This window comes from Burkholderia stagnalis (assembly GCF_902830275.1).
Lineage (GTDB): Bacteria > Pseudomonadota > Gammaproteobacteria > Burkholderiales > Burkholderiaceae > Burkholderia > Burkholderia stagnalis.
The window spans coordinates 1-57,671 of record NZ_CADESW010000031.1 but is presented as its reverse complement, the minus strand read 5'-3'; the positions used below and the strand labels follow the sequence as shown (position 1 = coordinate 57,671).

General features: G+C 64.4%; 40 protein-coding genes, 1 rRNA gene and 3 pseudogenes (1 of these 44 running past the window's edge). 15 read left to right on the top strand and 29 right to left on the bottom strand.

All coding sequences use genetic code 11. The features are described 5' to 3' along the window. Positions 1-1,544, top strand: partial view of a penicillin-binding protein 1A gene (locus HWY45_RS33760; protein ID WP_230946973.1) — the 3' portion only. The gene continues 601 nt to the left of window position 1, outside the view; only the last 1,544 of its 2,145 coding nucleotides appear in the window; its start codon lies beyond the left edge, outside the window; it ends in the stop codon at positions 1,542-1,544. Here HWY45_RS33760 and add read toward each other — a convergent pair whose 3' ends face one another. Together add and HWY45_RS33750 are read right to left on the bottom strand one after the other, a co-directional pair. Continuing rightward, positions 1,545-2,648, bottom strand: coding sequence for an adenosine deaminase (gene add, locus HWY45_RS33755; protein WP_059885250.1), 1,104 nt, complete (start codon positions 2,646-2,648; stop codon positions 1,545-1,547). It abuts the gene before it with no gap. A 47-nt stretch (positions 2,649-2,695) separates the two neighbouring features. Beyond that, entirely contained in the window at positions 2,696-4,045 is a 1,350-nt protein-coding gene (locus HWY45_RS33750; protein ID WP_059803716.1) for an NCS2 family permease, read from the bottom strand. A gap of 116 nt (positions 4,046-4,161) precedes the next feature. Here HWY45_RS33750 and HWY45_RS33745 point away from each other — a divergent pair, with 116 nt between their 5' ends. Further along, positions 4,162-5,073: a LysR family transcriptional regulator gene (locus HWY45_RS33745; RefSeq protein WP_059563150.1), complete on the top strand. Its 912-nt coding sequence runs from the start codon at positions 4,162-4,164 to the stop codon at positions 5,071-5,073. Positions 5,074-5,085: 12 nt separating this feature from the next. On the opposite strand, the gene HWY45_RS33740 is transcribed toward HWY45_RS33745, so the two are convergent. The 4 genes from HWY45_RS33740 to HWY45_RS33725 all read right to left on the bottom strand — a co-directional run bounded on the left by HWY45_RS33740 (position 5,086) and on the right by HWY45_RS33725 (position 10,122). Further along, a complete protein-coding gene (locus HWY45_RS33740; RefSeq protein WP_059885248.1) occupies positions 5,086-6,138 on the bottom strand; it encodes a nucleoside hydrolase in 1,053 nt (350 codons plus the stop codon). Between the two features lie 8 nt (positions 6,139-6,146). After that, positions 6,147-7,259, bottom strand: coding sequence for a porin (locus tag HWY45_RS33735; RefSeq protein WP_059563148.1), 1,113 nt, complete (start codon positions 7,257-7,259; stop codon positions 6,147-6,149). Positions 7,260-7,425: 166 nt separating this feature from the next. Continuing rightward, complete coding sequence (locus HWY45_RS33730; protein ID WP_175038341.1) at positions 7,426-8,475, bottom strand: hypothetical protein; 1,050 nt, start codon at positions 8,473-8,475, stop codon at positions 7,426-7,428. Between the two features lie 225 nt (positions 8,476-8,700). After that, the gene (locus HWY45_RS33725) at positions 8,701-10,122 is read right to left on the bottom strand and encodes an MFS transporter (protein WP_059885244.1); all 1,422 of its coding nucleotides are present in this window, start codon (positions 10,120-10,122) and stop codon (positions 8,701-8,703) included. 415 nt (positions 10,123-10,537) lie between these two features. On the opposite strand from HWY45_RS33725, the gene HWY45_RS33720 reads away from it, so the two are divergent. Beyond that, a complete protein-coding gene (locus tag HWY45_RS33720; protein WP_059885242.1) occupies positions 10,538-12,985 on the top strand; it encodes a mechanosensitive ion channel family protein in 2,448 nt (815 codons plus the stop codon). 798 nt (positions 12,986-13,783) lie between these two features. On the opposite strand, the gene HWY45_RS33715 is transcribed toward HWY45_RS33720, so the two are convergent. The 7 genes from HWY45_RS33715 to HWY45_RS33685 all read right to left on the bottom strand — a co-directional run bounded on the left by HWY45_RS33715 (position 13,784) and on the right by HWY45_RS33685 (position 29,882). Further along, complete coding sequence (locus HWY45_RS33715) at positions 13,784-14,542, bottom strand: hypothetical protein (protein ID WP_059885240.1); 759 nt, start codon at positions 14,540-14,542, stop codon at positions 13,784-13,786. A 9-nt stretch (positions 14,543-14,551) separates the two neighbouring features. Beyond that, on the bottom strand, positions 14,552-19,234 hold the full coding sequence (locus tag HWY45_RS33710) for an RHS repeat-associated core domain-containing protein (protein WP_150999240.1): 4,683 nt from the start codon (positions 19,232-19,234) through the stop codon (positions 14,552-14,554). 429 nt (positions 19,235-19,663) lie between these two features. Further along, positions 19,664-21,064 carry a TolC family protein gene (locus tag HWY45_RS33705; RefSeq protein WP_059885238.1) on the bottom strand — a complete coding sequence of 467 codons (1,401 nt, stop codon included), beginning with the start codon at positions 21,062-21,064 and terminating at the stop codon, positions 19,664-19,666. Between the two features lie 31 nt (positions 21,065-21,095). Then, on the bottom strand, positions 21,096-22,439 hold the full coding sequence (locus HWY45_RS33700; protein ID WP_059885235.1) for an HlyD family type I secretion periplasmic adaptor subunit: 1,344 nt from the start codon (positions 22,437-22,439) through the stop codon (positions 21,096-21,098). Continuing rightward, on the bottom strand, positions 22,436-24,622 hold the full coding sequence (locus HWY45_RS33695) for a type I secretion system permease/ATPase (RefSeq protein ID WP_059885233.1): 2,187 nt from the start codon (positions 24,620-24,622) through the stop codon (positions 22,436-22,438). The genes HWY45_RS33700 and HWY45_RS33695 overlap by 4 nt, the downstream gene beginning before the upstream one ends. A 101-nt stretch (positions 24,623-24,723) precedes the next feature. Further along, positions 24,724-29,325, bottom strand: coding sequence for a calcium-binding protein (locus HWY45_RS33690; protein ID WP_059885258.1), 4,602 nt, complete (start codon positions 29,323-29,325; stop codon positions 24,724-24,726). 5 nt (positions 29,326-29,330) lie between these two features. Then, positions 29,331-29,882, bottom strand: a complete 552-nt coding sequence (locus HWY45_RS33685) for a hypothetical protein (RefSeq protein WP_150999242.1) — start codon at positions 29,880-29,882, stop codon at positions 29,331-29,333. Positions 29,883-30,033: 151 nt separating this feature from the next. Here HWY45_RS33685 and HWY45_RS33680 point away from each other — a divergent pair, with 151 nt between their 5' ends. Then, entirely contained in the window at positions 30,034-30,309 is a 276-nt protein-coding gene (locus HWY45_RS33680; protein ID WP_150999244.1) for a hypothetical protein, read from the top strand. A 537-nt stretch (positions 30,310-30,846) separates the two neighbouring features. On the opposite strand, the pseudogene HWY45_RS33675 reads toward HWY45_RS33680, so the two are convergent. From HWY45_RS33675 to amaB, 9 genes and pseudogenes are all read right to left on the bottom strand, one after another. Further along, positions 30,847-31,323 (bottom strand): annotated as a pseudogene (locus HWY45_RS33675) (aldehyde dehydrogenase family protein); the annotation flags it as partial. 37 nt (positions 31,324-31,360) lie between these two features. Next, a pseudogene (locus HWY45_RS33670) lies at positions 31,361-32,185 on the bottom strand (IS3 family transposase); the annotation flags it as partial. Then, positions 32,133-32,435, bottom strand: a complete 303-nt coding sequence (locus HWY45_RS33665; RefSeq protein WP_150999245.1) for a hypothetical protein — start codon at positions 32,433-32,435, stop codon at positions 32,133-32,135. The gene HWY45_RS33665 and the pseudogene HWY45_RS33670, both read right to left, overlap by 53 nt. Positions 32,436-32,438: 3 nt before the next feature. After that, positions 32,439-33,185 carry a hypothetical protein gene (locus HWY45_RS33660; RefSeq protein ID WP_230946971.1) on the bottom strand — a complete coding sequence of 249 codons (747 nt, stop codon included), beginning with the start codon at positions 33,183-33,185 and terminating at the stop codon, positions 32,439-32,441. A 233-nt stretch (positions 33,186-33,418) separates the two neighbouring features. Next, on the bottom strand, positions 33,419-33,676 hold the full coding sequence (locus tag HWY45_RS33655) for a hypothetical protein (RefSeq protein ID WP_150999247.1): 258 nt from the start codon (positions 33,674-33,676) through the stop codon (positions 33,419-33,421). Positions 33,677-33,679: 3 nt separating this feature from the next. Beyond that, positions 33,680-34,186: a hypothetical protein gene (locus HWY45_RS33650; protein WP_150999248.1), complete on the bottom strand. Its 507-nt coding sequence runs from the start codon at positions 34,184-34,186 to the stop codon at positions 33,680-33,682. Positions 34,187-34,394: 208 nt separating this feature from the next. Beyond that, positions 34,395-34,658: a hypothetical protein gene (locus HWY45_RS33645; protein WP_150999250.1), complete on the bottom strand. Its 264-nt coding sequence runs from the start codon at positions 34,656-34,658 to the stop codon at positions 34,395-34,397. 3 nt (positions 34,659-34,661) lie between these two features. Then, complete coding sequence (locus HWY45_RS33640) at positions 34,662-35,207, bottom strand: hypothetical protein (RefSeq protein WP_150999252.1); 546 nt, start codon at positions 35,205-35,207, stop codon at positions 34,662-34,664. A gap of 824 nt (positions 35,208-36,031) precedes the next feature. Beyond that, the gene (gene amaB, locus HWY45_RS33635) at positions 36,032-37,543 is read right to left on the bottom strand and encodes an L-piperidine-6-carboxylate dehydrogenase (RefSeq protein WP_059885229.1); all 1,512 of its coding nucleotides are present in this window, start codon (positions 37,541-37,543) and stop codon (positions 36,032-36,034) included. Positions 37,544-38,153: 610 nt separating this feature from the next. On the opposite strand from amaB, the gene HWY45_RS33630 reads away from it, so the two are divergent. From HWY45_RS33630 to HWY45_RS33620, 3 genes are all read left to right on the top strand, one after another. Then, a complete protein-coding gene (locus HWY45_RS33630) occupies positions 38,154-39,734 on the top strand; it encodes an amino acid permease (RefSeq protein ID WP_059885227.1) in 1,581 nt (526 codons plus the stop codon). 139 nt (positions 39,735-39,873) lie between these two features. Beyond that, positions 39,874-41,142 (top strand): NAD(P)/FAD-dependent oxidoreductase, encoded by a 1,269-nt coding sequence (locus tag HWY45_RS33625; protein ID WP_059885226.1) that lies wholly within the window; start codon positions 39,874-39,876, stop codon positions 41,140-41,142. Between the two features lie 127 nt (positions 41,143-41,269). Further along, on the top strand, positions 41,270-41,944 hold the full coding sequence (locus HWY45_RS33620) for a TetR/AcrR family transcriptional regulator (protein WP_059563133.1): 675 nt from the start codon (positions 41,270-41,272) through the stop codon (positions 41,942-41,944). A gap of 68 nt (positions 41,945-42,012) precedes the next feature. Here the strand turns inward: HWY45_RS33620 and HWY45_RS33615 are convergent, their stop codons facing one another. After that, entirely contained in the window at positions 42,013-42,771 is a 759-nt protein-coding gene (locus tag HWY45_RS33615) for a DeoR/GlpR family DNA-binding transcription regulator (RefSeq protein ID WP_017331234.1), read from the bottom strand. Between the two features lie 194 nt (positions 42,772-42,965). On the opposite strand from HWY45_RS33615, the gene HWY45_RS33610 reads away from it, so the two are divergent. From HWY45_RS33610 to nadE, 3 genes are all read left to right on the top strand, one after another. Next, positions 42,966-43,151: a hypothetical protein gene (locus HWY45_RS33610; RefSeq protein WP_017331233.1), complete on the top strand. Its 186-nt coding sequence runs from the start codon at positions 42,966-42,968 to the stop codon at positions 43,149-43,151. A gap of 123 nt (positions 43,152-43,274) precedes the next feature. Then, positions 43,275-44,144 (top strand): DMT family transporter, encoded by an 870-nt coding sequence (locus HWY45_RS33605; RefSeq protein WP_059885224.1) that lies wholly within the window; start codon positions 43,275-43,277, stop codon positions 44,142-44,144. A gap of 86 nt (positions 44,145-44,230) precedes the next feature. Then, the gene (gene nadE, locus HWY45_RS33600) at positions 44,231-45,085 is read left to right on the top strand and encodes an ammonia-dependent NAD(+) synthetase (protein WP_059563131.1); all 855 of its coding nucleotides are present in this window, start codon (positions 44,231-44,233) and stop codon (positions 45,083-45,085) included. A gap of 54 nt (positions 45,086-45,139) precedes the next feature. Here the strand turns inward: nadE and HWY45_RS33595 are convergent, their stop codons facing one another. The 3 genes from HWY45_RS33595 to HWY45_RS33585 all read right to left on the bottom strand — a co-directional run bounded on the left by HWY45_RS33595 (position 45,140) and on the right by HWY45_RS33585 (position 49,355). Continuing rightward, entirely contained in the window at positions 45,140-46,831 is a 1,692-nt protein-coding gene (locus HWY45_RS33595) for a S10 family peptidase (protein WP_059803691.1), read from the bottom strand. Positions 46,832-46,911: 80 nt separating this feature from the next. Then, on the bottom strand, positions 46,912-48,501 hold the full coding sequence (locus HWY45_RS33590) for a S53 family peptidase (protein WP_059885222.1): 1,590 nt from the start codon (positions 48,499-48,501) through the stop codon (positions 46,912-46,914). 230 nt (positions 48,502-48,731) lie between these two features. Beyond that, a complete protein-coding gene (locus tag HWY45_RS33585) occupies positions 48,732-49,355 on the bottom strand; it encodes a LysE family translocator (RefSeq protein WP_059563128.1) in 624 nt (207 codons plus the stop codon). 134 nt (positions 49,356-49,489) lie between these two features. Between HWY45_RS33585 and HWY45_RS33580 the strand changes: the two genes are divergently transcribed. Then, on the top strand, positions 49,490-49,954 hold the full coding sequence (locus HWY45_RS33580; RefSeq protein WP_017331227.1) for an Lrp/AsnC family transcriptional regulator: 465 nt from the start codon (positions 49,490-49,492) through the stop codon (positions 49,952-49,954). Between the two features lie 20 nt (positions 49,955-49,974). Here HWY45_RS33580 and HWY45_RS33575 read toward each other — a convergent pair whose 3' ends face one another. After that, a complete protein-coding gene (locus tag HWY45_RS33575) occupies positions 49,975-50,883 on the bottom strand; it encodes a LysR family transcriptional regulator (RefSeq protein WP_017331226.1) in 909 nt (302 codons plus the stop codon). 138 nt (positions 50,884-51,021) lie between these two features. On the opposite strand from HWY45_RS33575, the gene speB reads away from it, so the two are divergent. The 4 genes and pseudogenes from speB to HWY45_RS33555 all read left to right on the top strand — a co-directional run bounded on the left by speB (position 51,022) and on the right by HWY45_RS33555 (position 55,183). Further along, on the top strand, positions 51,022-51,978 hold the full coding sequence (speB, locus tag HWY45_RS33570; protein ID WP_059563127.1) for an agmatinase: 957 nt from the start codon (positions 51,022-51,024) through the stop codon (positions 51,976-51,978). Between the two features lie 54 nt (positions 51,979-52,032). Continuing rightward, positions 52,033-53,358, top strand: coding sequence for an MFS transporter (locus tag HWY45_RS33565; protein ID WP_059803684.1), 1,326 nt, complete (start codon positions 52,033-52,035; stop codon positions 53,356-53,358). A 405-nt stretch (positions 53,359-53,763) separates the two neighbouring features. Then, positions 53,764-54,204, top strand: a pseudogene (locus HWY45_RS37530) (inorganic phosphate transporter); the annotation flags it as partial. 241 nt (positions 54,205-54,445) lie between these two features. Then, positions 54,446-55,183, top strand: coding sequence for a 2OG-Fe(II) oxygenase (locus HWY45_RS33555; RefSeq protein ID WP_059563201.1), 738 nt, complete (start codon positions 54,446-54,448; stop codon positions 55,181-55,183). Positions 55,184-55,719: 536 nt separating this feature from the next. Here HWY45_RS33555 and HWY45_RS33550 read toward each other — a convergent pair. Continuing rightward, positions 55,720-57,144: a DHA2 family efflux MFS transporter permease subunit gene (locus HWY45_RS33550; RefSeq protein ID WP_059885256.1), complete on the bottom strand. Its 1,425-nt coding sequence runs from the start codon at positions 57,142-57,144 to the stop codon at positions 55,720-55,722. Between the two features lie 407 nt (positions 57,145-57,551). Beyond that, a 5S ribosomal RNA gene (rrf, locus tag HWY45_RS33545) occupies positions 57,552-57,664 on the bottom strand. Between the last annotated feature and the right edge of the window lie 7 nt (positions 57,665-57,671).

The window sequence follows — 57,671 nt, the reverse complement described above, 5'->3', positions numbered from 1 at the left end:
AGCTCGACATCCTCGAAAGCGCGACGCTGGTCGGCATGCTGAAGGCCAACAGCTACTACAACCCGGTGCTCAATCCCGAGCGCGCGGCGCAGCGGCGCAACACGGTGCTCGGGCAGATGAGCAAGTACGGCAAGCTGCGGCCCACTGCATACGCATGGCTGATCCGGCAGCCGCTGCGCGTCGATTTCGAGCCGCAGACCGCCTCGCCGGGCCTCGCGCCGCACTTCACCGCGCAGCTGCGCAAGTGGCTGATCGCATGGGCCGATCGCAACAACTACAGCATCTATGCGGATGGCCTGGTCGTTCGGACGACGATCGATTCGCGCCTGCAGCAGATCGCGACGGAGGCCGTCGAACGACAAACCGACCAGCTCCAGGCGATCGCGGACGATGCATGGCGCGATGCCGACGGCTGCGGGCTGCGCAACGCACTGTTCCGCGGCTTCATCCGGCAGACGCCCGACTACCGCAGCGCGCGCGAGGCCGGCGTGCCGGATCCGCTCGCGCTGCGCCGGCTCGCGTCGAATCGCCCGTTCATGCGCGCGCTGTGCCGCAGCAAGACGCAGGTGCAGGCCGGCTTCATCGCGATCGATCCGCGCAACGGGCAGGTGCGCGCGTGGGTCGGCAGCCGCGACTTCGCCAGCGAGCCGTTCGACCATGTCGCGCAGGCGCGCCGCCAGCCGGGCTCGACGTTCAAGCCGTTCGTATACGGCGCCGCGTTCGCGGACGGCGCGCGGCCGAGCGACACGTTCGTCGACCGCAACGTCGCGATCCCGCTCGACGGGCATGCGGTGTGGCGGCCGACCGACGAGGAGCCGCCCACCGGCCTGCCGATGACGCTGCGCGACGCGCTCGCGCATTCGCGCAACCGCATCACCGCGCAGCTGATGCAGCGTGAAGGCCCGGCCAAGGTCGTGCAGCTCGCACGCGCGATGGGCGTGCGCGACAGCCCGCTCGACGCGGTGCCGTCGCTCGCGCTCGGCACGAGCCCGGTCACGCTGAAGGAGATGGTGTCCGCATACGGGACGATCGCGAACCGCGGCGTGTACGCGGAGCCGCAGATGGTCACGCGCATCGAGGATCACGACGGCAAGGTGCTCGCCGAATTCGCGAGCCCGCCGCCGGCGCGCGCGCTGCCGGCCCACGCCGCGCAGACGCTGATCGACGTGATGCGCGACGTCGTCGACTTCGGCACCGGCGCGGACATCCGCACGCGCTTCGGGCTGCGCGGCGACGTCGCGGGCAAGACCGGCACCACGCAAGACAACGCGGACGGCTGGTTCATCCTGATGCATCCGCAGCTCGTGGCCGGCGCGTGGGTCGGCTTCGACGACGGCCAGGTGACGCTGCGCAGCGACTACTGGGGGCAAGGCGCGCACAGCGCGCTGCCGATCGTCGGCACGTTCTACGATGCGGCGCTGCGCGCGCGCGTGATCGACCCGCGTGTGCAGCTCACAGCGGATTACCGTCCGCGGGTTGCCGCGCCGCGGCCGAAGCGGCCGGCGCGCCCGAGTTTCTTCGACTGGTTCAGGCTGTTCCGCTGATCAGCGCGGCGGCGGCAGCGTCGCCGCGAGCCAGTCGAACGCCTGCGACCATTCGGTGCGCCACGCGGCCTTCGTTGCTTCGTCCACCCACGCGCCGTCGATCCCGTTCAGCATGAACGGCTTCAGCTCCGCGACCGTGAAGCCGAAATGGCTGAACATCAGCTCCCACGCTTCGCTCGGGTTGACCTTGTGCAGCGTCGGATCGTCGGTGTTCGGATGCACCTTCAGCCCGAGCCCCGGCATCTTGCGCAGCGGATGCTGCTCGGCCCACTGCTCCGGCGGCAAAGTCCGCAGGTAGTACGAATTGGTCGGCACCACGGTGAACACGATCCCGCGCTCCGCGTAGCGCGCGCACAGCGCCGGGTTGTCGACGATCGTGTAGCCGTGATCGACGCGATCGACCTGCAGCAGGTCCACCGCCGTCTCGACGTTGCGCCACGGCATGCCGAACTCGCCCGCATGCGCCGTCGTGCGAAAACCCGCTTCACGCGCATCGCGATAGGCCTTCCAGAACAGCTCCGGCGGCCGGTCGTTCTCGCGATAGTCGATGCCGAGGCCCGCCACTTCGTCCGCGCGATGCGCCTTCATCCACTCGACGATCGCCACCGCTTCGTCGGGATCCTGCTCGCGGTCGATGCTCGGAATCAGCCGCGCGCTGATGCGGAAATCGCGCGCCGCGTCGCGGATCGCCGCGACGATCGCGGCCTGCGCGTCCGCATACGCGATGCCCGACACGCGCACGGTGCCGGTCGGGTTCCAGAAGAATTCGCTGTGCCGCACGTTGTGCGCGGCCGCATCCTCCAGGTACTCGTAGGCGATCCGGTGCAGGTCGTCCGGCTGCGTCAGCAGATGCCGGTCGAGCGCGCGCAGCACGTGCAGCACGCCCACCGGCTTCTCGCCGCGCGCGTAGAACGCGTCGATCTCCGCACGCGCGATCGGCGCACCGCTTTTTTCGGCGAGCGCGACGAACGTGTCGTGGCGCACCGCGCCGAGCAGGTGGCAATGCAGCTCGGCCTTCGGCAGCGCGTGGAAGAAGGCCCGGTGGGCCGGCGTGATCTCGATGCCCGTGCGCGCGGCCGGGACGTTGCCTGGTGTTCCGTTCAATTTCAGTCTCGCTTGGGGTGATGCCAATGCGTCGTCGAACACGCCGCTCAATGCGGCTTCACGACGGTCCAGAAGTAGTAGCCGAGCGGCAGCGCGAGCACGACGAGCCCCCACGACACGTCGCGCCAGCGGCCCGCCAGCAGCTTGACGAGCACGTAGCACAGCAGGCCGCCCGCGATGCCGGTGCCGAAGCTGTTCGACATCAGCGTGAGCAGCACCATCGACATCACGGGCAGCGCGTCGGTGAAGTCGTCGAAATGCGTATGGCGGATCGTCGCGAACATCGACAGCCCGATCAGGATCAGCGCCGGTGCGGTCGCCTCCTTCGGGATCGCGAGCGCGACCGGCACGAACAGCAGCATCGCGGCGAACAGCACGGCCGCCGCCAGCGACGACAGCCCGCTGCGGCCGCCCGCCTCGACGCCCGCGGCCGATTCGATCAGCGCCGTCAGCGCGGGGATGCCGAACACCGGCCCGAGCGTCGCGGCGATCGAATCGACGACGAACGGCCGGTTGATGTCCGGCAGGTTGCCGTGCGCGTCGAGCAGGTTCGCCTTCGCGCCCACCGCGAGCGCGGTGCCGAGCGTCGAGAAGAATTCCGCCGCGAAGAACGCGAACAGGTACGGCGCGGCGGCGAGCGACAGCGCGCTGCCGATGTCGAGCTTCAGCGCGATCGGCGCGATGCCGTGCGGCATCGACACGAACGACGCGGGCAGGTGCGTGACGCCGAGCGGCACGCCCGCGGCGGCGGCCACGAGGATCGCGATCAGGATCGCGCCCGGCACCTTGCGCGCCTGCAGCACGATCGCGACGGCCAGCCCGATCAGTGCGACGAGCGCGCCCGGCCGCGAGAAATCGCCGAGCGCGAACGCATTCGTCTTCGCGTTCGCGACGACCATCCCCGCATTGCGCAGCCCGAGCATGGTGACGAACAGCCCGATCGACGCGCCGAGCCCGAGCTTGATCTGCACCGGAATCAGCCGCACGACGACGCTGCGCGCGCCCAGCACCGTCAACAGGAAAAACAGCACGCCGGACACGAACGCGATGCCGAGCCCGGTCTGCCAGCCGATGTGTTCGGTCGTCGCGAGCGTCACGCCGATGATCACCGAGCCGCCGATGCCGGGGCCGACGAGGAACGGCAGGTTCGCGTACAGCCCCATCAGCACGGTGAACAGCACGAACACGACGATCGTCGCGGTGGTCGCCGCGCCGCGCTCCATCCCGCCGGTGGCGAGCAGCGACGGAATCACGACCAGCAGGTACGCGGCCGCGAGGAACGACGTGACGCCCGCGATCGCCTCGGTGCGCACGCTGGTGCCGCGCGCGGCGAGCGCGAAGCGGCGCTCGAGCCAGTTGGCCGGCATGCGCGCCGGTGCTGCGTCTGTCGATGACATGAAGGTTCTCCCGTCGATTCCGAATGATGTCCTGTGCTGGCCGGCGCCGCGCGGTCTTATACTGCCGCGTACCGCTCGCCGACTGTCCTTACGTTTTTTTCGTCCTTTACCGCCCGATGCCGTCCGACCGCTCATCCCTGCTGCCCGCGCTCACGCTGCGGCAGGTCCAGCATTTCGTCGTGCTCGCGCATGCGCGCAGCTTCACGCAGGCCGCGCAGGCGCTGTCGCTCACGCAGCCCGCGCTCACCGCGTCGATCCGCCAGATCGAATTCCTGCTCGGCGGCCGCCTGTTCGCGCGCTCCGCGCACCGGCTCACGCTGACGAGCGCGGGCGAAGCCGTGCTGCCGCTCGCCGAGCGGCTGCTGAACCAGGCGCGCGGCACCTTCGACGACATGACGCGGCTGATCGGCGAGCGCATCCAGACAGTGCGGATCGGCTTCATCCCGTCGGTCGCGGGCCGCCTGCTGCCGGCACTCAACGCGCTGCGCGGCACGCATCCGACGCTGCGCTTCACGCTCACCGACCTGCCGAACAGCGCGCTCGTCGAAGCGGTGCGCGACAGCGTGGCGGATCTCGGCATCGGCGTGCGCGAGCCCGACCAGGACGACGGCGCGCTGCGCTACCAGCAGCTGTTCGAGGACGAGATCGTGATCGTCGTGCGGCGCGACGATCCGCTCGCCGGCACGAAAGCCGTCACGTGGGCGAAGCTCGTCGACCGCGAGCTGGCCGTGTTCATGCGCGGCAGCGTCAGCGAATCGCTGCAGCGCACCGGCGGCGCGCAGAAGCTGCACCTGAACGTCACCTACCGGATGGAATACACGGAGCCGCTCTACGCGCTCGCGCGCAACGGCCTCGCGACGGTCGTGCTGCCGAGCCTCTACACGATGCATCTGCACGATCCCGAACTCGTCGCGCTGCGCGTCGAGAAGCCGCGCGTCACGCGCGCGATCTCGCTGATCTCGCTCGCCGGCGACGATCGCGGCCCGCACGTGCGCACCTGTCGCGAGTGGCTGGCGAAGCACATCTGAGCGCGCGCGACGTTACGGCAGCTTCGCGATGCGCTCGACGAGCGCCGCGTAGAAGCGGTCCGCGTCCACCTCGTTGATCCACGTCGCGTTCGGCGCGCGGCCGCTGCGGCCGTTCCAGTCGACCACCGTTTCGCCGAGCGTCCACTGCCCGGCCGTCTCGATCGCGACGTTCACCTTGCGCCCGCCGAACAGCGTCGGATCGACGAGATAGCCGACCGCGGTCGGGTCGTACATCGGCGCTTCGTCGATGCCGCGCCGCTTGCGGTTGTACGCGAGCTCGGCCGCCATGATGTCCGCGACGATCGCGCCGCAGCGGTTGCCGAGCGCGCGGAACGGTGCGACCCGCGCGGGCGTGATCGGCGCCTTCACCGCGACGTCGCGCGGCAGCACGACGATCGGCACGCCGCTGCCGAACACCACGTCGGCCGCCTGCGGATCGACATAGATGTTGAACTCCGCGGCCGGCGTGATGTTGCCGCGCTCGAAGAACGCGCCGCCCATCAGCACGATTTCGCGCAGGCTCGCGCGGATCTGCGGCGCCTCGATCAGCGCGCTCGCAAGATTGGTGAGCGGCCCGAGCGCGCACAGCGTCACGCTGTTCGGCGCGGCGCCGCGCAACGTGTCGACGAGGTACGACACCGCATGCCCGGGCGCGAGCGGCGCCTTCGGTTCGTGCAGTTCGACGCCTTCGAGGCCCGTCTTGCCGTGCACGTTCGCGGCCGTGATCAGCTCGCGTGCGAGCGGGCGCGGGCAGCCCGCGTACACCGGCAAGGTCTGCGTGCAGCCGGCCCAGTCGCGGATGATCCGCGCGTTGCGTTCGGTCAGCTCGAGCGGCACGTTGCCGGCGACGGCGGTCAGCGCGCGCACGTCGACGCGATCCCGCGCGCCGAGCGCGAACAGGATCGCGATCGCGTCGTCCTGCCCCGGGTCGGTATCGATGATCACGGTGCGGCGCACGGCCGCCGGGCCGGCGGCAAACGCGCCGCCTTCCGGCATCAGCGCGGCGCCCGCCAGCGCGGCGGACAGTTTCAGGAAGTGGCGGCGGGCAAAGGTATCGTTCGTCATGGTCGTGTTCAGAATACGTGGCGCACGCCGAGCGTCGCGGTCATCTGGCGCGTGCCGGTCGAGCGGGCGTACGCGAAGATCTGCGCGTGATCCGCATCGCCCGCCGCCTGCTGCGCGATCACCGTCAGCGCGACGTCGGTGCGCTTCGACAGGAAATAGTCGGCCTGCAGGTTCACCTGGTGCCACTTCGGGCGTTTGTCGATCACGTCGTACTTGCCGTTCGTGAACGCATACGCGGCGCCGAGGAACAGCTGCGGCGTCATCGTGTAGACGACGTTCACGCCGACGTTCTGCAGGTGCAGGTGCGAGTTGTCGAGGTAATCGTAGCGGACGTCGGTGAACATCGCCGCGAACTGCGCATGCCCGATCGTGTAGAAGCCGCCCGTGCCGGCGATCCGCTGCCGGCTCGCGAACACCGACGGCGACGTCGCGCTCTTGCTGAAGATCAGCAGCGGCGACGCGTAGTCGTTCGCGATCGCGCCGTCCGGGTTCGTGCGGCTGTACGGATGGTTGTACTGCGCATACACGGCGCTCCAGCGCAGCGGGCCGCGCTCGTAGCCGATGCCGAAGCTGTACGCGTTGTTGTCCGCGAAGCCCGTCGCGTTGCTGAGGCCGTACTGCGCGGTCAGCTTCAGCCCGTAGAACACCGGGCTCACGTACTTCACCGAGTTCTGCACGCGGATGTCGTTGTAGCCGTTGTCGTTGTCGCCGATGTTCACGCCGTTGCTCGCGATGATCACCGGGCCGATGTAGTCGTGGATCGCATCGTACTGGCGGCCGAACGTCAACGTGCCGTAGGTGCGGTCGGCGAGGCCGAGATACGCCTGGCGCCCGAACATCCGGCCGTTCTGCGCGGCGTTGCCGGTCATCACGTTGAAGCCGTTCTCGAGCTGGAAGATCGCCGACAGCCCCTGCCCGAGATCTTCCTTGCCCTTCAGCCCCCAGCGCGGGTTCTGGTTCGTGCCCGACAGCGCCTGCCAGGCGTTCTTGCCGCCCTGGTTGGTCGCGAAACCGACGCCGGCCGAGATGAGGCCGTACAGCGTCACGCTGCTTTGCGCGCTCGCGTGGGTCGCGAATGCGCCGAGCATTGCGAGCGGGGCGAGCTTGTGGAGAGTTTTCATGCGGGTCGTGGGTCGGTTGAGGTCCGGGCGAGCGCGGCGGGTTCCGCGAATCCGGACTCGACTATACGAATCCGCCGTCGATCATAAAAGTTTGCTTTTCTTATGTGGCAATAAAACGGATTTATTCTCACAATGACCGCGAATTCATGTCGAACGGCCGGCCCGCTCAATCCGCCGTATCCCCGCCCTTCGGCACCTTCGACCACGCGCTGCGGCCCGGCAGCGGCGCCCACGCCGGGCGCGCGTTGCGCGCGGAATCGACGACGACCAGATAGCGGCCCTCGATCGGCGTGATGTCGCGCCCCGGGTGCAGCACCCAGAACGACCGGCCGGCCTCCATGCCCGCTTCGTAGTCCGCATCGAGGATGCCGTGCCGGTCGATGAACGTGTTCAGCGACGCGGGAATCCGCACGCAGCCCTTCGAATGGCGCACGCCGAGCAGCGGTTCGAGCCGCTCGGGATCGGTCGCATGCATCTGGAAACGCATCGCCGACACGCCGCCCTTGCCCCAGCCGCGTTCGCTGTCCACCCAGCCGAAGTCGTAGATCCGCATGTCGCGGCGCCCGTAGCCGCGTATGCCGTTGTCGTTCGTCGTGCCTTCCGCGCGGAAGTCCATGTTGTCGGGCGTGTGCGTGAACACGCCGAGCGGCGTCAGGAAGTGGTCGTACTTGCCGGGCAGCCCGGTGGCGACCGGCGCCGCACCGATCATCAGCCACGCATTGGCCGGCGTCGCGCGGAAGTAGATGAACAGCGCCTGCACGGCCGGCGCGCGATCGACCATCACCACGTATTCGCCGGCGAGATCGGCCAGATCGGCAGCCGCGAGCGCCTGCTGCAGACGCCGGCCGTACGCGCGCTGCTCGCCCGCCGGCACGTTCAGCCGGCGAGCCACTTCCTGCGCGAAGCGCTTGCGCATGTCGAGCGCGCGGGTCGTCGCGCCAGCGGCTTCGGATGCGGACAACGGCGGATGCCGGCGCGGCAACACAACCTGGGCCTCGCTGGCCGGCGTGCCGGAAGCCGCGGAAGCGGCGCTTGCGGAAACGGCGGCTGCCGCAGGCGATGGAGATGCCGCAGACGCCGCGGCAGCCGGCGAGGACGCCGACGGCTCGGCAAGGACAGGTAACGCCGGCGCGGCGGCAAGCCACACGCACGCGGCAAGCGGAACGGCACGGCGACGCGGCCACGCGAACCGCCACGTCAGGTCGGAAAGCTTCATGCGATCGATGCGCGATCGACCGATCGGGCCGGTGCGCGCCGTCGGACGGCGCGCGGGCTGCGCGAAGCGGCAACGCGCCGGGCGCGGCATGCGCCCCGGACGCCGACGCCTCCGCGCGGCGCGGCCGCCACGCGGAATGCGCGTCGGGCCGATGGCGGCTGGAGAGTCGTCTGACGTTTCATTCTACGCGCCCATGCGCAAACCGGCAGCGCGGGCGCGCGGCCGCTACTTCGAGATCGCCTCGAGCGCGACGCCCTTCGTGCGCGGCCCCATCAGCCCGATCGCCGCCATCACGACCGCCATCGCGCCCGCGATGAACACGAACACGCCGGCGGTGCCGAAGCCATTGAGCACCGCGGCGATCACGAACGACGTGAAGATCGCCGAGAAGCGGCTCCATGAATAGACGAAGCCCACTGCCCGCGCGCGGATCGCGGTCGGGAACAGCTCGGCCTGATACGCGTGGTAGCTGTACGACATGATGTTGTTCGCGAGCGTGAGGCCGATGCCGAGCACGATCAGCAGCGGGGCCGCCGTCGTCCGGCTGAACAGCAGCCCGCAGACGATCGCCGTGCCCGCCATCGCGACGATCACCGACTTGCGCTCGAAGCGGTCGGCGATCACGAGGCCGATCAGCGGCCCGATCGGCGCCGCGAGCGCGATCACGCTCGAATACATCAGGCTCGTCGTGATCGTGATGCCCTGCTTGATCAGCAACGTCGGCACCCAGTTCGCGAAGCCGTAGAAGCCGACCGTCTGGAACACGTTGAAGATCGTCATCATGATCGTGCGCTTGCGGTACGGCGGCACCCACATGTCCCTGAAGCGGCCGCGCGCAGGCACCGGCTCGGCGGGCGCGGGCGGCGGCAGCGGGCGGCCGTATTCCGCCTCGACCTTCGCCTCGAGCGCGCGCATCACGCGGTCCGCCTCGTCGAGCCGGCCCTGCTGCGCGAGCCAGCGCGGGCTTTCCGGCAGGCCACGGCGGATCCACCAGACGAAGATCGCGCCATGCGCACCGATCAGCACGACCCAGCGCCAGCCGTCGAGGCCGAACGGCGCATGCGGCACGAGCAGGTACGCGAGGAACGCGACGACCGGCACCGCGACGAAGCCCACCGCCTGCTCGCATGCGAACGCACGGCCGCGAATCTGCTTCGGCACGAGTTCGGAAATGTACGTGCCGATCGTCACCATCTCGACGCCGAGCCCGAGGCCGACGACGAAGCGCCAGAAGTTCAGCCCGGCGGCCGTGTCCTGGAACGCCATCACGACGTTCGCGGCGGAGTACCACAGCAGCGACCACGTGAAGATCGCGCGGCGGCCGAAGCGGTCGGCAAGGAAGCCGCATGCGATCGTGCCGATGAAGAGGCCGGAGAACAGCGCGGCGATGAAGCTGGCGACGCCGGTGGTGCCGAACAGCCCGTGGGTCGTCGCGCTGAGGATGCCGCTTTTCACGAGGCCCGGTGCGACGTAGCCGCTGTAGAGCAGGTCGTAGAGTTCGAAGAAGAAGCCGAGGCTCAGCAGCACGACGAGTTTCCACACGCTGCGGGTGGGCGGCAGGCGGTCGAGGCGGGCCGAGATCGAGCCGGCGTCGAGCAGCGTGGCCGGTGTGGCCGGCGTTCGCGAAGAGGTATCCGTTGAGGCCATCGTGGGCGCGTCTCCTGATGTTGTCTTGTCGTGTTGTCGCGTTGCCTTGTCGTCAGGCGGCCGCCGCGCGGCCGTCATGCGAGCCGGCCCATTGTACCGGCCCCGACACCGCGCGGCCGCCGGCACGCACATTGTGTAAATTGCGTAACCGTCTGTCGACCGGCGCACCGCGGCGCCGATCGGTGGATCGACCGCCGCGTCGCGCCGTGCAGGTGCGTCCCGTCAGCGTGCGCGCGGCGGCACCGGCCCGCCGCCGCACATCGCCGCCCCATCGCGCCCCGCATCCCGCTATGCTCGGAGGATTCCACGGCAGCGGCCGATGCCGGCGCACCCCGGTAACATGCCGGCTACCCAACCGTGACAACACGTGGACGATTTGACGGCCGCGGCCATGTCGGCAAATCGTAAGGATTCCATGCGCATACAACACCTTTCCACTTTCATCCGCCGGGTCGCGCTGATCGCGCTGCTGCATCTGATCCCGGCCGCAGCGGCGCACGCGTTTCCGTCGCCGGCCTCCGAAACCGGCGCGGCTGCCGCCGACGGCGCGTCCGCCCCGACGATTTCGTTGAGCGACGCAGTCGCCGAGCTGAAGCAGATGCAGGTCCAGCAGGACCGCATCAAGCAGCAGACGTCCACCGCGACGAACAGCAAGGCGCTGGATTCGCTGGCCGACTCGACGCAGACGTTGAGCGCCGCCGTCGACAAGCTGACCGCACAGCTCGTCCCGCAGCGCGCGAAGCTTCAGGCGCAACTCGACGTGCTCGGGCCGCCGCCCGCGCCGGGCGCGGCGCCCGAAACCCCGGCCGTCGAGCAGCAGCGGGCGACGCTGAACGCGCGCAAGATGCAGATCGATGCGGCGCTGAAGCAGGCCGCCGACCAGAAGGGCAATCTCGCCAACCTCACCGACCAGTTCTCGAAGCTGAATCGCAGCCTGCTGAAGAACCAGCTCGTGCTGCGCTCGGGCAGCATCTTCGGTGCGCAATTCTGGCTGCCGCTGTTCCGGCTGCCGCCCGGCGACGCGCAGCGGCTCGGCGACTTAGACGAGCAGCTCCTCGCGATGCTGAAGTCGGCCTGGCAGCCGGGGCAGCGCATCGTGACCACGCTGCTGCTGCTCGCCACGCTGGCCGTCTGGATCGTGGGCCGGCGGCTCATCGAACACTGGCTCGCGTGGTTTTGCGTGAATCGCTTGCCCGAAACCCGCCTGCGCCGCAGCGCGCTCGCGCTGTCGACCGCGGTCACGACGCTGCTGACCACCGGCATCGCGGTGCAGCTCTTCTATGTCGCGTTGGCGCGTCGCTACGATCTCACGCCGGCGCTCATCGACCTGTGGGACGAATTCGCGAAGCTGGCGCTCACCTGCGCGCTGATCGCGGGCCTCGGCCGGGCACTGCTGTGCACGCGTCATCCGTCGTGGCGGCTGCCCGCGCTCGCCGATCCGGTCGCCCTTGCGATGCGGCCGTTCCCGGGCGTGCTGGCCGCGCTGCTGCTCGTGTCCGGCACGATCGAGGAACTCAACCGGATCGTCGACACGAGCCTGTCGGTCACGCTGTTCGGCCGCGGCATCGTGGCGCTCGTCGTCGCACTGACGGTCGGCGCGTCGCTGTTGCGCGCGAACCGTGTGCGCAGCGCGATGGCCGCGGCCGGCGAAGCGCCCGAACAGCGCTCGACGCTTGCGGGGCTGATCCATGCCGGCGTATCGCTCGCGATCATCGTGTCGCTGCTCGCGCTGATGATCGGCTACATCACCGTCGCACGCTTCATCACCTTCGAGCTGGTCTGGTTCGAGATCGTCCTGTGCAGCGTCTACGTGCTGACGCAACTGACGCGCGACGCGTGCGCCACGCTGTTCAACCCCAACCTGTCGAGCGGCAGGCAGATCAAGCACCTGTTCGGGCTCGGCGACAAGCATCTCGAACAGGCGCAGACCGTGCTGTCGGGCCTCGGCACGAGCCTGCTGATGCTGTTCGCGGTGATCGCGCTGCTGACGGGCGGCTTCGGCACGACGCCGGGCGATCTGCTCGACAGCCTGATCGCGGTGGCCGGTGGGCAGAAGCTGCAGAGTCTGAACATCATGCCGGACCGGATCATCAACGCGACGATCGCCTTCGCGGTCGGCCTGTACCTGCTGCGCTCGGTGCGGCGCTGGCTCGACGCCGAGTTCATGCCGGCGCTCGGCATGGACCCCGGCATGCGCGCGTCGCTCATCACGCTGTTCACCAACGTCGGCTATGCGCTGGTCGCGCTGATGACGCTGGCGCTGCTCGGCGTGCGATGGGACAAGCTCGCGTGGATCGTCAGCGCGCTGTCGGTCGGTATCGGCTTCGGCCTGCAGGAGATCGTGAAGAACTTCGTGTCGGGGCTGATCCTGCTGACCGAACGCCCGGTGAAGGTGGGCGACATGATCAGCATCAGCGGCGTCGAGGGCGACATCCGCCGGATCAACGTGCGCGCGACTGAGATTCAGCTCAGCGACCGCTCGACCGTGATCGTGCCGAACTCGCAGCTGATTTCGCAGAACCTGCGCAACGTGACGATGGGCAACAGCACGCAGGGCGTCGCGACGTTGGTGCTGACGTTCCCGCTGAACACCGATCCGGAGCAGGTGCGTGATTTGCTGCTCGACGCGTATCGCGAGCATCCGTCGATTCTGGACAAGCCCGCGCCGTCGGTGACGTTCAGCCAGCTGACGCCGGACGGGATCACGCTGAGCGTGACGGGTTACGTCGCGAGCCCGCGGATCGCGGGGTCGACGAAGAGCGACCTGCTGTTCGAGATCCTGAAACGGCTGCGCGCGGCGCAGATCACGTTGTCGAGCCCGCAGATGCTGGTGGTGCAGAATATGCCGGGAGGGGTGGCGTAGGGCGTCGCGTACGGGAAGAGCCGGCCGTATCGACGACTGCCTGGCTCTTCGCGGGTAAGGCGCGATGCGTGTCGTGACATTTGCTTTACGTCAGACCGCAGGTACGAATCATCAATCGATCGTAATCGTTTCGCTCCAACCGTAAACAATTCGCTTTCGACTCGACCGCCGGTCGGGCAGTGAGCCACGCGGCAACCAACCGGCGACGATGGTAGTTCATCGACATCACCGCCCAGTTCAAGCGATTCCCCGTTCACTTGCAAAAGAACCCGCATGAACCATGCGCGGCAGCCTCGCCGCCCACATAGGTTGCCCCCGCGATTGCGATCGAAATTTTCGAAAAATATAGGTGAGGTCTGACTTGTCGATGTGGATTGCTGCATTCAGATCCAGCCGCGCCACGGCCACGGTGTAGCCGATAACGCGTGCGGGTCCCAAGGCAATGCAGTCGATACGGAAGAACTACCCATTGCTTATCAGATCAGACAGAACGCCCGTCCGTTTCTCCTGTCGTCGGTTGCATCTCCAGTCACGAGGTACTTCGATCGCGGCGCCTTGTCGGAAGACTCGGGGCGAATCAGCCAATTGTTCGATAACACACCTCAAATGAAGCTGGCCAGCCACCATGTCGCAACAACCAGCACTCATCGCCCGCACAACGCCCGATATCCAGTGCATCGTCATGCATGTCGAACGTCCTTCCATCGCCAGCAGCCTTGCCACTCACTCCTGCCGCATGAGAAGCCGTTCATGCGTTTCCTTACCGCGCGCGGTGTCGCCGATGCCAACGAGGTGTGGTCACCACAAACGATGCACAAGCAATTGTCCAGCTGGATAGTTTCCGACCCATCCGCAAGGGAAGAGATGCGCCTCATAAGCCGACATCATCACGTGGTGAAGAGGCGGATGTACGCCTACCAGAAGCCCACGAGCGATCTCGACTAGATCGCCGTAGACATCATCAAAGTACAGCATGGCGGATTCCGGGAGATGTTCTCTGCACATGGTTTCAATCGCAGCAGAGAACTCGTTGTCGAAACGCGAGACGTCGATCTTCTCGCTGTAACGGTAGCTATAGACCTCCTTCGCCGCTTGTGTTCGCGCTGCGTTCCAGGAATAGTACGGTGCACCTATGTTTTGATCGTGCGCGAAGCGGTCGACGTCCTCAAGCCGCGGAACATCAGTGAAATTCGGTTCAATAGCCGAGCGGCTTCCGGTTCGGAATATCTCCGGAATCCCTTCGATGAACTGCTTGAACAAAGGGGCATCATAGTTCGCAACCTGGACAATCTTTCCCAGTTCTCGTCTGCACTGTTCCAGCTTCTCATGTAACGAATGAGCCTCGTCTGATGCCCCAATGAGCAGCGCGCGCTCTATCGCTCCCTCAGCCTCTCTGAAGCGCTGCCTTTTCATAAGAACGTCAACGTACACCGGCAAGAGCAACTGCAACTCCCCGGTAGACGCGTCATTGATCAGCGCCTCAAGTGCTTGTGTCGCTTCAACTGCGCGACCAAATTTTATTTGGGCGCGAATCTTTTTCAATTTCTCTTCGAGCACTTTCTCACCTCAGTATCGTCGAGACGATCGGATGTACCTATCCCAATCGCCAGCCTTCAGCCCTGTCTTCTTCCCGCAAGAGGTCATATATAACGGCAGCTTATTACGCCGAAGAGCGCTATCCAGATTGCGCTGTAGGTCCTGGACGGCACGCTTGCGATCCGCCTCGTTGCTGTACTTGCTTTGGATGTGATCGAGTTCACTTTCCACCGCCTTGTTGTAGTGACTGTGATAGCCATTGTGCGTCGCCATCAACCCTCCTGGCGTGGATGGAAGCATGATCGCATTGGCCCCGGTATTCATCCGGAAATCGATGTCACGCAGCAACGGATGATCCGCCAACTCCTCCGGGATGACATGGTGCGCCTGTTTTCCCGGCCAGGTATCACAGCCTGTTGCGGCCTTTCCAAGCTCTTGCGAATTCTTCTTTTTGCGCGCGAGACCGAGCGGATCAAGCCAATCAGTCGGATTCGGCGCGTATTGAAATGCATTCAAGCCGCCAGCCAGTCCGATTGGATCCTTGCTGACGAATCGCCCTAAGTCTGGATCGTAGTACCGATGGCGGTTATAGTGCAGCCCCGTCTCCGTATCCTCCTGCTGCCCCTGAAACCGGATCGGGTTCCGAGGCGCAGCCCCGGCTGTCTTCGACACCCGCGCGATCACCTCCCGTGCCTCACCCCACGCCCGATACGACGCCTCCCACACCACCTCCCCAGCCTCGTCCGTCATCAACAATGGCGTACCGATCTGGTCACAATGGTAGTAAAACAGATGCGCGTCGGACTCCCGCGCTGGCACGCGCTGCAGCGGATCGCTCTCTGGTGTATATGGCTCGGCACTGCTCCACACCGGCGTCGGAATCCCTGCGACCGGCTCCATCGTCACATACTGCGCCAACGGTACGAACGACTCCGGCTCGTACACATACTGCGTCGCGCCCCCGTCTGTGCTCTCGTAGGCAAGCCGATCCCCGTCCCAGCCGAACACGGTCCGCACGCCGTTCACATCCTTGCCGATCCGCCGTCCGAACGGATCGTAGAAGTAATGCACTTCGTGCTGCCGCGCCGATTCTGCAACCCGCGCAACGCTCAGCCGATTGAAGCCGTCCCACACATATTGCTGCCGTCCGACCGGTGAGTGCTTCTCGACCAGGTTTCCACGCGCGTCGTATTCGAAGTGCGTGCCGGCATAATCCTTCAACAGGTTTCCGAGCACCTTTGGCACATCCTGCGGCAGTGTGCTTTCCGGTCGATCAGGCATCACCGGGCTCTGCTTCACTAACGCTGGCGTACGCGCACGTTCCGGACTACCAGGATCGAGAATATTGCTTGCCGGGTCAAACGCGAAACGTTCAGCGCCCAACGGACCAATTGCTGCGATCAACCGTCCGACAGGGTCATATCGGTAGTCGATCATCCCCCGGCGACTGTCTTCGATTTGTTCGAGCAGCCCGGCCGCATCGTAGCGATAGCGCCGCTCTGCGAGCGGCGACGGCGCCTGCGAGCGCTGCACTGTCTGCCGTGCGATCCGCCCCGCCGGATCGTAGAAGATCCGCTGATCGATCCGGTTCGACAACGTGCGCTGCGTTTCCCGATGCAGATCGTCCCGCTCGAACTGGATCCGCTCCTCGCCATCGAGCATCAGGCCGTGAACATGCCCGGAACCGTATATCAACCAGTCGAGCACATGGCCGTCCGGCCGCACCGTCTTGACCCGCGTGCCGATCTCGTCGTACTCGTGATGCCACAGATAGCTGCGCGAGTTGCCGAACAACTGGTACGCATGATGCTCACGAACCAGATTCCCGACCGGATCGAAGAACGCCTGCACACGGCTATGGCCATTACGCGCTTCAACAAGCCGGCCGCTCGCGTCATAAGCGAACCGTTCCTCGCTATCGCCGGACGCCCTGCGCGTGATCCGCCCCGCCGGATCAAACTCGAGTTCGGTACGCTGCCCCGCTTCGTCGATGCTGACCGGCGGCAGCGTCCCTTCTGCGTATCCGTACTTCGTCCGCTTTCCGTCGAAGCCGATCTCTTCGAGCAACCGGCCCATCGGATCGTAGTGGAACTGGTAGGTCGCACGATTAGCGTCAGTCAACGCGGTCAGCCGCCCGAGCCGGTCATAGCGATATGCGAGTGTGTATCCAAGCGCATCGACACGGCTCGCCACGCGCCCTGCCGCGTCGTACGAAAAGCGTGTGATGCGCGCGAGCGGATCGGTATGCGACAGCAACCGACCTTCCGCGTCGAGCACGAAGCGCTCGACGCCCGCCGCTGACGAGATCTCGTTCAGTTCGCCATTCTCGCCATAGCGATAGGTCGTGGCATTGCCGGCGGCATCCGTTGACCGCGCCAACCTGCCTTCGCCGTCATACGCCCACTTCGTCATCTTGCCGGAGCAATCCGTGAATTGAAGCAGTTTCCCGGCCGTGTCATAGACGAGCGATTTCGTGCCTCCCTTCGCGTCGGTCACCTTGACCGGCATACCGCTCGGGTCGTATGCGTGCTTCGTCTCGTGACCAAGCGGATCGATCTGCGCGACGAGATTGCCCGCATCGTCGTACTTGCGCAGCCAGACGTACCCCTCCGGATCCTTCACCTTCACCAGCTGGTCGCGTTCGTCGTAAGTCATCTCGACGACCGCGCCATCCACCCGGTAGTGCTTCGTCATGTTCCCGCGCGCGTCGTACTCCATCTCCTCGACGCCGCCGTCTCGGTGGATATGCATCACCAGATTGTTGTTCTGGTCGCGCCGCATCCACTCTTCGGTCCCGTCCGGATAGGCGATCCGGTACATGTAGCCGTGGATGTTGTAGTAGTAGCGCGTGGCGTTGCCGAGCGCATCCGTCACATAGGTCAGCCGGATGTTCGGATGCCACATCAGGCGGATGTCGTGGCTGCCATCGTCGGCATATTCGCGCACGCATCGCGCGTTCGTGTTGTCGTGTTCTTCCGCACCATCCCACTCGAGATTCATCCCTCGGCCGGTGCGATCCGTGTAGCGGGTGATCAGGTGGCGACGATACGCGTATTGCCATGCGTTGCCGTAGCGATCCGCCGCGCGGACGAGGTCGCCTTCTTCGTCGTAGCGATATTGCGCGAGCGTGACGCGCGTCTTCGCGTCGACGATCTGCTCGATTGCCGTGATGCGGCCACGCGCATCATGCAGGAATGCCAACGTATGACCGGCAGAGCTGACGAGACGCGCAAGGCGATCGCCGCTGTCGTAGTCGAGCGCGACCGTATTGCCCGCGCGATCCTTGTGCAACGCGAGGCGGAACGTCTCGCCGCGCTTCTCGTAGACGTACAGCGTTTCATGTCCGTATGACAGCGTGACCCAGGTTTCATCCAGCCGGGACAACGTGACGCCTTCCACCCGGTCGTCATGCACCGCACCCGCGGCCAGCGCCGGATATTCGATGTTTCGACCGGTCGAGTCGCAATACACCCATTTGTCATCGCGGATGTCGATGCGCGTCATGTACGGCGTCAGCCAGCGCGCGCCCAGTTCACTGCGATCGTAACCGGCCAGGCGCGAACGATACGTCCGCGCCCACACGACCGGCAGTGCGCCCGGCAATTCGAAGTCCGTATGCGTGAACGTCTCATCACCAAACGCAAAGCTGATCGACGCGCCGGACGCTCCGACTCCGCACTCCCCGCAATGATCGACCCCCGCCCCCTTGGCCTTGGCTTCCTTCTTCTGCGCAGCCAACGGCACCTGCGGCCGCCGCTCCTCGACCTTCGTCGTGCCCGACGACTTGACCGCACCACCGCGCGTGCCCTTGCCCTTGAGCCGCACCGCGTCGGCGAGCTTCACGAGCAGCCACATCAGCTTGCCTTCGTCGCTGCCCTTGAGTTCGTTGATCTTGTTGAACACGACGGGCGCCAGCGTGCGCAGCGATGTCGCGATCTCGCGAATCGGCGCGACGAGCTTCGCCGGAATCGCCTCGCTCAGCTTGCCGCCGGCCGAATTGGCGCCGCGCTTGCCGAGCGCCGCCGTCGATTCCGACAGATACCCCCACGCGCCGGCCACCTTGTCCTTGCTGAACCATCCGCTCTTCTTCATCAGCTGCCGATACTCGGCCGCCTGCTTCTCGTTCTTGGCCGGATCGAACAGCTTGCCCGCCAGCAACGCCTCGATGCCGTCGGCGAGGCTCGTGAGAATCTCCTGCGCCTTCTTCGCACACGTGTCGATCAGTTCGTTGACCACGCCCTGCAGCGTCGTCAGGAAGTTCTCGATCTCGGTTGCGCACGAAGCCTGCACATGCGTGACGACGATCGACACGACGGCCGCGGCGATGTCGCGCTTGTGGATCATCAGCTCGTTGCGGATCAGCGCGAGCATCGGCCGCGCCGCGAGCCGCATCGGCGCCAATACCGGCGGGAACGGAATCACGCCGATCAGGTTGATCGCGAGCCCGAGATAGTCGAGCAGGTCGCCGCCGCGCTTGCGGACGATCGAGACGATGTCGCTGAGCACATCCGCCAGCGCCATCAGGTTGTTCAGGATCGGAATCGCACTGGCGACGGTCGCCAGGCGCTCGACGTTCACGTATCCATGCGTGACGTCGATCAGCCACGCGTTGAAGCCCTCGCCGGATGCACGAACGTCATCCGGATGAACGTCGGTCAGCCACGGCGTCGCCTGCTCGTATTCCGCGCCGGGAGGAAGTTTTTGTTCTGCCATGCTCTGCGTTGTTCTTCATTGTTCTCGGGACGCGCTTGGCAAACTCGCGCGTGCTCTCGACGACCCGCCCGCGCCACGAAACGGGACGTTCGCGTCGCGCAAACCGTCCTGCGGGGTGTGGGTGGATCGCTCTCCTGACGCCGCAGCCTGTTTCGACTTGGCCCTCGGAAGGCTCGGCGGCGTCCCGCGCGATTGTACAGAGGATTGGGCCGCCGGCGTATGACGCCCGGCCGGCAGCATTCGGGCGACGGCGATTGCCGGGAGTCGCCGCTTTGCGGACGACGCCATGCATCGTGGCGCGCCCGTGCCGTCACTCACTCGCGGCGCATGACGCGCCGTGCTCCTTCACGCGTCGAACTTCACCCGGCCGATCTCCGTGCCGCTCGTGCCGAGGTTCGCATTGACGATCCAGCAATCGCCACCGTTCACCTAGCGCACCGCCCATCGACCCATGATGCCCGCGCTGGCGAACAGGCGAAGCCGCGCCGACTCCCAGTCGGCGAGTGCGCGCACCCGCTCCTGTCGCGCATCGGACAGGGCCGCTTGCGCCGAAAGCAGCTCGAGAATATCCCCCGCTCCGTGCGCGTAACGATTGCGTGTCGACGCCAGCGCCGTTTCAGCGGCATCCAACAGCCTTGCAGACGCGTCCAGATTGCCGATCGCCGACTCGGCGTCAGCATGCGCCTTCAGCACCTCACGCAGAATCTGCTGTTGCGTGTCGAGCAGTTGCGCATGTGCCTGTTCGGCCTGGGCCTGCGCCCCGCGAATCCGGTAGGTCCGCGAAAAGCCTTCGAAAAACGGAATCGTCAGGGTCAGGCCAATGCTCGTCTGTGTTGAACGCAATGACTGCAATCCCTGGTTCGGATAACCGTTCCGGGAAAACGTACCGCTCAAATCCAGCGTCGGCATGCCCTCCGATCGCGCCGTCGTCACCTTCGCCTTCGCAGCCTCCCATTGGGCGCGCGCAGCCCTGATTTCCGGATGAGACCCTTCCGCCTCGCGAAGCCAGTCGCCCAGCTCGCGCAACGCATCCGTCGCAACCGGCGCCGCCGCCTCCGTCACGTCGATGCGTGTGTCGCCCGGCAGCCCCATCGCATAAACGAGTTCCGCGCGAGCCCCGGCCACGTCTGCGCCGGCCCGCCCCGCAGCCAGCCTCGCCTTCGCCAGCGCCGTTTCCGCCTGCAGCGTGTCGCTGCGGGCCGCGACGCCTTTGGCCAGACGCTGACGCGACGCAAGCACCGTAGATTCGGCAAGACCGACAGATTCGGTACGCGCTTCAAATGCAGCTTGCGCGTTTTGAACATCGAAATAGCTTCCGATGACATCCGCCACAGCTTTCTGCATCGCGGCGTCGTGGCTCGCCAGCGCGGCCGTCAACAGCTGCTGCGCCGCACCCCGGTTTGCGGCCCGCCCGCCGAAATCGAGCAGCCGCCAGTTCATGCTTGCATTTGACGTCGTGCCGGTGCCATGGGTATTCATCGACGGCGCCTGCGGATAACGGCTATGCGCGCCGAGCCAGTTCACCGACCCATTGAGCGTCGGCAGCCATGCCGCCCTCGCCTCGCCCAACGCCGCCGCCTGAATCTTGATCGACGCCCAGGCAACCCGGATTCGCGGGTTGTGGCACAGCGCATGGTCGACGGCATCGCCAAGCGTCAGACGCTTCGTCAGCTCGACGGACGACGGACAGGCAACAGGAGCATCGTCGCCCGGAAGCCCAACGCCCGTGTCCAGCACGGGCGGCCGCGTCAACAAGGGATCGGTCAGCACATCCGGCACGCCCGCTGCCTGGGCCTTGCACGCGATCAGAACCAGCAGTGCGCCATGCATCCGTCGGCTGCATGTGAACCAGCGCAAGATTCTAGCGCTCACGCAAACTCTCCCGGCCGTGCTGCAGCAGCGGCGAAAGCACGTATTCGATCACCCGGCGCGTACCGGTCTTGATCTCGACGCTGCCCGACATCCCGGGAGACAGCCTGACTTCGCGGCCATCCACGAGCAGCATGGCGCGATCGAGTGTCACCTTGACCGCATAGATCAACCCTTTCTTCTCGTCTTCGATCGCATCGCGCGATACATGACTGACGGTCGCCGGCACGGTCCCGTACTTCGTGTACTCGAACGCATCGATCTTCACGCTTGCCGGCTGCCCTTCCTTGATGAATCCCACGTCGCGGTTTTCGATGAACGCCTCCATTTCCACCGCGCTCGCCAGAGGCACGATCTGCATCAGCGGCTGCGCGGCCGGCACCGCTGTGCCAACGGTATGCACCGCAAGCTGCTGCACGGTACCGTCGACTGGCGCGGTCAGTTGCAACAGCTCGCCGTGCGCCTTTGCTCGGCGCACGTCCTGTGTGGACGCGTCCGCGACTCGCTGAGCGTCGTGCTGCGCGTCCTGTGCATTTCTGCGCGTTTCGGCCACCAACGCCGCGCGCTGGTGGCGCGCATCAGCCAGTTGCCCTTCGATGTCGATGCGCTGCTGCTCCGCCTCGATCCACGCGTGTTCGGCAACATCGTGCGTTTTCAGGAGTTCGGCGTAGTCCCTCGCCCGACGTGCGGCGAGCGGAAGCGCTTGACTGTAGCGACGAATTTCGCCATCGAACCGATCACGCCGCGCGACAAAATCACGCCACTGATCCATCAGGTGACGCTCGGCTTCACGCAGACGCTCAGACGGCACCCCTTCGATACCGGAAAGGCGAGGCGGTCGCCCCGTTTCGATCGCGTCGATCAAGGCCCGAGCCCGCGCAACCTGCAACGCCGCGTTCAACCGATCGCCGTCCGCCTTCTGCCGCTCCGCGTCGATGACGCGCGTATCGAGATCGATCAGCGCGTCGCCGGCCTTCACCGTCTGGCCGTCGCGCACGTGCAGCGCCCGCACGCTCGCCACCTCCACCACCGCCAGCGTCTTGGTGCGCGAGGACGGGATGATCTTGCCGCTGCCATTGACGATGATGTCGATCTTGCCCAGGCACGCCCAAGCGACAAGCGTTGCAACCAGCAGCATGAGGATGCGCGCGACCCAACGTCCCGCCGGCGATACGGGTGCCGCTCGGACGGCCAGGGCCGCCGGCAGGAATTCGGCCTCCTGTGCTTCGAACTTTGGCAGCGTCATCCGATGGCGTCGTTGCCAGCAGTGGAGCCAGACATCCCGGTAGCGTTCGTACAGTTCGCACCACGCCTTTACCCGTTGTCGCACACTCATGCACATGCTCCCGAGACTGCACGTCCGTCCTGCTGCAATGCGTGCAGGCGTGCGTAAATGCCTCCCTGCGTACGCAGCAACGCGTCGTGCGTGCCGCTCTCCACGATCTGTCCGCGTTCCATCACGAGAATCCGGTCCGCGTCGCGCACCGCCGAGAGCCGATGCGCAATGATCAGTACCGTGCGCCGCTCGCAAATGCGACGCATATTGGCTTGAATGACCGCCTCGGACTCGTAGTCGAGCGCGCTCGTCGCTTCGTCGAAGATCAGGATGCGCGGGTCCGTCATCAACGCACGTGCGATCGCGACGCGCTGACGCTGTCCGCCGGAGAGCCCCGTGCCATGCTCGCCGACCACTGTGTCGTAACCTTCCGGAAGTTCGCAGATGAATTCGTGTGCGCCGGCCAGTTTCGCTGCGTCGATTACCGCATCGATCGACGCAGTCGGCCGGGCCAGCGCGATGTTGTCCCGTACCGAGCGGTTGAACAGCGTGTTCTCCTGAAGCACGACGCCGATCTGCTGCCGCAGGCTCGCCGTATCGATTACGGCGATGTCATGACCGTCGACCAGCACCCGGCCGCGATCCGGCACGTAGAGGCGCTGCACCAGTTTCGTCAGCGTGCTCTTGCCTGACCCCGAGCGGCCTACGATGCCGATCACTTCGCCCGCCGCGATCCTGACGGAGATCTGCCGGATCACATCGCTCGCGTCCGGTCGATAGCGAAACGATACCTGGTCGAATTCGATTGCACCTTCGAGACGCGGCAGTCGCGTCTTTTTGCCGGCCGCTTCGGGCGGCGCATTCAGGATGTCTCCGAGCCGGCCCATCGAAATCCCGACCTGCTGGAAATCGTTCCATAGCTGCGCCAGGCGCAGGATCGGACTGGATACCTGTCCGGCCAGCATGTTGAACGCGACGAGCTCCCCGACGGTCAATCTGTTGTCGATGACGAGCGTCGCGCCAATCCACATGATCGCCGCCGTCACCAGTTTGCTGACCAGCATCACGCCGCCGCTCGCAATGGTCGCGACATTGGTCGCCGACAGCGCCGCACTCACGTAGGCAGCCAGTTGCCGGTCCCACCTGTCCGTCCATCTCGGCTCGAGCGCCATCGCCTTGACCGTATCGATACCGCTGATGGTTTCGACGAGGAACGACTGATTCTCGGCACCCTTGTTGAACTTCTCGTTCAGACGCCTCCGGATGATCGGCGTAAATACGACGGACAGCAGGACATAAAGCGGGATCGAGACGACGACGATCAGCGTGAGCCACGCGCTGTACCAGAGCATCACGCCCAGGAAAACAACCGAAAAGGCCAGGTCCATCACCAGGGTTACGGCATTGCCGGTGAGGAAGGCACGAATATTCTCCAGCTCGCGAATGCGCGCCACCGAATCGCCGACGCGGCGCGCCTGGAACCAGGCCAGCGGCAACGCCAGCAAATGGCGGAACAGCCGCGCACCGAGTTCGACGTCGATCTTGCTGCTGGTGTGCGCGAAGACCCAGGTCCGAATCCCGGAAAGCGCCGCTTCGAACAACGTCGCACCAATGAGGCCGACCGCGATCACGTTCAATGTCTTCATCGCGTGGTTGACCAGCACCTTGTCCATCACCACCTGGAAAAACAGCGGCGTGGCGAGACCGATCAGTTGCAGCACCAGCGAAATCACGAGCACTTCGCCGAGCAGCTTTCGGTAGGTCACGATTGCCGGAACGAACCAGCTGAAATCGAAGCGCGCGAGCGTACCGGCAATACTGCTCTTGCTCGTGAAGTAGACGAGTTCACCGGTCCAGATTTCGAGCAGCCGCTCTCGCGTCAATACCGCCGGGGCCTCGCCCGGGTATTGAACCAGTACCCGGGGTGAACGCGTACCGTCGCCAGCCTGGTACTGCCCGATCAGGAAGTAACCGCCATCGCCTTTCGCCTGCGCGACCGCCGGCAGCGGCGCCCGTTCGAGCCGTTCCGGGTCTTGTCGAACGGTCCTTGCCGTCATGCCAAGCGAACGGGCGGCTCGCAGTATCGTCTGAGTATCGAAGCGGCCGAAACCAAATTCATGCCGCAATGCGGCTTCGTCGGCGGCGATGCCGTGCAGGCTTGCCATCGCCAGCACGACGGCAAGGCCGGAATCGGCCTCCTGCGTCGCGCGCGAAGCAGCGGACGGCGGGATAGGGCTATCCATAGGGGAAGAAAGACAGGACAAGGAGTGTGATGCGGATGGGAAATACGCCGCCCGGCCGGGCCTGATGCCCGACCGGGCGGAACAACTTCCGACGACGGGCGTTATCGCCAGTTCGCAGCCAGCGTCGGCGCGAGGGCTGCCTGCTGTTCCGACGACAGCGTCACGGCACCGGTTGCAGGTGGCGCCCAGGCCGCCATGGCCTGCACCAGTTTCTCGACATCCGAATTGACGAGCGTTCGGCCATCGTCCGTCCGGATCTGCTCGACCTGATACCGAGAACCCAGGTACCAGTCCTGGACCGTGGCTCTATCGCCGGTGCCCAGAATGCTGATCTCGAGATCGTTGCCGACGTGACGGAACCATAATTGGTCCGCGGATACGCCACCGCCGACGCGGATCACGTCGCTGTTGCCGAGCGTATCGTCGTCTTCCCGAATCGTGTCGCGTCCCGACCCACGACCAAAACGGTACGTGTCGTTGCCCAACCCACCCACCAGAATGTCATTGCCTGCGCCGCCATCGAGCACGTTGTTGCCTCGGTTGCCGATGATCGTGTTGTCGAGTGCATTGCCGGTGCCATCGATGTCCTCGTTCCACAGTTTCAGTGCCTCGGCGGTGTAGATTGCATATGCATTTGGTACGTTTGCTGCCGATCTGAAATCCTGAATGCTCAAGTAGCGGGTCATGTCGCTGATGCTCTGGCGGCCGGAATCTGCGATATAGAAACCCTTCAGAGCACCGTCGGCCTCTCCATATACCGCTCCCGTCACCGTGACGACGTGATTGACGCCGCCGTTGTCGAGATATGCGCCATCCGCCCAGAGCCGGCCCGCATTCAACGCGAGAATCACGCCGCGGCCGCTGCGGACCAGATTCGCGATCGCATGCTCGTCGTAACCGGCAAGCAGATTGTTCGCAATGCCATAGCTCTTGAGCAGCGCCTGTTGCTGAATGTAATTCGACCCGCCTCGCTGGTAGTCCGTCGCGGCCGGGCTCGTGACGGCCCATTGGTTGTCGATCGCGCGCCGGACTACCTCTCCCTCGGTGGTCGGCGTTCCGATCTGCGTGAGCAGGTTGGCGATCGACGTCAGCGCACAGGTTCCCTGGAACGTCGGAACCGCGTCACCCTGCATGTAATCCAGCTCGTTCGCCTTCGGATAGCCATATACGAGTACGGGCGCGCCATCGACGAGACCTTTCTCCGGTTTGCCGAAGTCCAGCAGGTTCAGGTTTTCGACATGGTCTCCCAGTGCATAGCTGATCTTGCTCTGTACCGTGTCGACGCCTTCGCCCGCCAGTTCCACAACCCGGTCGCCGACGTTGTCCACATAGTAGGTATCGTTGCCTTTTCCGCCGATCATCGTGTCGGCGCCGGTGACCCCGTCGAGGATGTTGTCCGCACTGTTGCCGACGATCCGGTTGTCGAGCGCATTGCCCGTGCCGTTGATGTTGAACCCTTCGACGAGGCGCAATTCTTCCAGGTTGGCGTTGAGGATGTAGTTCGCGCTGCTGATCACCGTGTCGTAACCCTCGTTCGCAAACTCGAGAATCACGTCGTTGACGCTGTTGACGATATAGGTGTCGTTGCCCTGCCCACCTTCCATGTGATCCGCGCCCGCGCCGCCGTCGAGGTAGTCGTCTCCCAGACCGCCGAGCAGCGTATCCCTGCCGTCGCCGCCATAAAGATAATCGTCGTCGGACTCGCCGGGACCGAGTGTCCGCTTCGCCTCGTTGTGGGCGGTGAAACCCACCAGGAGATCGTCACCTGCACCGCCATACAGAATGTCGTTCCCGACTTGGCCGAAAAGACGGTCATTGCCATCGCCACCGTATAGCCGGTCGTTGCCGTCCCCGCCCTGAAGTTCGTCGTTGCCGGCTTCACCGTAGAGCAGATCGTTGCCGAGCCCGCCCATGATCAGATCGTTTCCGGCCCCGCCGTAGATCGTGTCGTCATCGGTTTCCCACGCGGCCAGAGACTGTTTCGCCTCATTGCTAGCGGTAAAGCCGACAAGAATGTCGTCGCCGTCTCCGCCCCAGATCGTGTCGTTGCCCACGCCGCCGAAGATCTTGTCATTGCCCGATTCGCCGGAAAGTACGTCGTGGCCGTTGCCACCATTCAACACGTCGTTGCCCGCGCCGCCAAAGAGTCTGTCGTCACCGTCTCCGCCGTCGAGGAAATCATCGTCGTTACCGCCGTCGAGATAGTCGTTGCCGAGTCCGCCGTACATCGAATCGTTTCCGTTACCGCCATACAGCGTGTCATTGTCGGATTCACCGTATGCGAGCCACTGCTTCGCGTCGTTGCTTGCCGTGAAGCCGACCAGAACGTCGTCGCCATCGCCGCCCCAGATCACGTCGTCGCCAGCCTCGCCGAAGATCCTGTCATGGCCTGCCTCGCCGAGAAGCCTGTCGTGGCCTTCATCGCCGTGCAATTCATCATTGCCCGTGCCCCCGAACACCGTGTCGTTCCCGTGGCCGCCGCAGACGAGATCCGCCCCGTCGCCGCCATCCATGTAGTCGTTGCCGAGGCCGCCCCACATCCGGTCGTTGCCGAAGCCGCCGTACATGACGTCATCGTCCGTCTCGCCCGGCGCAAGCGTCTGCTTGCTTTCGTTCGCTGCGGTAAAGCCCATCATGATGTCGTCGCCATCGCCGCCGTTCATGATGTCGTTGCCGGCCTGACCGAACAGCTTGTCGTTTCCGATGCCACCGTCAAGCACGTCGTTGCCGGCGCCACCGTTGAGTTCGTCATTGCCCTCTTCGCCGTACAACCTGTCGTCGCCCTCATAGCCGAACAGGGTGTCGTTGCCGGTTCCGCCCCACAGATTGTCGTTGCGGTTGCTGCCGCCCATCACGTCGTCGCCGCCGCCAGCGAGGAAATTCACGAGCAGGCTGCTGTTGATCCAATGCCCGTACGACGCGTAGTAGTTCGCATCGAATACGTCGTTTCCATCGGTCCCGACGAGACAGGAGCGGTTGTTGTTATGGACCTTGATCTGATTCGGGCCGAAAAAGATGAAGTCGCTGCCATTGATCCAGTACAGTTTTTCAGTGTCGCGCAGCGTTCGATAGTTCGAGAACGGGACGGCTGGTGCAAGGTACATTCGACCGGGCTGCGCCGCCTCCCAATGTTTCGCAGGCGCTGCAGCCGGCGCCGATGCATGGCGGTGGTTGCCGCGCGTGATGACGTCGTAGTCGACCGCCCGGATTTCGGCGATGCCGGCCTGCGCCAGGGTTCTGAATTCACCGGCGTCGCCGATACCATCCTCGTTCGCATCGACCCAGACTTGCAGCCCGTCCAGTTCCGCGCCGGACAGCTTGCCGTCACGGTTCGCGTCACGCGACCGCAGCGAGTTCACGCTTAATCCCCACCGGTTGGCGTCGAGCAGTACGGGGGTCTTTTCGGCAATGGATGCTGCAGTGTCCAGTGCGGCGCTTTTCGCTTCGTAGAAGGCGCCGATCGGGTTGTACCAGCCATTCGGCATCGTGAAGCCGTAGTCGTTTCTTCCGCCGTAGGTCAGCGTTTTGGAGATGATCTGGCTCAGGTCCAGGTAACTCGTGCCGCTCAACAAGCCCGCTGTGCGATACCGCGACAGCAAGCTGTCCGCGAAAATCGCGTCGCGCGCGTTCGACAGGTCGTATCGCTGGCCGTTGTTCACCACGAAATTGCGGTCGGTGATGCCGTCGCCGTTGATGTCTTCGCCGACTACGCTGGCGCCGTCGCCGATGCGGGCCTCGGTTTTGATGTGGTCGAAGATGCCGTCGCCGTTGGTGTCGGTTTTGGTGGTAACGACTCGGCCGTCATCGGCATAGCGAGTCTCCTGAAGCTTGACGCCATGCGTTGCGTACCTCACATATTCCGTCATCTGGCCATTCGGCCCGTATAACGTTGCGGTGCCTAAAGTCCCGCTGACGTACTGGTTGATCTGTTTCGCACCGGTAGAAAATGTCAACGTCGTGGATTTGATAAAACCTGTCGCCAGATCCAGCGAATAACTCACTCCCACTACCGGTGCGTGAGATAAACGCTTGTTCGACGCTCCATGGGCCGCTCCATTTTGCTCATAGTACGTGGTATCCAGATTTGCCCCGGGACGCGCTCGAGCCACATAGTTTCCTGCCACCTCGATCATGACCTGCTCCAACACGTCAGCAGGCATCTTCCCGACGTTTGCATCGTAGACCTTGGTCAACGCGCTATTGATGTCAAATCCGGGGGCTGTGTTGTGATCTGAGCGATCTCCCAATACAGGAATCAACGTTCCGCTGTTCTTTTCGATCTCCCGGGCCACTAACCAGTTGTTATAGGCCGCCGCAGCTTCTTTTGTCACTCCTACCATGGCCGACAAGTGATAGTCATCCCGCATTTCAGCTGCATGATACTGATCGCGCGCTTGATCTTTAGCATGGTTGATATAGTGACCAATCTCGTGACTCAAGATGCCGACCAAGATACGCGAATCGATAGTATCGAACGAAACTCCTCCATAAATACCAAATACAATCCCTGGCCGCCTATGATCCCAGAATATCCCCTGCTCGTCTTTATTAACCGCAATTCGATCCAATTTTCCATCAATAACGTCTTCATTGTATTTCAGCATCTGATCAACAAGCAACGGACTTTTATTGATCAGATCAATGACATCCTGCCCCAACGCCACATTCAGAAACGCTTCCTCACGACCAGTTATCTGCGCCATATGCATCACCCTCTCTCGCGATTCATTGAAATATTAATTTGATGAACACAGCCACCACGGTCAATCGAAAAATTTGCCCTAGAATTCACACCCTTACTTTCGTACATGTATGCCCACCAAGTCAAATGAGCAATCGGATATTTCTCAACATCACCAAGCACATCAATCAAATCATATGGCGTGACACATATCACACCAACGTCTATCTGGAATGATAGACCAGCTCTATAAAAATCACTATTTTCCGGCCTGAATATTCGATAATTAAAATTACCATGTCTCTCGTATTCTTTAGAGGATGCAATGCGCCTCACCTCAACACCGTACCCCTTAATCGATTTTCCGCTCTTATCGTAGACTACCTCCTTCGCATCGAGTCGGTAGTCAATCCTCAGCCGACTCGCAACGAAATCAACATTTCCCAAGTCACCAGAATCCACGACAGCCTTGACATCAATCAAAAACTGCCGTGGCGTCCGGACTGGAAATTCATCAACAGACGTAATCGCGCACGCCGAAAGCAAGCCACCAACCATAACCAGCACAATATTTTTCACATGAAACTCCCCATCTCGATTTACATGCCCCCCCCAAACGAGTCGTCGCAATCCATATGCAAATCACGTCGGCGCACGCCCCCCCCAACGAGAAACAGCTGGCAAATACAATCAAACTCAATCGAAACTTAGAGAAATACAAATCACCAGCATGAGCGCAAAATACAGTGCCGCAATACCGATAAATTTCGACTTCTCAACAGCGCCGGGCGGCAAAGGAAATACTCTTCCCGACACCGGTTACAACTTCCTCCATAACACGCCACCTCAGCAGTGCATCTTCCGGCGCGAACCAAGCAATAATTGCACCGGCGATATTCAATATCAGAATTTTTTAACTGAAGCGACAAATCCGAATTGCACCGCCCACGAGATTCGCCAATTTATTCCCATTGATTTTTTGATATTGCGAACCCCGTCGACTTGACTCGCGAATCGAGTTGACATTCATGACCTGCTTTCCAAGCAGGCGCATTGCGCGAGCCATGAATTCTTCCGACTCACTGTCCGCATCGATACCCCCATTTCGACTTGCGTCCTTCTATCATATGCATTCCTAATTTTATAACTCGAAATGCATGAAAAATTCGTTATCTGCTACACCTCGTCCAGCCGACGCACAGCACCATGAAGATATCGAAAGAATTGAAAGAAAACAAGCGCCGCCTTAATTTTCATACATTTACGATATACCCAATCGAAATCCGTACTTGTCTTATTAGCCACCTTCAGCCAATCACCACCCCAATTACCGAAGGAGATATAACCGCATGGCGCCACACAGGCAAATCAGAAGCATTTCACCGGGGTCAACATCATCAACTCAGTTATATCCGCCAGTCAGTCAAAACTCCTCAGAAACGACAAAGCCGGCTCTTGGCCGGCTTTGTCACAACGAAAGGTGATCGACTGTCAGTTGCAAAGCTCAATCAGCGCCTCGCAACCACACCACCTCCGTACTCCTTCACACGTCGAACTTCACCCCCTGCGCCAGCGGCAGCTCCCGGCTGTAGTTGATCGTATTCGTCGCACGACGCATATACGCCTTCCACGCATCCGAACCCGACTCGCGCCCGCCGCCCGTTTCCTTCTCGCCGCCGAACGCACCGCCGATTTCCGCGCCGCTCGTGCCGATGTTCACGTTGACGATCCCGCAATCGCTGCCCGCCGACGACATGAACTGCTCGGCCTCGCGGATGTCGTTCGTGAAGATCGCCGACGACAGGCCCTGCGGCACCGCGTTGTGCAGGTCGATCGCGTCCGCGAAGTCGTCGTACACCATCACGTACAGGATCGGCGCGAACGTTTCGCGCTCGACCACCGCCGTCTGCTTCGGCATCCGTACGATTGCCGGACGCACGTAGTACGCATCCGCGTGACCGACGTCGACGCGCTCGCCGCCCTTCACCTCGCCGCCCTGCTCGCGCGCATCCACGCGTGCTGGACTTGCCCCTGCATGACCGGACACTCGGTCACGCTTAGGTTGGAGAATTTGCTTGCTGGCGGAACTCGCGTGGCGAGCGGTATTTCAAGGCGCTATGTGGATGCGACTCGTTGTAGTGGTCGAACGCAATGGCCAGGTTCTGCAGCGCCGTTCGGGCGTCGGGCTTGGGCATCCACGAAACGTAATCACGCTTCATCGTTTTGACGAAGCTCTCGGCCATTCCATTGCTCTGCGGACTTCTGACGGGTGTCGTGACCGGCTTCAAGCCGATTTCCCGCGAGAACGTCAACGTCTCGTCGGCAATGTAGCAGGAGCCGTTGTCGCTCAGCCACTCGATTTCGCTGTCAGCTTTCAACGCACCGGCGAAACGGTTTTCGACCGCCTGAAGCATCACGTCGCGCACCATGTCGCCGGTGTAGCCGCCCGTGGTCGCAGCCCAGCTCATGGCTTCCCGGTCACAGCAGTCCAGTGCGAAGACGACGCGCAAAGGGGCGCCATCGTCGCAGCGGAATTCGAAACCGTCCGAGCACCAGCGCACGTTGCTTCTGTCCACCGCGACCTTGCCATCGTGCCGACGCGTCGAGCGGGCATGACGAGGTCGACGTTCGAGGAGGAGGCCGTGGCGGCGCATGACGCGATACACCCGTTTTGCATTGACGCGAGGTTGGCCCAGCGCGTCCCGGCTTCGCCTCAGCAGCGCCCATGCACGCCGGTAGCCATATGTGGGCAGGTCAGCAACCAGTGCTTGAAGTTCGGTGACGAGCGGCATGTCGTCCAGTGCGGGCGTCTTGCGCCGGTCGCCCCATTCAGCGGGGCGCTTCAATTTGACCGCGAGATTCGAGCGCGACACACCCAGGACGTGCGATCAACTGAGCATCGAGCCGACTACGGTCGACGCTATCCAATCCCCGGATCATTGCGTTGCTTAGATCATCAAGGTTCTGCCACATTAGCCTTGCATACTCGGCGCGAGCGGCAGCATCGGCGGATAGCCTGGTCATATTTGCCGAAAACTGCTCCATATGAGCGGCAGATTTTTCCAATACCTGCTTTACCCCCTCTCCGACGCCTCCCAGTGCATCCCACTCATCAAGTTCGTACCAGGCCACGACTCACTCTCCTTTCGACAAAAAAACATTGGACAAATGGAATCGAATCCAACCAAAACTTAGAGAAATACAAATAATCTGCGCCCCGCCAGCAAACAAAGGCCCCACCAAACCGAGCCACAAACGCGAACCGCTGATCGCAATAAAATTCAGCTCGTAGCAATACCCCTCAATCAAAAGAAAAACACTACAAAAAAACAAAATTGGAACCATGAAAATCACCTTGAGCCTTTCCCTCAACGACAATTTTCTATATACCTCTTTCGCCTTGGCCTGCCCCGCATAGAAAAGACGGCACCCCACTATCAACCTAAACGGAAATGCCGCAAGCATGAGTGCAAAATAGAGTGCCGTGACATCAGGGAATTTCGATTTCTCAACAGCGTTGGGAAGTAGCGGAAATATTTTTCCGACATTGATTACGACCACACTCAGAAATGGCCAGCGCATCAGCGCGTCCTCCGGTGCAAACCAGGCAATCAATGCTCCGGCGGCATACAGTACCAGAATGGCTGGACTAAATCTGTAAAGCGCGATCATCCAACCAATGAGACTTCGACATTCAACCTCATCGGCTTTCCCTACTGACGACAGCGGCTTATCTAGCAACCTCGCTCGGGAATCGATATTATTTTCACTCCCTCTCCCATGATCCGGCAAACAATGCAAGTCATCGCTTTGCTCCTGCCTACCGCCCCCCCGCCTCCATTTCGGCTCGCGCCTTTCATCCATCTCCACTCCCAAGCTCATACGGTTCCTCACACCCAGTTATTTTCATCATATGCACCACCCTCTCTCGCGATTCATTGAAATATCAATTTGACGGACACAACCGCCACGATCAATCGAAAAAGTTGCTCTAGAATTTGCATCGTTTCTTTCGTACATGTATGCCCACCAAGTCCAATGAGCAATCGGATACTTTTCGACATCACCGAACACAGCAGTCAAATCGTATGGCGTGACACATATCACACCACCGTCTATCGGAAATGACAGATTTGAGCATCGAGCCGACTGCGATCACCGCTATCGAGTGCTTTGATTGCACCAACACTTAGCTCGTCGAGATTTTTCCACATGGTTCGAGCATATTCAGCTCGGGCCGCCGCGTCGGCGGACAACTTTGCGGAACTTTCTGCGATCCCCTCCAATTGGGTAGCAATCTTTTGCAAGGCTACTTTCACTCCCTCGCCAGATGCACCCAACGCGTTCCATTCATCGAGATCATACCAAGCCATGCCTTACCCTCTATCAACAATAAATACGCAGCACGACAAAGAAAGCATCGCCACAACACCTGCGACAAAGCAAATAATCAAATATCCGCCGGCAAACAATGGCCCAACCATTCCGAGCCATAATTTCGATTGCGCAACCGACACAAAATTCCAATCAAGATATTGGCCATGAAAAATCAAAAGAAAAACACTTCCTGATAAAAATAGAAATGCAACCAGGAACGCCCAGACTTTCCTTTTCCAGGAATAACCCAAGTATCCGAGAATTATCCTATCCCTCTCCGCGTAACAAAGGCGAAGCGCCTCGAAAATCCTGAGAGGTGTCGCGGACAGCATCAGGGTGAAATAGAGTGCCGTTACATCCGGAAACAAAGATTTTTCGATTGCCTTAGGGACCAGCGGAAATATTTCCCCAACGCCGGTCACAATTATCTTCAGTGCAGGCCAACGCGTCAGTGCATCATCCGGTGCAAACCATGCAATCAGCGCACCCGCCAGATGCAACACCATGAGCACCGGACTCCGGCGATAGAATTTGATCAGAAAATCAAAAAAATTTTGTATCCCTTTTTCATCGCCCCCCTCTGTCAACAGCGGTCCACAATGCGGCTTAGCCTTTTCTCGCTCGTCAGCACAAGCATGCCGCCTTGACTCACGCCTCTCTCCCATGTCGATACATAAATAATATTTCTACATGCTATAAAATCAAAACAACGAATCACACCATTCGTCGAGAAGATTCAACACCATCAAGATATCGAATATCAACGCTATTCACTGCCATCAGTGTTGCATTGCGACTTTCCTCCAGGTGTTTCGGCATCATTTTGGCGAACTCGGTTCGAACTCTGGCATCGACAGCAAGCTTTGCGGCATCGGCACTGGCTTGCCTCATCAGAGCGGCGGCCTTTTCCAAGGCTGCCTTGATACCTTCACCTGCGGCGCCAAGCGCATTCCATTCGTCAAGTTCATACCATGCCATCGCTTACCCCCAGAATTTCGAGCGCATCCATGAAAAGAAAATATAAGTCCAAACCAGACCTACCGATATACCAAACACCTCCATACCGCCAGCGAATATTGGACCGATCAGTCCAAGCCAAATTCTCGACTGTGAAATTGGCATGATGTTTATTTCGTAATATGGCCTCCCAAACACTAACGCAACAATCCAAAAACCAAAAAAGAATATAAGCGAAAACGAAACCAAAACCCTGCCTCGCAGAGACGCCCTCATTTTCCCGAGCGTATAATTTCGCTCCAAATAAAATATCCTCACCCCATCAAAAACCCTCATCGGCATTGATATATACATAACCGCAAAATAAAGCTCCGTGACCTCCGGAAATGCTGATTTTTTTGCCGCAGAATTCACCACTGGAGATATATCTCCCGCAATTGATGCAAGAGACCTCAAGACAGGATACTGCCCAAGTACATCTACTGGAGCAAACCATGCAATTAATGCGCCCGCGATATGCAACGCCAACATTGCAGGGCAATGACGATAATATTTTAGCAATGCCGGCAAACCGTCCCCTCGAGTCACATCAGATCATACAAATCAAAATATACATCCGAATATTTCGTCAGGCTATTTCATCACGCAAGCCGACACCGGCCACAAATACCCCCATAATTGGCCAATTCAGTAGTAAATCTACCGGGCGCGAACCACTTGATAGTCGCACCAGCAATATGCAATATCAGAATGACCAGACGGAAGCGACAAATCTGAATCACGCGCCCCACGAGACTTGTCGATTCATTCTTGTTGCTTTTGTTTTTTGATGTTGCCCACCCCATAGACTTCGTTCGTTAATCGAGTTGAGGCTCATGGCCTGCCTTCCAGTCAGATGCATTGCACCACATGACTTGTGTCGACTCCGTAACCGCATCGACACCTCCACTTCGATTCCCGCCTTTCGTTCATATGTATTCCTAATTTTATGGGACGAAACTCCATGAAAATCCATTACCAGCCGCACCTCACCCAGCTGATACACACAACGCCATGAAGATATCGAAAGAATTGAAAGAAAACAAGCATCACTTTAATTTTCATACATTTACGATATATTCAATCGAAATCCGTACTTGTCTTATCAGCCTTCCTTCTTCCATTCACTGCCCCAATTACCGAAGTGAATATAACTACACGACGGCACGCGGACAAATCCGAACCATGTCACTCGATTCAACGTCATTAGCTCGGTTATATCCACCAGCCCATCACATCCCTTCAGAAACGACAAAGCCGGCTCATGGCCGGCTTTGTCGCTAAAACAAAAGCAATGTATGTTCAGTCGCGTCGTACTTCCAGCACACACGCGACCAAACAACCGTTATTCCGCATCACACGTCGAACTTCACCCCCTGCGCCAGCGGCAGCTCCCGGCTGTAGTTGATCGTATTCGTCGCACGACGCATATACGCCTTCCACGCATCCGAACCCGACTCGCGCCCGCCGCCCGTTTCCTTCTCGCCGCCGAACGCACCGCCGATTTCCGCGCCGCTCGTGCCGATGTTCACGTTGACGATCCCGCAATCGCTGCCCGCCGCCGACATGAACTGCTCGGCCTCGCGGATGTCGTTCGTGAAGATCGCCGACGACAGGCCCTGCGGCACCGCGTTGTGCAGGTCGATCGCGTCCGCGAAGTCGTCGTACACCATCACGTACAGGATCGGCGCAAATGTCTCGCGCTCGACCACAGCCGTCTGCTTCGGCATCCGTACGATCGCCGGACGCACGTAGTACGCATCCGCGTGACCGACGTCGACGCGCTCGCCGCCCTTCACCACGCCGCCCTGCTCGCGCGCATCGCCGAGCGCCTTCTGCATCGCATCGAACGACGCGCGATCGACCAGCGGGCCCACCAGCGTGCCCGCTTCCAGCGGGCTGCCCACCTTCACCGACGCATACGCCTTCTCGAGGCGCGGCAGCAGCTGGTCGACCACGCTGCGATGCACGATCAGGCGGCGCAGCGTCGTGCAGCGCTGGCCGGCCGTGCCGACCGCGGCGAAGGTGACGGCACGCACGACGAGATCGAGATCCGCGCTCGGCGCGACGATCATCCCGTTGTTGCCGCCGAGTTCGAGGATGCCGCGCGCGAGGCGCTGGCTCAGCACCTTCGCGACTTCCTGGCCCATCCGCACGCTGCCCGTTGCGCTGACCACCGGCACCTTCTTCGACGACGTCAGCACCTCGCCGACATCGCGCATGCCGAGCACGAGCTGGCTCAGGCCTTCCGGCGCCACGCCCGGATGCGTCTTGTCGAACTCGCGCAGCGCCTTGCCGAGCAGCACATGGCAGGCGATCGCGGTGAGCGGCGTCTTCTCCGACGGCTTCCACACGACCGGATCGCCGCACACGAACGCGAGCGCCGCATTCCACGCCCACACCGCGACCGGGAAGTTGAACGCCGAAATCACGCCGCACACGCCGATCGGGTGCCACGTCTCCATCATCCGGTGGCCCGGGCGCTCGGACGCGATCGTCAGGCCGTACAGCTGGCGCGACAGGCCGACCGCGAAATCGCAGATGTCGATCATTTCCTGCACTTCGCCGAGGCCTTCCGACGTGATCTTGCCGGCCTCCAGCGTGACAAGGTGGCCGAGCGCGGCCTTGTGCTCGCGCAGCACGTTGCCGAACACGCGCACCAGTTCGCCGCGAACCGGCGCGGGCACCGTGCGCCACTTGAGGAATGCCTCGTGCGCGGCGTCGATCTTGCGCTCGGCGTCGGCAGGGCCGTCAACGGCCAGCGTCGCGAGCGTCGCGCCGTCGAGCGGCGAACGCGCGGTCAGCGCATTGCCTTTCCACTGGGCGAGATCGATGTCGAGCGCGGCAAGAATGTCGTTGAATTGCATCACTTCCTCTTCAGGGACAGATTGATCGGTGCGGCGGCAAGGCCGCCCGCGTGTTTCGATTGGAGCGCGTTCGCGCGCCATGTGCAAGCGGATGCGCGCCCCGGCGGGCCGCTGCGCATGCCCTCGCCTCACGGCGCACGATTCCATGAGCAGCATTGTCGATGGCCACAAGTCGGTCGGCTATTGATATTAACTCACGACTTCATTCCGAAAACGCATCACACGACGAGGTCCAGTCCGCCCTTTCCAGACCCACGTTGGGACGGGTCCCGGGCCTTGGCTGGCGGCCAGGCACACACCCGCCGCGCACTTCGCGATTCGGCGTTACTTGATGACGAACGCGCATCAACTAGTTCGAAAATGTCGTTTGCTGACGACGCTTCGACCCCACACAATCTGATCGGCGTCAAGGCGTGCGGCACAGCACCCGGCGCAGCGACGGTCGTGAAGCCCCGCCTTACAGGGCTCGGCCGGACCTCAGACGAAGACGACGCGCACATCGGCCGGGCTCCCCCGCGCACTGCGCGCTGTCGCCGCCGCCAGCAGGCGACGGGCGGACGTGCCGCGCTTCGTTTCCCGAAAACAATCCCGGAGACAGCGCCCAACACCCATGCGCCCAGATTCCCACCCCGATTCCGCGCCGCCGTCCGGCTCGCGTGCCCCGAAGCCCCATCTCCACCGCGCGCTGCAGGCGCGCCACCTGCGCATGATCGCGATCGGCGGCTCGATCGGCACCGGCCTGTTCGTCGCGTCCGGCGCATCGATCTCGCAGGCCGGCCCCGGCGGCGCGATCGTCGCGTACATGGTGATCGGCCTGATGGTCTATTTCCTGATGACGAGCCTCGGCGAGATGGCGGCGTTCATGCCGGTGTCGGGCTCGTTCGCGACCTACGGCGCGAAATTCGTCGACGAAGGCTTCGGCTTCGCGCTCGGCTGGAACTACTGGTACAGCTGGGCCGTGACGCTCGCGGTCGAGCTGGTCGCCGCGCAGCTCGTGATGCACTACTGGTTCCCGCATGTGCCGGGCGTCTGGTGGAGCGCATTGTTCCTCGCGCTGATCTTCGCGCTCAACGCGCTGTCGGTGCGCGGCTTTGGTGAAGCCGAATACTGGTTCGCGCTGATCAAGGTGCTGACCGTGGTCGCGTTCGTCGGCGTCGGCCTGCTGATGATCTTCGGCATCATGCAGGGCGGCCCGAGCGCCGGCTGGGGCAACTTCACGATCGGCGACGCGCCGTTCGCGGGCGGCTGGGCCACGATGCTCGGCGTCGCGATGATCGCGGGCTTCTCGTTCCAGGGCACCGAGATGATCGGCGTCGCGGCCGGCGAATCGGAGAACCCGCGCACGACGATCCCGCTCGCGGTGAAGCAGATCTTCTGGCGGATCCTGCTGTTCTACGTGTTCGCGATCGTCGTGATCGGCGTGCTGATTCCGTACACCGACCCGAACCTGCTGAAAAGCGACGTGACCGACATCGGCGTGAGCCCGTTCACGCTGGTGTTCCGTCACGCGGGCCTCGCGTTCGCGGCCGGCGTGATGAACGCGGTGATCCTGACCGCGGTGCTGTCGGCCGGCAACTCGGGCATGTATGCGTCCACGCGGATGCTGTACAACCTCGCGACCGAAGGCCGCGCGCCGAAACTGTTCGCGAAGCTGTCGCCGGGCGGCGTGCCGCGCAATGCGCTGTATGCGACGACGGCGGTCGGCGCGCTGTGTTTCCTGACCTCGCTCTACGGCGACAAAACCGTATACCTGTGGCTGCTGAACACGTCGGGCATGGCCGGCTTCATCACGTGGCTCGGCATCGCGGTCAGCCACTACCGGTTCCGCAAGGGTTTCCTGAAGCAGGGCTACCGGCTCGAGCAGTTGCCGTACCGGGCGAAGTGGTTTCCGTTCGGCCCGCTGTTCGCGTTCGCGCTGTGCCTGATCGTCGCGCTCGGCCAGGATTATCAGGCGTTCCTCGCGAACAAGATCGACTGGACCGGCGTGGCCGCGACCTACATCGGCCTGCCGTTCTTCCTGGCGATCTGGCTCGGCTATGCGCTCGTGCGCAAATGCCGGCTCGTGCGCTACGAGGACATGGAGATCGCGCCGTGGGTTGAGCGCAATGCGGCACCCGAGCCGGCGCCCGCCGCCAGCCCCGTCTACCCGGTCTATGTCGCCGGCCCCGCGAACCCGACGCCGGGCGCATGACCCGGCCCCGCGCCGGCGGCCATATGAAGACGGCGGCCGGCGCCGCCCCACCCGCATTCGACGCGGCGCGCGCGTTCAGGCAAGATCGACGCGCACCGCATGGTTTTCCGCTGTTCACCCGTTACAGAATCAGAATCGCATGCAGAATTTCTACGAAGCCACCGTTACCCGCCAGCCCTATCCGCAACTGACCGGCACCGTCGACACGCAGGTCTGCATCGTCGGCGGCGGCCTCGCCGGGCTGTGCACCGCGCTCGGCCTCGTCGAGCGCGGCGTGCGCGATGTCGTCGTGCTCGACGGCGAACGCGTCGGCTACGGCGCGTCGGGCCGCAACGGCGGCTTCGTGTTCGGCGGCTACAGCCTCGACAATGCGGACCTGCTGCGCACGCTCGGCCGCGACGAAGGCCGCCGCCTGTACCGGCTGACCGTCGACGCGGTCGACCTGATCCGCGCGCGCATCGCGCGCTACGGCATCGATTGCGACATCGTCGACCGCGGCGTGATGCTCGCAAATTGGTTCGACGATCCGTCGCGGCTCGCCAGCCTGCGCACGCTGATGAAAAGCGAATTCGACGTCGACTGGGAGCCGGTCGCCACCGACGCGCTGCGCGCCCGGCTGAAGACCTCGCGCTACCACGGCGGCCTGTACGAACCGAACGCGTTCCACTTCCATCCGCTGAAGTACGTGCTCGGCGTCGCCGCGGCCGCGGCGAACGGCGGCGCGCGGATTTTCGAGCAGTCGCCCGCGCTCGGCATCGCGCGCGACAGCGCCGGCTACGCCGTGCGCACGCCGCACGGCACGGTGCGCGCGAAGGACGTCGTGTTCGCGTGCGGCGGCTATGCACGCGGCGTGTCGCCGCGCATCGAGCGCGCGGTACTGCCGATCGCGACCTACGTGATCGCGACCGAACCGCTCGGCGCGCGCCTCCCCGATGCGATCGACGCGCCGTATGCGATCTACGACACGCGCTTCGCGTTCGACTACTACCGTCCGCTGCAGGACACGCGGATCCTGTGGGGCGGCCGGATCTCGGTGCTCGACCGCGGCCCGGACGCGATCGCGCGCCTGCTCAAGCGCGACCTCGTGCGCGTGTATCCGCAGCTCGCGGACGTCAAGGTCGAATACGCATGGGGCGGGCTGATGAGCTACGCGCGGCACAAGATGCCGCAGATCGGCCGCGACGCCGACGGCGTCTGGCACGCGATCGCGTTCGGCGGCCACGGCATGGCGCCGACCACGGTCGCGGGCGAAACGCTCGCCGCCGCGCTGGCCGGCGAGCGGCCGGTGCCGGACGGCTTCGCGGCGTTCGGCCTGACCCGCACGTTCGGCCTCGCGGGCCTCGCCGCCGCGCAGCTCACGTATACCGCGTACCAGGCCCGGGACGCGCTCGCGGCATACCGCCACTGAGCGCCCGCGCGGCGGCTCGCGGGGCACGGCGACGCGTATACGGACTAGAACGAAAGGTCCCAAAACGGGAATTTTCCACATGCTAGAATGCCCCGTCCAAGTCGCCGCGTAGCCACAATAACGTCACATGAAAACAGGAAGCAAGGCCGCCACGTCCGACAACCGCGCGCTGCCGTCCGATGCGCGGCGCAAATACGATCCCGAGCAAACCAAGCGCAACATCCTCGACGTCGCCACGCAGGAATTTTCCGCGATGGGGCTCGCCGGTGCGCGCGTCGACGCGATCGCCGAGCGCACCAACACGACCAAGCGGATGCTCTATTACTACTTCGAAAGCAAGGAAGGCCTGTACGAGGCCGTGCTGGAGAAGGTGTACGGCGACATCCGCGCGCTCGAGCAGGAATTGCACGTCGGCGACATGGAGCCGCTCGAAGGCATGCGCCGGCTCGTCGAGTTCACGTTCGACTACCACGACAAGCACCGCGATTTCGTCCGTCTCGTGTCGATCGAGAACATCCACGGCGCGAAGTATCTCGAACAGCTGAAGTCGTTCAAGAACCGCAATGTCAGCATCATCAAGACGCTCGAGGAATTGCTCGAGCGCGGCGCGGCGAGCGGCGCGTTCCGCCAGGACATCGACGCGTTCGACCTGCACCTGCTGATCAGTTCGTTCTGCTTCCATCGCGTGTCGAACCGCTACACGTTCGGCGCCGCGTTCGGCCGCGACCCGTCGGCACCGCGCCTGCGCGCGCGGCATCGCGACACGATCGTCGAAGCCGTGCTGCGCTACGTCGCCGAGTAACCGCCGTCAGTTCTCCAGGCTCCCCGCCACGCAATGACTGTTCGCGCCACGCGGGCGCGCATCGGATGTCAGCCGCACACCAGCAGCTCGATGCCGCGCGCGTTCAACGCGCGGCGCACCGCCTTGTCCGGCGTGCGCTCGGTCACGAGATAGCGCACCGCTTCGGTGCCGTTGATCCGCACGGGCGTCACACGGCCGAACTTCGAGTGATCGGCGACGACGGCCACCGTCGCGGCCGCGGCGATCATGCGGCTGCGCACTTCGGCCGCAAGCCGTGAATAGTCGGTGAATTCGCCGTCGGCCGTGATGCCGCCCGCGCCGACGAACGCGAAATCGACGTGGTATTGCGCAAGCTGCTGGATCGTGTCGAGGCCGAACGTCGCGTCCTCGTCGTCGGACAGCTCGCCGCCGAGCAGCGTCACGCGGTTGCCGTTGCGGCGCGCGAGCACGAAGGCCGTGCGCCAGTCGTTCGTGTAGACCGCCAGCCGGTGCCGGTCGGCCAGCGCGAGCGCCACCGCGTGCGGCGTGCTGCCGGAATCGATCAGCACCGACGCGCCGTCCGGCACGAACTCGGCCGCGCGCCGCCCGATCACGCGCTTCGCTTCGGCGTTCGCCGCCTCGCGTTCGGACAGGCTCGGCTCGCGGCGGTCGGCAGCCAGCGCGCCGCCGTGCGTCATCACGAGCAGGCCGCGCGCGGCCAGCGCGTTCAGGTCGCGCCGCACCGTCTCGCGCGACACGTCGAGCGAACGCACGAGCTCCGCCACCGACAGCGCGCCCGACCTTCCGAGTTCCGACAGAATGAATTGGTGACGTTGTTCCGCCAGCATCGCGCGACGCGCCCGGGGCGCCAGTGAATGGGTAGCGCGCCATTGTAGTACGACCATTTGACGACCGCGTGTATGCCGGGCGGCCGCCCCACGCCACGAAATTCTGAATTGCCGGCAGCGCGGGAATCGGCGCGGCGCAGGGTTGCTACACTTTGCGTTTCGCCGAACGACAGACCATCCAGGGAGCTTGAGCGATGTATCGCAAAGGCGTAGTGCTCGAAATCCAGTTTCCGCCCGAACGACTCAACGACGCCGCCGGCGATCCGTTCTGGATCGACCTCACGCTCGACGAGGCCCGGCGCCTGCATCAGCAGCTCGCCGCGCGCTTCGCGACCGAGACCAGCGCGAACCAGCCGCTCGACACCTTCTCCGTCGACTGATCCCGGCGCGCCCGCGCCGGGCGCCGCGCGGCCGAGTGCAGGATTCGACAAGACGCCGGCGCCGCGCCGCCGGATACTGCCGGACTTCACGATTCCGTCCGGCCGCGTGCCGGCCTGCCTTGCATGCTGACCTCGATTGTCGCCGCGGCCTTCGTCGCGCTCTGGTCCACCGGCTTCATCGTCGCGCGGGCGATCAAGCCCTACGCCGATCCCAACCTGTTCCTGCTCGCCCGCTTCGCGGGCACCGCCGTGCTGTTCGGCGCGGTCGCGCTCGCCGCGCGCGCGCCGTGGCCGGCCCGCCGCGAATGGCCGCGCCACCTGATCGCGGGCGCGCTGCTGCAGGGCGTGTATCTCGGCGCCAGCTACTGGGCGGTCGCGCAAGGGCTGAATGCCGGCGTGATGGCGCTGCTCGGCGCATTGCAGCCGCTCGCCACCGCAGTGCTCGCGGTGCCGCTGTTCAACGAGCGGCTGTCCGCGCGCGGCTGGCTCGGCATGGCGCTCGGCCTCGTCGGCGTCGCGCTGGTGCTCGCGCCGAAGGTCGCGGGCGGCGTCGCGCCGGCGCCCGGCGCCGCGCCCGCATGGCTCGTCGTCGCGGTGTCGGTGCTGTCGGTCGGGGCGATCACCGCGGGCTCGCTGTACCAGAAGGGCAAGCTCGCGCAAAGCGACCTGCGCACCGCGGTCGCCGTGCAGAACCTCGGCGCGGCGCTCGTCGCGGCCGTGTTCGCGGTGCTGCTCCACGAAACGCGCTGGAGCGGCTCGCCCGCATTGTGGGTGTCGCTCGTCTGGGGCGTCGTGTTCCTGTCCGGCGGCGCGGTCACGATGCTGATGTGGATGCTCCGGCGCGGCAATGCCGCACGCGCGACGTCGCTGCTGTTTCTCGCGCCACCGCTCGCCGCGCTGCAGGGCTACCTGATGTTCGGCGAGACGCTCGCGGCGATCCAGCTCGCGGGCTTCGCCGTCGCGCTGGCCGGCGTCGTGCTCGCGCGGCGCTAGGCTCGTCGATCGCCCGTTCCGGCACGACACGGCACGACGATTGCGCTTATGATGAGTGCCTCGAATTTTGTCCCGGAACGCCCCTCATGACAGCCGCCGACTACGCCAGCCGCCAACGCGCGATCATTGCCGAACTGAACGTCGCCCCGCACTTCGACGCCGATGCCGAAATCACGCGTCGCGTCGACTTCCTCGCGCAGTACCTGCGCTCGACCGGCCTGCAGGCCTACGTGCTCGGCATCAGCGGCGGCGTCGATTCGTCGACGGCCGGGCGGCTCGCGCAGCTCGCGGTCGAACGCCTGCGGGCGGGTGGCTACGACGCGCGCTTCATCGCGATGCGTTTGCCGAACGGCGTGCAGAACGACGAAGCCGATGCGCAGCGCGCGCTCGCGTTCGTGCGCGCCGACGAGGAACTGACGGTCAACGTGAAGCCGGCCGCCGACGCGATGCTCGGCGCGCTGGCCGCGTCCGGCCATGCGTTCGACAACCCGGCCCAGCAGGACTTCGTGCACGGCAACATCAAGGCGCGCGAGCGCATGATCGCGCAGTACGCGGTCGCGGGCGCGCGGCGCGGGATCGTGATCGGCACCGATCACGCGGCCGAATCGCTGATGGGGTTCTTCACGAAATTCGGCGACGGCGGCGCGGACGTGCTGCCGCTCGCGGGCCTGAGCAAGCGCCGCGTGCGTGCGGTGGCCCGCGCGCTGGGCGGCGACGAGACGATCGTGATGAAGGTGCCGACCGCCGATCTCGAGGAGCTGCGTCCGCTGCGCCCCGACGAGCACGCATACGGCGTCACCTACGACGAGATCGACGACTTCCTCGAAGGCAAGCCCGTCAGCGACGAGGTGTACGAAACGGTGCTGCGCTTCTACGACGGCTCGCGGCACAAGCGCGCGCTGCCCTATACGCCGTTCGACTGGCCCGAGCGCCGCGGCTGACGGCCTGCGTCGCGTGCCGGCCGAACGCGCCGGCACGCCGCCCTTCCCGAATAATCAGGCGTGCCCGCCGCCCGCCGCGTGCGCCGCCTTCCTCGCCTGCAGCGCGCGAATCCGCATCTGCGCGCCGGTATCGGCGACCGTCCGGTCGTACATCGCCGCGACGTCGTGCTTCAGCGCGGTGCGCGAGCCGCCGTCGAGATACACCATGTGCCCTGACGGATAGAAGCGCGCCGACAGGTTCTGCCGCACCTTCTGGTCCTCGAGCGGCATCTGCTGCAGGTCGATCACGGTCTGGTAGAACGGCGTGACGAAATCGTAGAGGCCGTTCGCCGACAGCACCTTCAGGTCCACGTTCAGCGCCATCACCGCGGCGAGGTCGCCCGCCGTGTAGAGGATCACGTTGCCCTTCGCATCGACGCCCTGCTGCGCGCCGGTCGGATCGATGTGACTGAAATCCCAGTTCCGGAACGCCTGGTCGTTCAGGTCCGTGAACGCCGAGTTCGACGTGAACTTCAGCTGCTCGTTCAGATAGCTGTTCCACATCGCCGTATAGACGCCCGACACCGCCGTCATCGTCGGATCGTTGCCGCCCGAGTTCGGATCGACCTTGCCCGCGATGCCGGTGCCGATGCCCGTCACGCGGCCGTCGTACGCGCCGAGTACGAGCCCGTTCGCGCGCAACAGCGCCGTCAGGAACAGCGAATTGCCGCGCGCGTCGTAGCCCGCGATATCGAGGCTCCATGACAGCAGCGTCGTCGCGTCGATGCCCGTGTAGTCCGCGAGCTTCTTCACCACCGCCTGGTCGGTGTGCGGCAGCGTGCGCAGCGCGTTCAGGTAGTCGGTGCGCGCGAACTGCGCGACCTCCTCGACGAACGCGCCGAGATCGGTCGGCGCCGGCGACACGCCGAGCCGCTTGTGATACCACGCGTCGGCCGCCGCGGTCGGCAGCGCGCCGACCGGGTTGCCGGCCTGGCGGTAATCGAGGATCGACGACTGCAGCGTGATGCCGTTCAGGTCGACGCCGTCCTCGTGCAGCTTGTACGCGAGCACGCAGCTGCGCGCGGTGCCGTACGATTCGCCGAACAGGTATTTCGGCGAATTCCAGCGGTTGTTCTTCGTCAGGTAGCGCTTGATGAACTGCTTCAGCGAATCCGCATCCTGGTCGACGCCCCAGAAATCGCGGTTCTTGTGCGGCGCGACCGCCGCCGAATAGCCGGTGCCGACCGGGTTGATGAACACGAGGTCGCTGCGGTCGAGCAGGCTGTCGGGGTTGTCTTCCATCTGGTACGGCGCGGGCGGCGTGAAGCCCGGCATCGACGTGCGGATGCGGCGCGGCGCAAACGAGCCGAGCAGCACGAACACCGACGACGAGCCCGGCCCGCCGTTATAGAAAAACGTCACGGGCCGCGCTTCCTCCTTCTGCCCGTCCTCGGTGAACGCGACGTAGAAGAGCTTCGCGGCCGGCAGCGAGCTGCTCGGATCGACCGTCACGAGATGCCCGGCCGTCGCCGTGTACGCGATGCGCCGCCCGCCGATCGTGACCGCGTGATGCGTCACCGCGGCCGCTTCGGTCGTGTCGGTGACCGAATCGTCCGGCCCGTTGCCGTATGCAACCGGGTCGAAGAACGGCTGGTCGCGCCCGTGGCTCAGCGCGACCGGATTGACCGTCGGCGGCACGCTGTGCGAGTTGTGATCGCCGTGATGCAGCGGATACACGCCGCCTGAAGATGCGGAATCGTTGCCCATCGTGCTGCTCCTCGAGGTAAGGGGAAAGCAATGAACCTGCAACCAGCGTGATGCGTAAACAATGCGTTGGGCCGCCGCGGTCAGCTCGACGGCTTGCGCGCCAGGATCGCGGCCAATTGCGTGCCGTTCGGACTGCCGAGGCCCGTGCACGCGTCCCAGCCCCGCGCGGCCGCATACGCGCCGTTCGCGCCTTCGGTGATGTCGCGCAATGCGCCCGGATGCCGGTACAGCAGCGGGTTGATCCAGCCGGCCGACGCCCCGGCCGCCGCGTTGATGCGCGCGAGCAGCGCCGCCCACAGCGGCGCCACCGCGCTCGTGCCGCCCAGCACCGCCGGCGTGCCCGCGATCGCGACTTCGTAGCCGGTCAGCGGCGACGCGTCGCCCGCGACGTCCGGCACGCCGCGCTTCCCGAGCGGTGCCGTGCTGCCGTCGGCCCGCGTCACCGCGAGCCCCTGCTGCCACGCGGGCAGGTCGAACAGCGTGCTCACGCCACCGCCGCCCGCGCCGCCGCCGGCCGCGTCGTCGTTCCACACGACTTCCGCGCGGATGCCCTGGCCCGGCAGCGCATCGAGATGCGTGCCGCCGCAGCCGAGCACGTACGGGCTCGACGCGGGGAAATCGACGTGCTCGGCGCCGTCCTGCAGGCCGTCGCCCGAACCGCTGTCGCCGGACGCCGCGCACACCGTGATGCCCTGCGCGGCCGCCGCCTGCAGCACGCGGTTGAATGCCTGCGCGGATTGCGCCTGCCAGATCGCTTCGGGGCCGCCCCAGCTGATCGAGATCACCGACGGCCGATGTTTCGTGTCGTTGACCGCCGCGTTGACGGCCTGGATGAAGCCCGCATCGCTGTTCGGCGCGAAGTAGACCGCGATCGTCGCGGCCGGCGCGATCGCGCCGGCGATCTCGATGTCGAGCGCGACTTCGCCGTCCGGGCCGCTCGGGTCGCCGGTCGGCGCATTGCGGCCGGTGCCGACGTTCACGTCGACGAGCGTCGGCGGCGTCGCGATGCCGAGCCCGCGGAAATACTGCGCGATGTCGGCCGCGCGATAGCCGCCGCCGAGTTCGATGATCGCGATGCACTGCCCCGCGCCATCGCCGGCCGGGAAACCATAGAGCGCCGCGAGCTGCGGCGGCGTGAAGGTCACCGCCGTGCCGCCGCGCGCCGGCCTGAACGGCGGGCGCAGCCGGAAATGCGGCCGCGCCTGCGGACGGCTGTCGAGGCCGAGCACCGCGGTGACGGCATCGCCGAGCTCGTCGGGCAGCGTGATCGCGCCGGACCGGCCGCGATACTGGCCGATCGAACGGTGCTCGAAGCGCTCGAGCTTCACCGCGAACGCGGTCTCGAACTGCTGGATCGTGCCGGACAGCACGACGACGCTCTCGACCGGATCGACGCGCTCGACCGTCAACTGATGACGGCGCGCGAAGTCCTCGGTCTTGCGGATGTCGTCGGGTGCGGCGGAGAAGCGCTGCGCGAATGCGTCGCGCGACAGCGGCCGCGCGTTCGGGTCGCCGGTCGCGAGCTGGTGAAGCAGCGTATCGAGATCCCCTTCTTCCTGCCGCCGCAACATGATCGTCACGTGGATGCGCTCGGCCGGATCGCACGGGCCGAGGCACCGGGATTCGGCGACGATACGGGGTTCACGGTCGGCGTGAAGATGCCTTGCCATATTCAGACCCTCCTGGTTACCGCGTTGCACGGAACAGCCAGAAAATCGGACATGACCGACAGCGGACGGTTCCGTTTCGTCGGTCGAATGCGCAGCAGCGCGGCAGGGTTCAGGAAGTTTAGAGCAAGTCAGATGATTCGCGCTTGCGGTCGGGCAACCCGGAAGCGCATGTGCGGGCATGATGCAGCGGCGCGCGCGGCGGGCCCGAGCGCACCGTCCTGCTTGGATGCTCAGTCCATCGACAGGCGCAGCGCGAAACCGATCAGCGCCGCCGAGAAGGTCCAGCGCTGCACCGTCTGCGCGAGCGGATGCGCGCGCATCCACGCGGCGATCCGCGACGCGCCGAACACGCAGGCGAGGTCGAAGCAGACGCCCGCCGCCACCAGCAGCGCGCCGAGCTCGAACATCTGCCAGACGACCGGCCCGGCCTCGGGCCGCACGAACTGCGGCAGCAGCACCGAGCAGAACAGCAGCGCCTTCGGGTTCAGCAGGTTGGTCAGAAGGCCCTTGAAGAACGCCTGACGCAGCTCGCCCGCCGTGTCCGCGTCGCCGTCGCCGAGCGCGAACACCGGCGAGCGGAACACCTGGATCGCGACATACGCGAGATAGAGCGCGCCGCCGTAGCGGATCACTTCATACAGCCACGGCGCGCTGCGGATCAGCGCCGCGACGCCGCACGCGGACAGCGTCACGTGCGCGGTGCGCGACAGCGACAGGCCGGCCGCCGCGGCGACGCCCGGCCGCACGCCGCGGCCGATGCTGGTCTGCAGCACGAGCGCCATGTCCGGCCCCGGCACCGCGTAGATCGCCGCCAACGCGGCGAGGTAAATCAACAGCAAATGCGTGGAAATCATGTTCTGCCCCCGTCCATCGATGACGATATGGTGCCGCCAACGGAGGAGGGATTTTTGGCCATGTTTGACGGCCATCCGGTTATCCTGAGGGGATTCCCCCAAGATCATCCGAATCGACCAAGGATTCCACCTTCATGACCGACCTCGACAAAACCGACCGCGCGATCCTCGCCGCGGTGCAGCGCGATGGCCGCGTGCCGATCGCGCGGCTCGCCGACAGCGTCGGCCTGTCCGAAACGCCGTGCGCGCGCCGCCTGAAGCGCCTCGAAAGCGACGGCTACATCGAGCGCTACCGCGCGCAGCTGTCGCGCAAGGCGCTCGGGTTCGGCGTCGTCGCGTTCGTGCTGGTGCGCTTCGCGGTGCACGACCGCGAGGTCGCGAACCGGTTCGAGCGGGAAGTCCTCGCGATCGAGCGGATCCTGTCGTGCCACAACGTGTCGGGCACCGCCGACTACCTGCTGCAGGTCGTCGCGCACGATCTCGACGATTACGGCACGTTCCTGCGCGAATCGCTGCGGGTGCTGCCCGGCGTGACTTCGATCGAATCGGCGCTGTCGCTGCGCGAGGTCAAGCGCGAGTCGGGGCTGCCGCTGCCGTAAGCGGGCCTTGGCGCGCGCCGCTACGCGTCGGGCGGCTGGTGCGCGTGCTCGAGATCCTCGAGAAACGCCTGCACGAGCGGATTGCCGCGCCCGTTGCGCGCGACGACCATGTGGAACGTGACGTCGTAGTGCAGCCGCTCCGCATTGAGCGGCGCGAGCAGGCCCTGCGCGACGTAGGGCGCCGCGAAATGCTGCGGCAGGTAGCCGAGATGATGGCCGGACAGGATCAGCAGCGCGACCGCTTCCATGTTGTCGGCGGTCGCGGTCACGCGGTCGGGCGTCGTCGACATCTGCGCTTCCGGCAGCGGATACGAGCGCCACGCCCATTCGAAGCCGGCGACGTCGGCCGGCGTCAGCGCGCCGGCGCGCGCGAACAGCGGATGGCCGCGGCCGCAGTACGCAACCTGCCGCTCGATGAACAGCGGCGTGTAGTGCAGCGCGGGCACCCGGTGCCAGAAGTAGCCGACCGCGATCTGGATCTCGTCGCTCAGCAGCTTTTCCTCGAGATCGCCCGGCGCGCGCACCGAGATCGAGAAGCGCACGGCCTGGTCGCGGGTGCGGAACGCGGCGATCGCCTCGGCGATTCGCGCGTTCTGGCTGATCGGCGTATGGCCGATCAGCCCGATGTTCAGCGTGCCGACCAGTTGCCGGTCCATGTGCCGCGCGGCGATCCCGAATTCGTCGAGCGCGGCCAGCAGCTTGCGGCTCATCGCGTCGAACCGCTCGCCCTTCGGCGTGAGCCGGAAGCCGCTGCGGCCCCGCTCGCACAGCCGGTAGCCGAGGCGGGTCTCGAGCGACGACAGTTGCGCGCTGATCGTCGACTGCCCGACGTTCAGCACCGCCTGCGCGGCCGATACGCCGCCGGCATCGGTGACCGCGAGAAACACGCGGATCAGCCGCAGATCGAGGGTCGACAGATTCCCCAGCACGCTATTCCCCTTCCATACATCGATTCGGATCGATGTTTACGTCGATATCTTCGCATTCTTCTTTCCGGCCGGAGCGCGTAAAACTGTGCGCCAAGCCGGGTCGAATGATACGGCACCCCACATTGGAAGAGACACGCCATGAACGACCACACCCATTTCCAGCCGCTCGGCGGCAACGAGATGCCGCGCTGCGGCGGCATCGCGACGATGATGCGCCTGCCGCACGTGCCGACGGCCGAGGGCCTCGACGCGTGCTTCGTCGGCGTGCCGTTCGACCTCGGCACGTCGAACCGCACCGGCGCCCGCTTCGGCCCGCGCCAGATCCGCACCGAATCCGTGCTGCTGCGCCCGTACAACATGGCGACGCGCGCCGCGCCGTTCGACTCGCTGCAGGTCGCCGACATCGGCGACGTCGCGATCAATCCTTACAATCTGCACGATTCCATCGCGCGCATCGAGGCCGCGTACGACGCGATCCTCGAGCACGACTGCAAGCCGATCACGCTCGGCGGCGACCACACGATCGCGCTGCCGATCCTGCGCGCGATCCACCGCAAGCACGGCAAGGTCGCATTGATCCACGTCGATGCACATGCCGACGTGAACGACACGATGATGGGCGAGAAGATCGCGCACGGCACGCCGTTCCGCCGCGCGGTCGAGGAAGGCCTGCTGCACGGCGACAAGGTCACGCAGATCGGCCTGCGCGGCACCGGCTACGCGGCCGAGGATTTCGACTGGTGCCGCGAGCAGGGCTTCCGCGTCGTCCAGGCCGAGGAATGCTGGAACAAGTCGCTCGCGCCGCTGATGCAGGAAGTGCGCGAGCGGATCGGCGACACCCCCGTCTACATCAGCTTCGACATCGACGGCATCGACCCGGCCTACGCACCCGGCACCGGCACCCCGGAAATCGCGGGCCTCACGGTGCCGCAGGCGCTCGAGATCATCCGCGGCGCGAAGGGGCTGAACATCGTCGGCTGCGATCTCGTCGAAGTGGCGCCGCCGTACGACCCGTTCGGCACCACCGCGCTGCTCGGCGCGAACCTTGCATACGAGCTGCTGTGCGTGCTGCCCGGCGTCGCATACCGCGACTGATCCCGACAGAACAACATATTCCGATCCAGAGGATTCGAGAGGAGCCAATAAAAGATGGGGACTTCCGTCAAGCAACCCAAGCGCGCGGCGCTCGCGTCGTTCGTCGGCACCACGATCGAGTGGTACGACTTCTACAGCTACGCGACCGCCGCCGCCATCGTGTTCGGGCCGCTGTTCTTCCCCGGCGAGAACCGCTTCATCAGCCTGCTCGCGTCGTTCGGCTCGTTCGCGGTCGGCTTCTTCGCGCGGCCGCTCGGCGGCGTGATGTTCGGCTACCTCGGTGACCGCTTCGGCCGCAAGCGCTCGCTGCTCGCGACGCTGATGCTGATGGCGGTGTCGACGGTCGCGATCGGCCTGCTGCCGACCTATGCGCAAGCCGGCGTGATCGCGCCGATCCTGCTCGTGCTGATGCGCGTGCTGCAGGGCATCGCGGTCGGCGGCGAATGGGGCGGCGCGGTGTTGCTCGCCGGCGAACACGCGCCGGAAGGCAAGCGCACGTTCTTCGCGTCGTTCGCGCAGCTCGGCAGCGCGAGCGGCCTGATCCTGTCGATGCTCGCGTTCGGCGCGATCAGCACGCTGTCGAAGGACGAGCTGATGAGCTGGGGCTGGCGCCTGCCGTTCCTCGCGAGCGCGGTGCTGCTGGCGGTCGGCTTCGTGATCCGCGCGAGCGTGTCCGAGTCGCCCGAGTTCGAGGAAGTCAGGAAAAGCGGCAACACCGCGCAGAACCCGGTGCGCGAAGCGCTCAAATACTGGCCGCTGCTGCTGCTCGCGATCGGCGCGAACGTGTACGGAATCGCCGGCGTGTACTTCAGCAACATCTTCATGATCAGTTATGCGACGCAGTTCCTGTCGCTCGACCGTTCGATGGTGCTGCACTGCATGACGATCGTCGCGGTGCTGCAGTTCGTCGTGCAGCTCGCGGCCGCGTTCTTCGCGCAGCGCTTCGGCACGACGCGCGTGCTGCTGATCACCGGTGCATGGGCCGCGATCGTGCCGTTCGTGATGCTGCCGCTCGTCCATGCGGGCACGCCGCTGTCGATCACGCTCGGCGTCGGCCTCGCGACGCTCGCCGAATCGGGCTACTACTCGGTGGTCGCGGGCTTCGTCAGCGGCATCTTCGTTGCACGCATCCGCTACACGGCGATCTCGATCGCGTACCAGGTGTGCGGCGCGCTCGCCGGCGGCCTCACGCCGCTCGTCGCAACCATCATCGCGCAGAACACCACGCCGCAGTGGTGGCCGCTCGCGATCCAGTACACGAGCGCCGCGATCCTGTCGTCGGTGTGCGTGTGGCTGATCGCACGGCGCGTCGGCATCGACGATGCGGGTTCGCCGCGCGAAGCACGCGAAGCGCTGCCGCGCGGCACGCGCACCGCATAATCGCTGCAACGGGCGGGCGGCGCGCAGCCGTCCGCCCGGTCGTGTTTGTTGTTCCAACGACGGGCGGCATGCGCCGCCTGTCATCAAACTGACTGGCGGGCAGCGCCAGGAGCGAGCGCGTTTCCCTTTCGAGACGCAGCCATGAATCCCCCTGCCTCGTCCGCCGCGAACAGCCTGGCCACCGTCGAACGCACCCGCTATGCCGGCCTCGCGATCCTGCTGCTGGTGCTCGCGCTCGGCGCCATCTATGTCGCCACCCGCCTGATCGCGGACATCGCGCCCGTGCGCGAAGGTTCGCTCTTCCCTTACCTGCTGCTCGGCGTCGCGCTCGTGATCGCGCTCGGCTTCGAGTTCGTCAACGGTTTCCACGACACCGCGCATGCGGTCGCCACCGTCATCTACGCCATCCCGACCTGGGTGAAGGTCGCCGTCACGATCGCGCTCGCGCTGGGGCTGGGGCTCGGGCTGGGGCTGGGGCTCGGGCTGGGGCTCGGGCTCGGGCTCGGGCTCGGGCTCGGGCTCGGGCTCGGGCTCGGCACGATGGTCGGCTGGAAGCGCATCGTCGTGACCGTCGGCGAGAAAATCGGCAAGCAGCATCTGACCTACGGCCAAGGCGCGTCGGCCTAACTCGTCGCGATGCTGACGAGCGGCGCGGTCGACGTCTACGGGCTGCCGGTGTCGACGACGCACGTGCTGTCGTCGGGCGTCGCCGGCACGATGGCCGCGAACGGCTCGGGGCTGCAGTGGAGTACGGTGCGCAGCCTCGTGCTGGCGTGGGCGCTGACGCTGCCCGCGTCGATCGCGCTTGCCGGCGCGCTGTATTGGGTGTTTCGTTCACTAGGGTGACCGGTTCGGTAATGGATGCGCGTCAGCCGAATTGAAACGCAAGATGCGGGACGCGTCCGCGAGATGACGCCGTTAGACTGGATTCACCGACTCCTGCCGTGGATACCGTCATGACCGCTTGCTCGAACCATTCCGCGCTTCGCGCATCGTCCGATGCGCGATCCAGTGCACGCCTCCTCCGGCCGTCGCCACGCTCGGCGACGTCACGCGGCATCACGGACACGACGACCGGAGCACGCTCGTGAAGGTCGCCGATCTGCCATCGGACGCCTGCGACATCGTCGAGCGCATCGGCACGCTGGATTGGCCCGCCATCGAAACCGAGCTGGGCCGTCAGGGGTGTGCGCTCGTTCCCCGTTTGCTGTCCGCGTCCGCATGCGATGCCCTGGCGTCGCTCTATCCGCGCGACACGCTGTACCGTTCGCGCGTCGTGATGGCGCGTCACGGCTTCGGACGCGGCGAATACAAATACTTCGCCTATCCGCTGCCGGCGACGATCGACGCGCTGCGTTCGACGCTCTATCCGCACCTCGCACCGATCGCCAATCGCTGGAACGCGGCGCTCGGCGTCGATCTCCGCTATCCGGCGGAGCACGCGGCGTTTCTCGCCCGCTGCCACGCGGCAGGACAACTGCGCCCGACGCCGCTGATCCTGCAATATGGGCCGGACGACTACAACTGCCTGCACCAGGACCTGTACGGCGAGCATGTGTTTCCGCTACAGGTTGCGATCCTGCTGTCTGCGCCCGGGCGCGACTTCACCGGCGGCGAATTCGTGCTGACCGAGCAGCGGCCGCGCATGCAGTCGCGGGCGGAAGTCGTGCCGCTGACGCAGGGCGACGCCGTGATTTTCGCCGTACATGGCCGGCCGGTGCAGGGCACGCGCGGCGTCTATCGCGTCAATCTGCGTCATGGGGTGAGCCGTATCCGGTCCGGACATCGCCATACGGTCGGCATCATCTTTCATGACGCGCAGTGAACTGGTGTGGGTGGCTTCGTCGGTGATGGCGCGCTCCACGACGAAGCAATGCGCCATAAAGAAGCGCCGTCGCGCGTTGATCGTCGATGCATGAACGACCTGTGTGGGGAAACGGCACATACGTTGACCGGCCGCACACCGCGCTCGGGTGTGATGTCATGGTCACCGGCAGTGACTCCGGCGCACGCGGGGCTGCTCGCACCTGCGCGCAACGAAGCGCCATCACGCGTTGATCGTCGATGCATGAACTACCTGTATGGGGAGACGGCACATACGTTGACCGGCCGCATACCGCGCTCAGGTGTGATGCCATGATTACCGGCAGTGTCTCCGGCGCACACGGGCTGCTCGCACCTGCACGCAACGAAGCGCCATCACGTGTTGATCGTCGATGCATGAACGACCTGTGTGGGGAGACGGCACATACGTTGACCGGCCGAACACCTCGCTCGGGTGTGATGCCATGGTCACCGGCAGTGACTCAGGCGCACACGGGTGCTGTCCGCACCCGTCGTGCCCCAGACCGGCGATCCGCATCACCCTCGCGCCGCGCTCGCCCTCAACCGGTCGCCCGCATCGACAGCGAGTCGCACATAGCCGGGCAAGGTCAGCAACGCAAGCACGCCGGCCGCGACGAATGCCCAGCGGAAATCGTCGAGCACGTAATGCACGCCGGTTGCATCGCCCCGCAGCGAAGCGGCTACGCGCAGCGCGAGCGCGCCAAACGCAATCCCCATGCCGATCGTCATCTGCTGCGCGGCACTCCACAGCGTGCTGGCGGCGCTCGTCTGCCGGGCTGGAATGTCCGCGTAGGCCAGCGTCGCGAGCGTCGTAAACTGCATCGACCGCGTCAGCCCGTAGACGAAGACCACGAACAGCGTGATGGCCAACGGCGTCGATGCGGTCAGCCAGCCACATGCGATCGTGAACACGCCGACGATCGTCACGTCGACGAGTGCCACGCGCCGGAAGCCGAAGCGGTCAAGTATCCACGATGTCCCTGCCTTCATGCCGAGATTGCCGACCGCGCTCGCCAGCAACAACAGGCCGGACTGGAACGGCGACAGGCCGAAACCAATCTGGAACAGCAGCGGCAGCAGATACGGCACCGCGTTGATCGCGATTCGCGTGACCGAGCCCGTGATCACCGTCACGGAAAAGGTCGGCACGCGGAGCGTCGTGAAATCGAGCAGCGGATGCGCACATCGCCGCGCGTGCAGCCATGCGGCGATGCCGAACAGCACGCTCGCCCCGACGAGCACCAACGCGTGCGCAAATTGCGCGTCCTGCTGTCCGGCTGCTTCGGTCCCGATCAGCAGGCAGGTCAGCGCGGCGCCTGCGAGCACGAAGCCGATCCAGTCGAGCGGCCGCTGTTCGTCGGCGCGCGTATTCCTGACGATCAGCCAGGTGCAGACGAGCGCCGCGATGCCGAACGGCACGTTCAGCAGGAAGATCCAGCGCCACGACGCATACGTCGTGATGAAGCCGCCGATCGGCGGCCCGACGACGGGCGCGACAATGCCCGGCCAAGTTATCGTCGCGATCGCACGCATCAGGCGGGCTTTTTCGGTGCTGCGCACGACGATCATCCGTCCGACGGGCACCATCATCGCCCCGCCGATACCTTGCAGCAGGCGCGCGGCCGTGAATGTCGCGACACCGTTGGACAGGCCGCACAACACCGACGCTCCGGTGAAGATGACGATTGCGCTGCCGAACACCGTGCGCGAGCCGTATCGATCCGCAATCCAGCCGCTGATCGGAATGAACACCGCGAGCGCGAGCATGTAGGCGGTCATCCCGAGGCTCAGCGCGTTGGGTCCCACGCCGAAGGTGTGCGCCATTTGCGGTAATGCGGTCGCGATCACCGTCGTGTCGAGGTACTCCATGAAGAAGGTTGCGGCGACGAGATAGGGCAAGAGATCGGTCGTCCGATCACCTTGGGTGGACGTGGCAGTCATGAGCGAGGCAATGGATGGAACGCGGAAGACGCCGCACGCCGCATATGCATGATGCTGAATGCCGCGGGCGATCGGCACGAATTCTGGATATTACCTTGAAGGTCGTTCTGTCTGCTTGCTCGGCCTTCGACGCCGGGATGGACTTTATGCGCGAAAAGTAGGGCGAAATTGCGCGGCGGGCGCAACGAGGCACTGATGCGCGCGGCGAATGGGGGGAAAGCCACAGGGACTACACGGCACAAAGGCTCGTGTGCGGGGCTGATGCTGCTACTGGTTGGATTGGAGAGGAAGTAGCACGCGCCGTTTGCGGCCCGATCGCGGTACCTGGCACCGCGCGAGCCACGCGCATTTCCGCGCCACAAATGCAAAAACCCCCGCCGGTTGGGCGGGGGTTTCTGGCTTAGGGAGCCTGACGATTACCTACTTTCACACGGGAATCCGCACTATCATCGGCGTAGAGTCGTTTCACGGTCCTGTTCGGGATGGGAAGGGGTGGGACCGACTCGCTATGGTCATCAGGCAAAGAG

Bases quoted from the DNA above. Each gene is read 5' to 3' on its own strand.
- HWY45_RS33750 (WP_059803716.1), bottom strand. From the start codon at position 4,045: ATGTCATCGACAGACGCAGCACCGGCGCGCATGCCGGCCAACTGGCTC.
- HWY45_RS33745 (WP_059563150.1), top strand. From the start codon at position 4,162: ATGCCGTCCGACCGCTCATCCCTGCTGCCCGCGCTCACGCTGCGGCAG.
- HWY45_RS33740 (WP_059885248.1), bottom strand. From the start codon at position 6,138: ATGACGAACGATACCTTTGCCCGCCGCCACTTCCTGAAACTGTCCGCC.
- HWY45_RS33735 (WP_059563148.1), bottom strand. From the start codon at position 7,259: ATGAAAACTCTCCACAAGCTCGCCCCGCTCGCAATGCTCGGCGCATTC.
- HWY45_RS33730 (WP_175038341.1), bottom strand. From the start codon at position 8,475: ATGAAGCTTTCCGACCTGACGTGGCGGTTCGCGTGGCCGCGTCGCCGT.
- HWY45_RS33725 (WP_059885244.1), bottom strand. From the start codon at position 10,122: ATGGCCTCAACGGATACCTCTTCGCGAACGCCGGCCACACCGGCCACG.
- HWY45_RS33720 (WP_059885242.1), top strand. From the start codon at position 10,538: ATGCGCATACAACACCTTTCCACTTTCATCCGCCGGGTCGCGCTGATC.
- HWY45_RS33710 (WP_150999240.1), bottom strand. From the start codon at position 19,234: ATGGCAGAACAAAAACTTCCTCCCGGCGCGGAATACGAGCAGGCGACG.
- HWY45_RS33705 (WP_059885238.1), bottom strand. From the start codon at position 21,064: ATGCATGGCGCACTGCTGGTTCTGATCGCGTGCAAGGCCCAGGCAGCG.
- HWY45_RS33700 (WP_059885235.1), bottom strand. From the start codon at position 22,439: ATGAGTGTGCGACAACGGGTAAAGGCGTGGTGCGAACTGTACGAACGC.
- HWY45_RS33695 (WP_059885233.1), bottom strand. From the start codon at position 24,622: ATGGATAGCCCTATCCCGCCGTCCGCTGCTTCGCGCGCGACGCAGGAG.
- HWY45_RS33690 (WP_059885258.1), bottom strand. From the start codon at position 29,325: ATGGCGCAGATAACTGGTCGTGAGGAAGCGTTTCTGAATGTGGCGTTG.
- HWY45_RS33680 (WP_150999244.1), top strand. From the start codon at position 30,034: ATGAGCGCAAAATACAGTGCCGCAATACCGATAAATTTCGACTTCTCA.
- HWY45_RS33660 (WP_230946971.1), bottom strand. From the start codon at position 33,185: ATGAGCTTGGGAGTGGAGATGGATGAAAGGCGCGAGCCGAAATGGAGG.
- HWY45_RS33655 (WP_150999247.1), bottom strand. From the start codon at position 33,676: ATGGCTTGGTATGATCTCGATGAATGGAACGCGTTGGGTGCATCTGGC.
- HWY45_RS33650 (WP_150999248.1), bottom strand. From the start codon at position 34,186: ATGGTGTTGCATCTGGCGGGTGCGCTGATTGCATGGTTTGCACCGGAT.
- HWY45_RS33645 (WP_150999250.1), bottom strand. From the start codon at position 34,658: ATGGCATGGTATGAACTTGACGAATGGAATGCGCTTGGCGCCGCAGGT.
- amaB (WP_059885229.1), bottom strand. From the start codon at position 37,543: ATGCAATTCAACGACATTCTTGCCGCGCTCGACATCGATCTCGCCCAG.
- HWY45_RS33630 (WP_059885227.1), top strand. From the start codon at position 38,154: ATGCGCCCAGATTCCCACCCCGATTCCGCGCCGCCGTCCGGCTCGCGT.
- HWY45_RS33625 (WP_059885226.1), top strand. From the start codon at position 39,874: ATGCAGAATTTCTACGAAGCCACCGTTACCCGCCAGCCCTATCCGCAA.
- HWY45_RS33620 (WP_059563133.1), top strand. From the start codon at position 41,270: ATGAAAACAGGAAGCAAGGCCGCCACGTCCGACAACCGCGCGCTGCCG.
- HWY45_RS33615 (WP_017331234.1), bottom strand. From the start codon at position 42,771: ATGCTGGCGGAACAACGTCACCAATTCATTCTGTCGGAACTCGGAAGG.
- HWY45_RS33610 (WP_017331233.1), top strand. From the start codon at position 42,966: ATGTATCGCAAAGGCGTAGTGCTCGAAATCCAGTTTCCGCCCGAACGA.
- HWY45_RS33605 (WP_059885224.1), top strand. From the start codon at position 43,275: ATGCTGACCTCGATTGTCGCCGCGGCCTTCGTCGCGCTCTGGTCCACC.
- nadE (WP_059563131.1), top strand. From the start codon at position 44,231: ATGACAGCCGCCGACTACGCCAGCCGCCAACGCGCGATCATTGCCGAA.
- HWY45_RS33595 (WP_059803691.1), bottom strand. From the start codon at position 46,831: ATGGGCAACGATTCCGCATCTTCAGGCGGCGTGTATCCGCTGCATCAC.
- HWY45_RS33590 (WP_059885222.1), bottom strand. From the start codon at position 48,501: ATGGCAAGGCATCTTCACGCCGACCGTGAACCCCGTATCGTCGCCGAA.
- HWY45_RS33585 (WP_059563128.1), bottom strand. From the start codon at position 49,355: ATGATTTCCACGCATTTGCTGTTGATTTACCTCGCCGCGTTGGCGGCG.
- HWY45_RS33580 (WP_017331227.1), top strand. From the start codon at position 49,490: ATGACCGACCTCGACAAAACCGACCGCGCGATCCTCGCCGCGGTGCAG.
- speB (WP_059563127.1), top strand. From the start codon at position 51,022: ATGAACGACCACACCCATTTCCAGCCGCTCGGCGGCAACGAGATGCCG.
- HWY45_RS33565 (WP_059803684.1), top strand. From the start codon at position 52,033: ATGGGGACTTCCGTCAAGCAACCCAAGCGCGCGGCGCTCGCGTCGTTC.
- HWY45_RS33550 (WP_059885256.1), bottom strand. From the start codon at position 57,144: ATGACTGCCACGTCCACCCAAGGTGATCGGACGACCGATCTCTTGCCC.